At 43.9% G+C, this 48448-nt stretch carries 49 protein-coding genes, 1 rRNA gene and 1 pseudogene (1 of these 51 running past the window's edge); 8 read left to right on the top strand and 43 right to left on the bottom strand.

Annotation, left to right across the window (positions count from 1 at the left end; translation table 11 throughout):
• The 4 genes from mnmA to E4K67_RS14270 all read right to left on the bottom strand — a co-directional run.
• A protein-coding gene (mnmA, locus tag E4K67_RS14255) for a tRNA 2-thiouridine(34) synthase MnmA (RefSeq protein ID WP_135547774.1) crosses the window boundary here: on the bottom strand, positions 1-87 show its 5' end (the start). The gene continues 1023 nt to the left of window position 1, outside the view; the window shows 87 of its 1110 coding nt (coding positions 1-87); its start codon is at positions 85-87; the stop codon falls past the left edge of the window.
• Positions 88-94: 7 nt separating this feature from the next.
• On the bottom strand, positions 95-472 hold the full coding sequence (nifU, locus tag E4K67_RS14260; RefSeq protein ID WP_135547775.1) for a Fe-S cluster assembly scaffold protein NifU: 378 nt from the start codon (positions 470-472) through the stop codon (positions 95-97).
• Positions 473-554: 82 nt separating this feature from the next.
• On the bottom strand, positions 555-1742 hold the full coding sequence (gene nifS, locus E4K67_RS14265) for a cysteine desulfurase NifS (protein WP_135547777.1): 1188 nt from the start codon (positions 1740-1742) through the stop codon (positions 555-557).
• A 46-nt stretch (positions 1743-1788) separates the two neighbouring features.
• Positions 1789-2241, bottom strand: a complete 453-nt coding sequence (locus E4K67_RS14270; protein ID WP_135547947.1) for an RrF2 family transcriptional regulator — start codon at positions 2239-2241, stop codon at positions 1789-1791.
• A gap of 484 nt (positions 2242-2725) precedes the next feature.
• On the opposite strand from E4K67_RS14270, the gene E4K67_RS14275 reads away from it, so the two are divergent.
• Complete coding sequence (locus tag E4K67_RS14275) at positions 2726-4042, top strand: replication-associated recombination protein A (protein WP_135547779.1); 1317 nt, start codon at positions 2726-2728, stop codon at positions 4040-4042.
• A 142-nt stretch (positions 4043-4184) separates the two neighbouring features.
• Here E4K67_RS14275 and trxA read toward each other — a convergent pair whose 3' ends face one another.
• The 33 genes from trxA to hypF all read right to left on the bottom strand — a co-directional run bounded on the left by trxA (position 4185) and on the right by hypF (position 37667).
• The gene (gene trxA / locus E4K67_RS14280) at positions 4185-4514 is read right to left on the bottom strand and encodes a thioredoxin (protein ID WP_135547781.1); all 330 of its coding nucleotides are present in this window, start codon (positions 4512-4514) and stop codon (positions 4185-4187) included.
• Positions 4515-4545: 31 nt separating this feature from the next.
• On the bottom strand, positions 4546-4827 hold the full coding sequence (locus E4K67_RS14285) for a metal-sensitive transcriptional regulator (protein WP_135547783.1): 282 nt from the start codon (positions 4825-4827) through the stop codon (positions 4546-4548).
• A gap of 69 nt (positions 4828-4896) precedes the next feature.
• Positions 4897-6669 carry an aspartate--tRNA ligase gene (gene aspS / locus E4K67_RS14290; RefSeq protein ID WP_135547785.1) on the bottom strand — a complete coding sequence of 591 codons (1773 nt, stop codon included), beginning with the start codon at positions 6667-6669 and terminating at the stop codon, positions 4897-4899.
• Positions 6666-7943: a histidine--tRNA ligase gene (gene hisS / locus E4K67_RS14295; RefSeq protein ID WP_135547787.1), complete on the bottom strand. Its 1278-nt coding sequence runs from the start codon at positions 7941-7943 to the stop codon at positions 6666-6668. The genes aspS and hisS overlap by 4 nt, the downstream gene beginning before the upstream one ends.
• A 365-nt stretch (positions 7944-8308) precedes the next feature.
• The gene (locus tag E4K67_RS14300; RefSeq protein WP_135547788.1) at positions 8309-8929 is read right to left on the bottom strand and encodes an MBL fold metallo-hydrolase; all 621 of its coding nucleotides are present in this window, start codon (positions 8927-8929) and stop codon (positions 8309-8311) included.
• A 20-nt stretch (positions 8930-8949) separates the two neighbouring features.
• Complete coding sequence (gene dtd / locus E4K67_RS14305) at positions 8950-9399, bottom strand: D-aminoacyl-tRNA deacylase (protein ID WP_135547790.1); 450 nt, start codon at positions 9397-9399, stop codon at positions 8950-8952.
• A gap of 2 nt (positions 9400-9401) precedes the next feature.
• Positions 9402-11630: a RelA/SpoT family protein gene (locus E4K67_RS14310; RefSeq protein ID WP_135547792.1), complete on the bottom strand. Its 2229-nt coding sequence runs from the start codon at positions 11628-11630 to the stop codon at positions 9402-9404.
• A gap of 43 nt (positions 11631-11673) precedes the next feature.
• Positions 11674-12186, bottom strand: a complete 513-nt coding sequence (locus tag E4K67_RS14315) for an adenine phosphoribosyltransferase (protein ID WP_135547794.1) — start codon at positions 12184-12186, stop codon at positions 11674-11676.
• A 15-nt stretch (positions 12187-12201) separates the two neighbouring features.
• Positions 12202-14640: a single-stranded-DNA-specific exonuclease RecJ gene (recJ, locus tag E4K67_RS14320; RefSeq protein WP_135547796.1), complete on the bottom strand. Its 2439-nt coding sequence runs from the start codon at positions 14638-14640 to the stop codon at positions 12202-12204.
• A gap of 151 nt (positions 14641-14791) precedes the next feature.
• Positions 14792-15772, bottom strand: coding sequence for a cation diffusion facilitator family transporter (locus tag E4K67_RS14325; protein WP_135547798.1), 981 nt, complete (start codon positions 15770-15772; stop codon positions 14792-14794).
• A 369-nt stretch (positions 15773-16141) separates the two neighbouring features.
• Positions 16142-16588, bottom strand: a complete 447-nt coding sequence (locus E4K67_RS14330) for a hypothetical protein (protein WP_135547800.1) — start codon at positions 16586-16588, stop codon at positions 16142-16144.
• Positions 16589-17592: 1004 nt separating this feature from the next.
• Positions 17593-17730 carry a hypothetical protein gene (locus E4K67_RS30125; protein ID WP_199242544.1) on the bottom strand — a complete coding sequence of 46 codons (138 nt, stop codon included), beginning with the start codon at positions 17728-17730 and terminating at the stop codon, positions 17593-17595.
• A 359-nt stretch (positions 17731-18089) separates the two neighbouring features.
• The gene (locus tag E4K67_RS31105; protein WP_274594877.1) at positions 18090-18221 is read right to left on the bottom strand and encodes a hypothetical protein; all 132 of its coding nucleotides are present in this window, start codon (positions 18219-18221) and stop codon (positions 18090-18092) included.
• Between the two features lie 155 nt (positions 18222-18376).
• Positions 18377-19240, bottom strand: a complete 864-nt coding sequence (locus tag E4K67_RS14335) for a polysaccharide deacetylase family protein (protein WP_135547802.1) — start codon at positions 19238-19240, stop codon at positions 18377-18379.
• A 170-nt stretch (positions 19241-19410) separates the two neighbouring features.
• Entirely contained in the window at positions 19411-20358 is a 948-nt protein-coding gene (gene secF, locus E4K67_RS14340) for a protein translocase subunit SecF (protein ID WP_135547804.1), read from the bottom strand.
• A complete protein-coding gene (secD, locus tag E4K67_RS14345; protein WP_135547806.1) occupies positions 20358-21590 on the bottom strand; it encodes a protein translocase subunit SecD in 1233 nt (410 codons plus the stop codon). The genes secF and secD overlap by 1 nt, the downstream gene beginning before the upstream one ends.
• A 105-nt stretch (positions 21591-21695) precedes the next feature.
• The gene (locus E4K67_RS14350) at positions 21696-22358 is read right to left on the bottom strand and encodes an HD domain-containing protein (protein ID WP_135547808.1); all 663 of its coding nucleotides are present in this window, start codon (positions 22356-22358) and stop codon (positions 21696-21698) included.
• Positions 22330-23130 carry an EcsC family protein gene (locus E4K67_RS14355; RefSeq protein WP_243454470.1) on the bottom strand — a complete coding sequence of 267 codons (801 nt, stop codon included), beginning with the start codon at positions 23128-23130 and terminating at the stop codon, positions 22330-22332. The genes E4K67_RS14350 and E4K67_RS14355 overlap by 29 nt, the downstream gene beginning before the upstream one ends.
• 137 nt (positions 23131-23267) lie before the next feature.
• A complete protein-coding gene (yajC, locus tag E4K67_RS14360) occupies positions 23268-23558 on the bottom strand; it encodes a preprotein translocase subunit YajC (RefSeq protein ID WP_135547810.1) in 291 nt (96 codons plus the stop codon).
• Positions 23559-23809: 251 nt separating this feature from the next.
• Positions 23810-24928, bottom strand: coding sequence for a tRNA guanosine(34) transglycosylase Tgt (tgt, locus tag E4K67_RS14365; RefSeq protein WP_135547812.1), 1119 nt, complete (start codon positions 24926-24928; stop codon positions 23810-23812).
• A 64-nt stretch (positions 24929-24992) separates the two neighbouring features.
• Positions 24993-26018 (bottom strand): tRNA preQ1(34) S-adenosylmethionine ribosyltransferase-isomerase QueA, encoded by a 1026-nt coding sequence (gene queA, locus E4K67_RS14370; protein WP_135547814.1) that lies wholly within the window; start codon positions 26016-26018, stop codon positions 24993-24995.
• Positions 26019-26050: 32 nt separating this feature from the next.
• Positions 26051-27358, bottom strand: coding sequence for a SpoIID/LytB domain-containing protein (locus tag E4K67_RS14375; RefSeq protein ID WP_135547816.1), 1308 nt, complete (start codon positions 27356-27358; stop codon positions 26051-26053).
• Positions 27359-27578: 220 nt separating this feature from the next.
• Positions 27579-28613 (bottom strand): Holliday junction branch migration DNA helicase RuvB, encoded by a 1035-nt coding sequence (gene ruvB / locus E4K67_RS14380; protein WP_135547818.1) that lies wholly within the window; start codon positions 28611-28613, stop codon positions 27579-27581.
• A 64-nt stretch (positions 28614-28677) separates the two neighbouring features.
• Positions 28678-29274, bottom strand: coding sequence for a Holliday junction branch migration protein RuvA (ruvA, locus tag E4K67_RS14385; RefSeq protein ID WP_135547820.1), 597 nt, complete (start codon positions 29272-29274; stop codon positions 28678-28680).
• A complete protein-coding gene (gene ruvC / locus E4K67_RS14390) occupies positions 29271-29768 on the bottom strand; it encodes a crossover junction endodeoxyribonuclease RuvC (RefSeq protein ID WP_135547951.1) in 498 nt (165 codons plus the stop codon). Before ruvC ends, ruvA begins: the two co-directional genes overlap by 4 nt.
• A gap of 87 nt (positions 29769-29855) precedes the next feature.
• Entirely contained in the window at positions 29856-30224 is a 369-nt protein-coding gene (locus tag E4K67_RS14395) for a hypothetical protein (protein ID WP_135547822.1), read from the bottom strand.
• A 94-nt stretch (positions 30225-30318) separates the two neighbouring features.
• Positions 30319-31071: a YebC/PmpR family DNA-binding transcriptional regulator gene (locus tag E4K67_RS14400; protein WP_135547824.1), complete on the bottom strand. Its 753-nt coding sequence runs from the start codon at positions 31069-31071 to the stop codon at positions 30319-30321.
• Between the two features lie 569 nt (positions 31072-31640).
• The gene (gene cysK, locus E4K67_RS14405; protein WP_135547825.1) at positions 31641-32555 is read right to left on the bottom strand and encodes a cysteine synthase A; all 915 of its coding nucleotides are present in this window, start codon (positions 32553-32555) and stop codon (positions 31641-31643) included.
• Between the two features lie 63 nt (positions 32556-32618).
• Positions 32619-33032, bottom strand: coding sequence for a DUF3842 family protein (locus E4K67_RS14410; protein ID WP_135547827.1), 414 nt, complete (start codon positions 33030-33032; stop codon positions 32619-32621).
• 39 nt (positions 33033-33071) lie between these two features.
• Positions 33072-34064: a hydrogenase expression/formation protein HypE gene (gene hypE / locus E4K67_RS14415; RefSeq protein ID WP_135547829.1), complete on the bottom strand. Its 993-nt coding sequence runs from the start codon at positions 34062-34064 to the stop codon at positions 33072-33074.
• On the bottom strand, positions 34064-35155 hold the full coding sequence (gene hypD, locus E4K67_RS14420) for a hydrogenase formation protein HypD (protein ID WP_420841542.1): 1092 nt from the start codon (positions 35153-35155) through the stop codon (positions 34064-34066). The genes hypE and hypD overlap by 1 nt, the downstream gene beginning before the upstream one ends.
• A complete protein-coding gene (locus E4K67_RS14425; RefSeq protein WP_135547832.1) occupies positions 35139-35369 on the bottom strand; it encodes a HypC/HybG/HupF family hydrogenase formation chaperone in 231 nt (76 codons plus the stop codon). The genes hypD and E4K67_RS14425 overlap by 17 nt, the downstream gene beginning before the upstream one ends.
• Complete coding sequence (gene hypF, locus E4K67_RS14430) at positions 35370-37667, bottom strand: carbamoyltransferase HypF (protein ID WP_135547834.1); 2298 nt, start codon at positions 37665-37667, stop codon at positions 35370-35372.
• 370 nt (positions 37668-38037) lie between these two features.
• Between hypF and E4K67_RS14435 the strand changes: the two genes are divergently transcribed.
• From E4K67_RS14435 to E4K67_RS14450, 4 genes are read left to right on the top strand one after another with little or no spacing between them, the layout of a single operon-like run.
• A complete protein-coding gene (locus tag E4K67_RS14435) occupies positions 38038-39120 on the top strand; it encodes a hydrogenase small subunit (RefSeq protein WP_135547836.1) in 1083 nt (360 codons plus the stop codon).
• A complete protein-coding gene (locus E4K67_RS14440; RefSeq protein ID WP_135547838.1) occupies positions 39121-40683 on the top strand; it encodes a nickel-dependent hydrogenase large subunit in 1563 nt (520 codons plus the stop codon).
• Between the two features lie 16 nt (positions 40684-40699).
• On the top strand, positions 40700-41284 hold the full coding sequence (gene cybH, locus E4K67_RS14445; RefSeq protein WP_135547840.1) for a Ni/Fe-hydrogenase, b-type cytochrome subunit: 585 nt from the start codon (positions 40700-40702) through the stop codon (positions 41282-41284).
• 2 nt (positions 41285-41286) lie between these two features.
• A complete protein-coding gene (locus tag E4K67_RS14450; protein ID WP_135547842.1) occupies positions 41287-41796 on the top strand; it encodes a HyaD/HybD family hydrogenase maturation endopeptidase in 510 nt (169 codons plus the stop codon).
• Positions 41797-41933: 137 nt separating this feature from the next.
• Here the strand turns inward: E4K67_RS14450 and hypB are convergent, their stop codons facing one another.
• A complete protein-coding gene (hypB, locus tag E4K67_RS14455) occupies positions 41934-42611 on the bottom strand; it encodes a hydrogenase nickel incorporation protein HypB (RefSeq protein ID WP_135547844.1) in 678 nt (225 codons plus the stop codon).
• Complete coding sequence (gene hypA / locus E4K67_RS14460; protein WP_135547846.1) at positions 42612-42953, bottom strand: hydrogenase maturation nickel metallochaperone HypA; 342 nt, start codon at positions 42951-42953, stop codon at positions 42612-42614.
• 320 nt (positions 42954-43273) lie between these two features.
• On the opposite strand from hypA, the gene E4K67_RS14465 reads away from it, so the two are divergent.
• Positions 43274-43495, top strand: a complete 222-nt coding sequence (locus E4K67_RS14465; RefSeq protein ID WP_135547848.1) for an alpha/beta-type small acid-soluble spore protein — start codon at positions 43274-43276, stop codon at positions 43493-43495.
• Positions 43496-43871: 376 nt separating this feature from the next.
• Here E4K67_RS14465 and larA read toward each other — a convergent pair whose 3' ends face one another.
• From larA to E4K67_RS14480, 3 genes are all read right to left on the bottom strand, one after another.
• Positions 43872-45134: a nickel-dependent lactate racemase gene (gene larA, locus E4K67_RS14470; protein WP_135547850.1), complete on the bottom strand. Its 1263-nt coding sequence runs from the start codon at positions 45132-45134 to the stop codon at positions 43872-43874.
• Positions 45135-45254: 120 nt separating this feature from the next.
• On the bottom strand, positions 45255-46127 hold the full coding sequence (locus E4K67_RS14475; RefSeq protein ID WP_420841541.1) for a sugar diacid recognition domain-containing protein: 873 nt from the start codon (positions 46125-46127) through the stop codon (positions 45255-45257).
• Between the two features lie 247 nt (positions 46128-46374).
• The gene (locus tag E4K67_RS14480) at positions 46375-47244 is read right to left on the bottom strand and encodes a methyl-accepting chemotaxis protein (protein WP_135547854.1); all 870 of its coding nucleotides are present in this window, start codon (positions 47242-47244) and stop codon (positions 46375-46377) included.
• Between the two features lie 574 nt (positions 47245-47818).
• Between E4K67_RS14480 and E4K67_RS31110 the strand changes: the two are divergent.
• Positions 47819-48124, top strand: a pseudogene (locus tag E4K67_RS31110) (DUF3102 domain-containing protein).
• The gene (locus tag E4K67_RS31115) at positions 48108-48290 is read left to right on the top strand and encodes a DUF3102 domain-containing protein (RefSeq protein WP_135547856.1); all 183 of its coding nucleotides are present in this window, start codon (positions 48108-48110) and stop codon (positions 48288-48290) included. The pseudogene E4K67_RS31110 and the gene E4K67_RS31115 overlap by 17 nt, the downstream one beginning before the upstream one ends.
• A gap of 82 nt (positions 48291-48372) precedes the next feature.
• Here the strand turns inward: E4K67_RS31115 and rrf are convergent.
• Positions 48373-48448, bottom strand: a 5S ribosomal RNA gene (rrf, locus tag E4K67_RS14495); the annotation flags it as partial.

A 48448-nucleotide genomic window follows, 5' to 3' on the forward strand; every position in this document is an offset into this window, starting at 1 on the left:
TTCTTCTTGGAGCAAAGCGGCGGCCATGGAACTATCCACACCACCGCTCATACCCACAACTACTTTTGGTTTCGTTGTTAGACCCATAATTCATCTATTCCTTTTTTAACTGATTATCTTTATAATTTTCAATTGCCTTATGCAGGGCATCCGCAGCCAGGTTCGAACAGTGCATTTTCGTTTCGGGAAGCCCCCCTAAGGCCTCGGCTACTGCTGCATTAGAGATTACCATAGCTTCATCAATCGTTTTTCCTTTGACCATTTCCGTGACCATACTGCTGGTGGCAACCGCCGCACCGCAGCCAAAAGTTTTAAACTTTACGTCTTTAATAATGTCTCCCTCAATATCTAAATAAATACGCATAATGTCTCCACACTTGGCATTCCCTACTTCACCGACGCCATCTGGATTTTCAATTTCCCCAACATTACGAGGATTTGTAAAATGGTCCATCACTTTTTCTGTATACATTTCAGGCCACTCCTTTTTATTAACTTTCAAGACGCCCACTTTCTCTTAAAGGTGTTTCAGATTCTGCTTTAGACAACCAAGTTTACTGAGCTTGATTAGCATGAATTACTTGATCATACAGAGGGGACATCATGCGCAAACGCTCGACAATCTTCGGTAATTGTTCAAGCACGTAGTCAATCTCTTCCTCCGTGTTTTGACGTCCTAAAGAAAACCGAAGGGAACCGTGAGCGATCTCATGGACTAACCCCATGGCCAGCAGGACATGAGAGGGATCAAGAGAACCTGAGGTGCAAGCAGATCCGCTAGATGCTGCTATCCCCAACATATCGAGTGAAAGTAACAAGGACTCCCCTTCAACAAACCGAATACTGACATTCACATTGTTTGATAAGCGCTTTTCTCCAATAGGCCCATTCACTTTCACGTATTCAATGCGCTCAACGATTCCGTTCATAAGTCTGTCACGAAGTTTGGTTTGAAGCTTTGAGTCTTCGGCCATCCTCTTTCCAATCAATTCGCAGGCTTTGCCAAATCCGATGATTCCGGGGGTATTCTCGGTCCCCGAACGACGCCTTTTTTCTTGACTTCCCCCATGAGCCAGAGGGACAATACGTACGCCTTTACGAATATAAAGAGCACCTACTCCTTTTGGTCCGTAAATTTTGTGACTAGACACCGTCAGCAGGTCAATATTCATTTCTTTGACATTAATAGGTATCTTTCCAAGAGACTGAACTGCATCTACATGAAAAGTAATGCCAAGTTCCTTCGCAAGGTTGCCAATTTCAACAATTGGTTGGATTGCTCCGACTTCGTTATTGGCATGCATCACACTAATTAAGATAGTATCAGGCCGAACGGCCTTGCGGACGTCTTCAACCGAGACAATACCCTCTGCGTCAACAGGTATAACCGTTAGCTCAAAACCGTTTTTCTCTAAGTATTCAAAGGTTTCTAGGACTGCATGGTGTTCAATGGCTGAGGTAATAAGATGTTTACCCTTTTTACGCATAGCCTCGGCCGTTCCTAATATGGCTAGATTATCAGCTTCCGTTCCACCGCTGGTGAAGACTATTTCCTGTGGGGTGGCTCCGATCAACTCAGCTACTTGACGCCGAGCTTCTTCTAAAGCTTGTTTAGCCTCTCTACCAAAACCGTGGACACTGGAAGGATTACCATACTTTTCGGTATAATAGGTCATCATTAAAGTCGCAACTTCCAAGTCAACTGGAGTCGTTGCACTGTGGTCTAAATAAATACGCCTCATTGGGCTCCCTCCCTAGCATGCATTTTAAAAGTTGATCCTCAAGAGCCTAAATATGGTACATATATAAGCTTCTGTCCGCTTCACGCTTTTTAGCGTCTTCAAGCATCGTTTCAAGTGTGATGGAATCCAAAACATCTGCGATTGCGTCTCGTACTTTCTCCCAGATTACCCGAGTGACGCAATAGTCTGCTTTAACGCAAGATTCCGGGTCCTCCTCGGATACACAATCGGAAGGAGCTATCGGCCCTTCTAACACACGAATAATATCACCGATTCTTATCTTGCCCGGTTCTCGACCCAATAAATACCCGCCCTGTGCGCCACGAACACTCTTTACTAGACCAGCTTTACGCAATCCGGACACGAGTTGCTCTAGATAATGTTCGGAAATGCCCTGTCTCTCTGCAATACTTTTTAACGAAGTCGGTCCTTCGCCCATATGTTGAGCTAAATCGAACATGGCTTTAACACCATACCGACCTTTGGTAGAGAGTTTCAGTACACTCACCTCCCCCTTTCCAGAGTTAAACCCTACTTGATATATAAGATCTTTATACCCATATCTTATAAAAACACTCGGGATTTGTCAAGGGGATACCCAACTAATTTACTATTGTTTTATTATTCTGGGATTCGTTCGTTATTTGGTGAGTATCTTCAGTTGATCCACCATCTGACTTCTTCACCTCAAGCAGATGTACGACTCACATGTTATAATAGGAAGTCAGTGTTTTGATCCATTCGCAGCATCTTACGAATGTTCATTGTAGGTCAGTCCCTTGGCGTCACTATCCTGCGCTCATTAACACGCTTCCCCTCTTCATGCTCTCAAAGCCGAAAAAATTCCTCTGGCTTGGAGCGCACGAGGAGTTAAAACTACCGAAAATCAAAGGCGCTGTCTGCGTCATTGCCCCAGGCTTGTGTACTTATTATGGAAATTTCACATCAGATATTCCCCAATGGTTTAGGAAAGGAACGTGACTATGGATCTTTTTTCAGCGAGCTTTGATCAACATCTGGTCGCCCCCCTCGCAGAGCGTATGCGACCAAGAACGCTTGAGGAGTATATCGGACAAAGTCATATTCTTGGCGTCGGAAAACTCTTACGTCGAGCCATTGAAGCGGACCGTGTTTCTTCTCTAATCCTTTATGGCCCACCAGGCACGGGCAAGACCTCGTTAGCACAAGTCATCGCGGCTAAAACTACGTCACGTTTTATCCGCATTAATGCCGTCACTTCGGGCGTTAAGGATATACGCGAAATCACTTTGCAGGCTACTGATGATCTTCACCTTTACAGGAAACGCACCTTAGTTTTCTGCGACGAAGTTCACCGCTTTAATAAAGGACAGCAAGATGCACTCCTTCCTGCCGTCGAAAACGGTACCATCACCTTTATCGGAGCTACGACGGAGAACCCCTTTTTCGAACTTAATTCTGCACTCCTGAGCCGTTCCACGCTTTTCCGTTTGGAGCTTCTCACTCCTTCAGAAATTCGCCTTGGCCTTGAATTGGCCTTGAAAGACTGCGAACGTGGCCTAGGCCAATATCAGGTAGAGGTTTCCCCTGAAGCTTGGGAACACTGGGTCAATTATGCCAACGGGGATTTACGACGCGCCCTTAATGCCTTAGAGCTAGCCGTACTCACTACCCAACCTGAAGGCGGTATTCGCCGAATTTCCCTCGCTATAGCTGAGGAATCTATTCAGCAACGGTCCATCCGGTTCGATAAAGTCGGAGATAATCATTATGACATCATTTCCGCATTTATTAAAAGTATGCGGGGCTCGGACCCTGATGCCGCACTCTACTGGTTAGCCATATTATTGGAAGCTGGCGAAGACCCACGTTTCATTATACGCCGGATTATTGTACATGCCTCCGAAGACATTGGCCTTGCAGATCCTACTGTCATGCTTCAAGCGCATGCAGCGGCCAATGCCCTCGAATGGTTAGGCATGCCTGAGGCCAGGATTCCCATAGCTCAAGCTGTGCTAGCTATTGCCACCGCTCCAAAAAGCAATAGCACAGTCGAGAGCATAGACCGAGCCCTAGCTTATGTAAGACAACAACCCACAGGGGAAGTTCCCGCCCACCTCAAGGATAGCCACTACCCTGGCGCAAGCAAATTGGGCCACGGGCAGCAATATCTTTACCCTCATTCCTACCCCAACCACTGGGTCGAACAAACATATCTCCCCCCCAATGTCCAAGGTCAAACTTTTTATATCCCCTCGCAAATGGGAAAAGAGAACTTAGCAAACCCCAAGGGGGCAAAAGATCCCCAAAAGGAAGGTTAAACACTTCCTTGACATCCTTGTTCGTCACAAACCATCTGAAGTCTTATCCCCCGCACTTCCAAAGAAAGCGATGCCCACATTTGTTTGGGCATCGCTTTCTTTTTATTCAATTCTCAGTTTGACTAAAGGGGTTAACTAAGAATTAGAGCTGGGCGTCGAGCATTTTGACAAGATCAGGTTTTCCACGGAAACCAGTGATTTTGTCAACCATCTTGCCCCCTTTAAAAATTCCAAGGGTAGGTATACTCATAACTCCATATTGCTGTGAAATAGGACCATTTTCATCGACATTGAGCTTTCCGATGACAATTCGGCCGGCATACTCATCTGCAAGTTCATCGACAACGGGAGCCACCATGCGGCATGGACTACACCATGGAGCCCAAAAATCTACCAACACCGCTTGCTCAGATTTCAGAACATCCGCTTCAAAGTTTGCAGTAGTAAAGGTCTTTACATTTGCACCTGCCATTAACAATTCCTCCTAATTAGTCGAATACGACTTATTTGATAAATTTTGTTAGCACCCCGATAAGCTCCTCGATCGCTGCTTCCTGGTCACTGTTTTCAACAGCATTTAGCATACATCTCCGTGAATGATGTTCAAAGACAATCGTGCCCACTCGGTTAATTGCGGCCCGGACTGCAGCCACTTGTATTAACACGTCTACACAATACTTGTCTTCGTTAACCATGCGTTGAATTCCTTTAACTTGACCTTCGATTTTTTTAAGCCTGCGAATGAGATCCTCTTTGGATTCTGTATAAGGGGTTGAATTTGACATGCCACGCATTCCTCCGATACCCTAAGGGGGTAGCTATTATCCTATTATAGCTAATAACCCCCCTCACTGTCAAACGGTTTTTACAGTTTTAATATGCAATTCCTGTAATTGTTTGTCCGCCACAACGGAAGGAGCCTGCGCCATTAAATCTGAAGCGCTTTGCGTTTTTGGGAAGGCTATTACGTCTCGAATATTATCCTTTCCTGTTAAGAGCATAATCATCCGATCAACCCCAAAAGCGACTCCACCGTGGGGTGGGGTTCCATATTCAAAAGCTTCTAGAAGGTATCCGAATTTGTCCACCGCTTCTTCCTGAGATAAGCCTAATAAATTGAACAACTTCTCCTGTATCCCTCGCTTATGAATTCGAATACTCCCTCCTCCCAGTTCTGTGCCATTGAGTACCATATCATACGCTTTGGCCCGAACGCTAAGAGGTTCCGATTCGAGAAGTGGCAAATCTTCATCCATAGGTGCCGTGAACGGATGATGAATTGCAATGTGACGTTGTTGCTCCTCATCATATTCCAAAAGTGGGAATTCTGTAACCCATAAGAAATTCATAGCATCTTCTGGAATGAGCCCTAATCGTTTTGCCAATTCTAAACGAAGATGACCAAGGGCATCCGAGACGATCGAGTAAGTATCAGCAACAAAAAACACGATATCGCCAGTCTCAGCACGCGTACGTTCAAGCAAAGCACTCATTTCGAGCTCTGTAAAGAACTTGGCAATGGGTGATTTGATCCCTTCTTCACCCAGAACAATCCAAGCCAATCCCTTAGCCCGATAAGTGCTGACAAACTTTCCAAGCTCATCTATCTCGCGACGTGGTAGTGAGGAACACCCTTTGGCACAGATGCATTTCACGCTCCCGCCGTTAGCTACTGCATTGGCAAACACTTTAAACCCGGTCTTGCCCACGAGATCTCCCACATCGATCAGTTCCATGCCAAAGCGTGTATCCGGTTTATCCGATCCAAAACGATCCATGGCTTCCTTATAGGTTAGACGAGGGAAGGGCATTTCTACCTTTTTTCCTATCGTTTCTGAGAAAATCTGCACCATTAATCGTTCCATCATGGGTAAGATGTCTTCCACTTCCACGAAAGACATCTCCACATCAAGCTGTGTGAATTCTGGTTGACGATCCGCTCTTAGATCTTCATCCCGGAAACAACGAACAATCTGAAAATACTTCTCCATTCCTCCCACCATGAGAAGTTGCTTATATATTTGTGGGGACTGAGGCAAGGCATAGAATTCTCCTGGCCGCACTCGACTAGGAACCAGGTAGTCCCTTGCTCCTTCTGGGGAGGATTTAGTGAGCATTGGGGTTTCGATTTCATAGAAGCCTTGACTATCGAAGAAATTTCGCATAATTTGGGTGACTCGATGACGTATCTTAAACACATTCTGCATTTCAGGACGACGTAAATCCAGATAACGGTATTTTAAGCGCACCGTTTCATCCACATCAACCTGATCAACAATATAATAAGGAGGATTCTTCGAACCGTTTAATATTTCCAAGGACTCAGCAATAACTTCGATTCCTCCAGAAGCTAAGTTCACATTAACCATACCCTGAGGCCGGGCAATCACTCTACCCAAGATGGAGACTACAAATTCAGAACGAAGACTTTCTGCGAGGGTAAATCCCTCTCCCATGTTCTCTGGACCAAAGACAACCTGAACCATGCCTGAGCGATCTCGCAAATCGACAAAAATCAGCCCTCCGTGGTCACGACGTCTCTGAACCCAACCCAACAAACGAACGACCTCGCCGACTTTTTCTAACCCTAACTTCTCATTTTCAACTCGTTCTGAAAATATTGTCATGCGTTAACACCTCTCTGATACATCTTGTTAATTTCTTCCACTGCCTTACGAAGCGGTACCTGATTTTGTTCTCCTAAGGTTAAATCACGAATAAGGAGAACTTTTTCCTCCAGCTCTTGTTCTCCAAGAATAAGTGCATATCTAGCGCCTTGGCGATCAGCCGCTTTGAGTTGAGCTTTCAAGCTTCGATTAAGTAGATCCATACTTACGGGTATACTTTGAGTTCTTAAAGCACTCATCAGCGAAAATCCCTCAATCTGGGCTTTTTCACCTAGGGCAACCAGCATAGCGAACACTCTGGGTTTTTCCTCGGGTAGTTTATGCTGAACTTGGAGTGCAGCTAAGATTCGCTCCATCCCCATGGCAAAACCGAACCCAGGCGTTGGAGGGCCCCCGATTTCTTCAACCAATCCATCATACCGCCCACCACCACAGATAGCACTTTGCGCTCCGATTTCCTCCACCATAACTTCAAACGCTGTTTTTGTGTAATAATCCAAGCCCCGTACTAAACGAGGATTAACTCGACAAACCACACCTGCAGCCTCTAAAAAAGCCAAAACCTTCTCAAAATGGGTACTGCAGTCCTCGCAAAGCGTATCACGAGTTGTCGGGGCGCCTATAGTGGCCGCTTGACAGGCAGGGTTCTTGCAATCTAAGATGCGCAATGGATTGCGGTCAAATCGGTCCAGACAGTCCTTACATAGACCGTCCCGTCGGGTGGTTAAGAATTCTTGGAGTTGCACCCGGTGCTTTGGACGACACACTGGACACCCCACCGAATTAACATGGACTTCAAGCTTGGTAAGTCCGAGTCGCTTATATAAGTCCCACACCAAGCTGATCACTTCGGCATCAACAACGGCTTGATCTGCACCTAACACTTCAACTCCGAATTGATGAAACTGACGAAAACGTCCGCTTTGTGGTCGCTCATAGCGAAACATAGGACCAATATAAAAAAGTTTAATAGGTTGGGGTTGCCCGTAAAGCTTATTCTCAACATAAGCACGACACACAGATGCTGTCAATTCCGGCCGCAGGGTCATCGAGCGGTCCCCTTTGTCTAAAAAGGTGTACATTTCCTTCTTGACGATATCGGTAGTTTGTCCAACACCGCGCTGAAAAAGTTCTGTTGCTTCAAACATCGGTGTACGTATCTCATCATACCCGTATTCACGACAAACGCAACGCATAGTTTCTTCGAGATATTGCCATTGTTCAACCGTTCCTGGCAACAGATCCTGAGTCCCTTTGGGACGCTGAATCGCCATATTTCATTCCTCCTTGATCTTATTTCCAAAAAGTTTACTTTTTGGATTGAAAAAAAAGCCCTCGTTCCTTGCTTTGCGCAAGGGACGAGAACTTCTCGTGGTGCCACCCTAATTGACGGAATTTTCCGCCCACTTTCCAGTCTATAACGAGACCAACCGTTGTAATAAATATTCCCTTTGAGGTGTCCTACCGAGTATCTCTCAGGCTAGTTCCAGTCATGCTAGCCCTCCCTGATGAAAGAGTGACCCGGGATCTTTCTAAAAGGTATCGTGAATATCATACATATTTATTAATATCATTCTATATTCTACAAAGATTATTAAATTTTGTCAACTTCAGACATAAGGAAAGGGAAATGATTGTTTCATGCCAAGTAAGGATTGTCCCGTTTTTCTTCTCCAATGCTGGTCTCTTCACCATGCCCCGGGAAAACCCGGGTATCATCTGGAAGAATCATAAGTTTATCCTTTACTCCTTTAAGGAGTTGATCTAACGATCCTCCAGGAAAATCTGTCCGACCAATTGAGCCAGCGAAAAGCGTATCTCCGCTAAACAGTCCTTCATTGCTTAAAAAACAAACGCATCCTGGTGAATGCCCAGGAGTTGCAATCACTTTTAGTTTTTCATTGCCAACAGCAATTTCCTGCCCATCCTGGAGTAGCAAATCCGCGCTTTGAAGGACGAGTCCGCGCCCCATTAAACTGGATAGGTTCTTCATCCCATCGGTAAGCATCCCCGCATCTCCGGCATGTATCCCTACTAAGACATTCCCTAAAAGCACTCTGAGCTCATCGACCGCTCCAATATGATCCACATGCCCGTGGGTAAGCAGAATATAGTCAACTGTTAGGCCCTTCTCTACAACCCAGCGATGTATCCTTTTCCCTTCCGCCCCAGGATCTATAATAACCGCTTTCTTACTTTCTGGGCAGGCAAAAATATAACAATTTGCCCCCATCGCACCCATTGCTCGTCCCTCAATCATTCAATAATTCCTCCTTTTTACTAAAACTTTTTCTCGCTATCCAAAAGTAACGTTACTGGTCCATCGTTGATCAGCTCTACATCCATTTGAGCTTGAAAAACTCCTGTTTCTACCTTCACTCCGCGGCTACGTAGCTCTTCTAAGCTCCGCTCATACAATGTCTTGGCCAGCTCCGACGGTGCAGCACTCGTAAAGCTTGGGCGTTTCCCACTACGACAATCGCCATAGAGCGTAAACTGAGAAACTACCAGGATTTCTCCGCCCACATCAAGAACGGATAGGTTCATTTTTCCTTCTTCATCTTCAAATATCCGAAGGCCTACAAGTTTATCCACCAGCCAATTTAAATCGTTTTTTCCGTCTTCTGGTCTGAATCCGAGCAGGACCAAGAGTCCAGCCGAAATTTGACCCACACGTTCTCCATTCACTGTAACCGATGCCCGTTTAACACGTTGCACAACACTACGCATGATTACTTTCCTCCTGTGTGAACCCGCTCGACATCCGTAATATCTTTAACCTTACGAATTTTATGCATCACCATTTTAAGCTGTTCGACGTTGCGTATCTCGACACGCAACTGAATATGAGCAATATTATCTTTTCCTACCTTGGCATTAATGCCTAAAATATGGGTACGTGTATCTAAGACCGTGTTCATGACCTCGGTAACCAAGCGGGGCTTGTCCTTCCCAAAGATTTGAATATCAACGGGATAGGTAGAATCAATCTCTTCAGCCCACATTACCTCTACCACCCGTTCATGCTCTTCTTGAGCATGACTGAGTATATTGGTGCAGTCCCCGCGGTGAATAGAAACTCCACGTCCCCTGGTGATATAGCCAATTATGGCGTCTCCTGGCAGAGGATTACAGCAACGTGAAAAACGCACCAACACGTTATCTACCCCTTTTACTCGAACCCCATGGGAGGCTTTGCCGTAGGGGCTCGGTTTTTTCCCCTCTCCTTGTTGTAGCGACTCAAGGTGCATTTTTTCCCGTTCTTCTTTAGACAGTTCCTCTCGCAAGCGCATCAGAACTTTATTGGGAGTTATTACACCGTCGCCGATGGCGGCGTACAAATCATCCACCCCTAGGAAATTCTGGCTTTTCCCAATTGCTAAGAGACTATCTAGTTTAAGGACATTTCCTGGGTCAAGCCCAAGTTTGCGCACCTCCCGATCCAAACTTTCACGGCCACGGGCAATGTTATCTTCTCGTTGTTCTTTCTTAAACCATTGACGAATTCTATTCTTTGCTTGAGAGGTTTTAACAAAAGCCAACCAGTCTCGGCTCGGCCCACCCCCCTGCTTTGAAGTGAGAATTTCTAGAATGTCTCCATTCGTCAATTTGGTTTCGAGGGGAACAATCCGTCCGTTAATCTTTGCGCCAACACAACGATGCCCCACATCTGTATGGACTCGGTAAGCAAAATCAATCGGGCAAGAATCGGCTGGTAGTTCAACCACATCTCCTTTTGGAGTAAAAACAAAGACAGTATCTGCAAATAAATCAATCTTGAGAGACTCCATAAACTCTCCGGCATCCCGGGAATCATGTTGCCACTCCAGCAACTGGCGCAACCAAGAAAGCTTTTGGTCAAAGTTTACGCTCGCTGCTTTGTTACCACCATCTTTATTACCGCCGTCTTTATTACCAACTTCCTTACTGCCACCTTCTTTGTACTTCCAATGCGCAGCAATACCGTATTCAGATGTACGGTGCATTTCACACGTCCGGATCTGGATTTCAAAGGGTTCACCCTGGGCCCCGATCAAAGTAGTATGCAAAGACTGGTACATATTGGGTTTTGGCATGGCTATATAATCTTTAAAACGGCCAGGTATCGGCTTCCATAAAGTGTGGATAATTCCCAACGCACCATAACAATCGTTGACCGATTCAACGACCACTCGAATCGCCATTAGGTCGTAGATTTCGCTCAGTTCTTTGTTCTGAGTAATCATTTTACGATAAATACTATAAAAGTGCTTTGGACGTCCAGCTATGTCTGCGTATATCTCAACTTCATCTAATCGTTCACGCATCTGAATAATCACTTCATTGATATATGCTTCGCGCTCCTGTCGTTTTAACGCAATCTTTTCAACTAAGTCATAGTATTCCTGTGGTTTTAGATATCGAAATGAAAGATCTTCCAACTCCCATTTAATCCTGAAAATCCCGAGACGGTTAGCCAAAGGTGCGAAAATTTCAAGAGTTTCTTGGGCAATTTCTTTTTGTTTTTCGACCGAATGGTATTTCAAGGTACGCATATTATGAAGGCGATCAGCCAGTTTAATGAGAATAACCCGAATGTCCTTGGCCATGGCCAAGAACATCTTGCGCAAATTCTCTACTTGTTGCTCCATCTTGCTCTTGTATTCAATTCGTCCGAGCTTAGTTACTCCATCGACAAGCAAAGCGACTTCTGACCCAAATTCCTTCTCTATATCCGCCAATGTATACGATGTATCCTCCACAACATCATGGAGTAAGGAGGCAGCAATGGTAGCTTCATCCATTTCCAGTTCAACTAGAATTTGGGCGACTTGAAGGGGATGGTGAATATAGTCTTCCCCGGAGTTGCGAAGTTGGTTCCTATGCGCCACTTCAGCAAATTGATACGCCTTGTCTACCAGGGCTAGACGCGCCTGGGGAGATTTCTTTTGTAGTTTTACCCTTAACTCCGCGAAGGACATTGGCGAACTCCTCTCATCCACATATACCGTAGTTCACTGATACTTAATACTGGACCAAAGAAAAAACGGGATATTCGGTCAATTTTTCTCTTCCATTTAAAAATGTTAATTCTATTAAAAAGCCCATCCCAAGCATATCCGCGCCAATCTTTTTCATTAAGTTTGCAGTAGCCAGCATTGTTCCTCCGGTTGCCAACAGGTCATCGACTATGACAACCCGTGTACCAGGAGCAATAGCATCTGCATGGACTGCTAATGTATCAAACCCATATTCTAAAGCATAGGTTTCTCTTACGGTTTTGCCAGGTAATTTACCGGGTTTCCGAACCGGCACAAAACCAATTCCTAAGGCATAGGCGAGCGGAGCGCCTAGTAAAAAGCCACGAGCCTCTGGTCCGACAATCACTTCTGGCTGCCAAGGCTTAATTCTTTCTACAAGTGCATCAATCGAAGCCCTGAACACTTCACCATTTCTGAGCAATGTAGTTATATCTTTGTACGAAATCCCTTCCTTGGGAAAATCATTAATCACGCGAATATGTTCTTTAAAATCCATGACTGCTCCGCCCTTCTAGCAATTAACTTTTCCACCTTCACCCATTTTACCCACTGTATCATCGAGCGAAACGAGTTCGCTTAATTCACGTTGAAACTTGAACGCGGTTTCCAGGCGCTCTTTCGAATTTCGATAGCGTAAAGAAGAATCGAGATCTAGCTTACTCTGGGCTGGAATCCATTCCAAAGCAATTTTATCCGTGCCCCCTAGGAAACGAATGAGCCCTAATTCTTCAAAAATCTTAAGTGCGATTCGTTCAACACTCGAGATTTTCGAGTCACACCCATAGTGAAAGGGGTTAACTATTTTCGCTTTGGCCAACAAATCTCGGTATATTTGGATAAGTTCTTCGCGCGAAATAGATTCACACCGTTGACGAACTCTTTCTTCCGGTAGACTTTGAAACCCCGCAAGTGCAATGCGATTTACTCCTAATTGCCGTAGTTTCTCGATCCCTTCCCCAAAATCCTCTTCGGTTAGTGGGAGTCCGAGAATCAAACCAAGTCCTGCTCCCTGATTCAGATGATCTAAACTGGGCTGAGATGCTTTTTCTGAAGACTGTCCCTTATCATCCGCATCACTCCAGTGCCGTAGAATCGGCTCGCCTCCAGTTGTGTCCCAAATCCACATTTGCTCTTTGATACCTAATATTGGCCATTCTTCACAGTTTAATTTACGCCAGTCCAGCCAGAGAATCTCTGGTAGATCTAATGTTGCAGCAACTTCATGATAACCGTTGCTTTCTCCGCTGCGCCAGTTCGCATTAGCATGAATGTCTTTGATCATCATTTGTACAGTTTCTCGCCCACGGAAATTATTCCAATCTAAGGAAAATGCTACATCCAAGGCGCTTTCACGGTTCAGCTCATTTATACGTTCTCCTATGCGAAAAGCAACCCCTTCCTGTTCTCCCTGAGATCCGAAACGAAATTTTAGATGACTACGCTCTTTCCCAATAGCACTAACGGAGTGTACAGGAACCTCTTTGCAAGCAAGTATTGGCCCGGGGTTTCCGAAACCAAACGGAGCCAGCTGTTCGAGTTGGTGAAGCAAATCTCCAGTTACTGTGTCCAGAGTAACTTGACGATCAATTTTTAACTCCTCTTGAAATAAGGTTTCCGCAAAGGCTGATGCTTGTTTATTCAATCCTATTCTAAAGGCTTCAATATCTTCCGTAAGTATGGAGAATCCTGCGGCCGCGCGATGCCCGCCAAACTTTGTTAATAAATGAGCTTGGGTTGTCATTTGTTCTAAAACAGGGTAACCAGAAATCCCACGGGCCGATCCTTTGGCTTCTTCCCCTTCCTCAGCGATCATAAAGACTGGACGATAATAACGTTCTACCAAACGAGATGCTACGATCCCAATGACCCCATGATGCCAGTGATTTGACGAAAGCACAATCACTCTAGGTAGGGGTTTTTGTTCCACTATAGCAATCGCTTCGGCCAGAATTTCTTTTTCCGTTTCCTGACGCGACTGATTTTCCTTAGTTAAGAGACGAGCCAGCTCACTCGCCCGCTCCACGTCCTCAGTCAGGAGAAGTTCCAGTCCTGCTCGGGCACTGTCCATTCGTCCAGCGGCGTTAATCCGAGGAGCAACCATGAAGCCTATTTGGCCCGCTTTCAGAGGTTTACCTCTTAGCCCGCACTCTTCGATAAGAGCCTCTAGTCCTGTGTGACGGGTCTTTTCCATCTGAAGAAGTCCATAATGAACAATAATGCGGTTTTCTCCAACTAGAGGGACTAGGTCTGCGATTGTCCCTAACGCCACTAAATCTAAGAGTTCCAGTTCAGAGTGTATTCCCACTTCACTATTTCCAAAAGTTTGTAGTAAGGCTTGGGTTAATTTGAACGCCACGCCAACCCCAGCTAATTCTCGAAACGGGTAACCTGCATCCTTAACTTTAGGGTTTAATATTGCGAATGCTTCGGGTAAGGTATCACTTGGTTCATGGTGATCCGTGATAATGACATCAATATTCAATGATCTTGCAAGGGCAACTTCTGCGACCGCAGTGACCCCACAGTCGACGGTTATCAAGACACTCACGCCTGCCTTAGCCGCACGCTCAATAGCTTCGGAGTTTAATCCATACCCCTCGTCTTGGCGGTGGGGAATATAAGACACAGCGTTAAAACCCAAATCACTAAGGACTTTGTATAACAAAGAAGTGCTTGTCACCCCATCCACGTCGTAATCTCCATAGACAAGTACTTTTTCCTTCTGCTTTAAGGCTAATGATAACCGATCTACCGCTCGTGACATATCACGAAAACAAAACGGTGAGGGCAAATTTAAAAGCGTAGGACGCAAAAACTCGATAGCCTCTTTAGGCTGAGGAAAACCCCTCTGAGCCAAAATATCAGCGATGACTGGAGAAATCCCAAGAGAATCTTGGAGTGTTGTTGCCGTTCGTCCGTATAATTGTTGCATAGACCATATTCGTTTCACGCTTAATTCCCCCAGACTATTATTATAAGACAGAGTACAAACTACAGCAACGATTAGTATAGGGGAAACTTGCTCAGCTGGAGTTTAAACCGTATTTACTTTGGTTTAACTACAAGAATTAGTCATACTTACTTAACTTACTTCCTAAATATTATCTGTTATCTTGGTCTCTGGCGTCTGATCTGACCTCTGTTATTTGGCAGCGCTGACAGGTGGGAGCTAGCCCTTCTTCAACAGGACATTCTGACTCCCTGGGGCTACAGGGTTCTGCATGAATTAGAACATGAGTCCCCTGCAATTTTAAATTTATTTCTTTTTCAATTAAGTCACATAATTCATGAACGTCAAGGACAGAAGTGTATTTAGCAACCACCAAATGTAAATCCACATGCCTTTCTGCTCCAGCCTTCCGAGTTCGAAGCTTATGAAATTCCAGAAATTCATCCGCATGATCCATAAGGACAACGGCAATAATTTCACATTCCTCCTCGGGCAAGCTGACATCAACCAGTGGCGAAAATGCTTTTTTCGTCAACTCAAATGAGGCTCTAATTATCATTAAAGCGACTCCAAGCGCGATGATGGGATCTAAGATAGTCCAACCTGTAATCTTGATTAAGAGCAGACCTATAAAAACCCCAACCGATGTATAAACATCTGTCCTCAAATGCATAGCATCTGCCTCTAGAGCAACAGAGTCAGTTCGTTTTGCAACTCTCATTAATTTGGTTGATACGATCAAGTTCATAATTGCAGAAACTCCCATGACGAGTATACCTAAGCCCAATCCTAAGTCTCCAACATGGCCACCTTTGCCCCCAATAATCGCCTGCAGCTTTTGAATTGCTTCGATGATAATCATAAGAGCTGCAACGAATATAAGAGCTGCCTCAATGGTGCCAGATACATTTTCGATTTTCCCATGTCCGTACGCATGGCGTGAATCGGCAGGTTTTCCAGATTCTCTCACCGCAAAAAGTGCAATGAAGGCCGCCAGCAGATCGATTCCAGAATGAATACCCTCTGACAAGATACTCACTGACCCACTGATTAACCCAATCACCACTTTTGCAAGTGTCAAAAAAATATTCGAAGAGACAGATAACCAAGCCGCCTGAGTCCTTTCTTCCACGATCTAGCTCTCCTCACCTTCCATTAAGAACTTCCGCGTCCTGAGTCATCGCCTTGTTATATATTCTACTGGCATACAAAAATAGGACTCCTTCTAAAAAGGAAGTCCCGCGGATTAATCCGCTGCCTCATACTTTGAAGCCCAGCTATTGCCTGACGCTGATAGTCTATGTTTAAGATACCAAATATTGCACGTTAAAGCAAGGTTTACTTTCTGGAAGGACCCTTCCTACCGCCCTTAGCTAAAGGGATACTCGTCCAGCCAAGGACATCGGTCCCTTCTCGCCGTCCTTGGCTACAGGGACACTCGTCCATCCCTAGACATCGCCTTAAGACTTGAAGTAATTTTATGATACCTAGTTTAAGGTTGTTAAACAGTTATGATATTTCCGATGATAATCCACCCGATCCCTAAGATCAACCGCAGAATGGTTGGAGCAAAGCTCCAAAGAACCTCACTTTTTTTATCTTTAGGTATGATGCCTGCTCCCACCACTAAGGCCCAAAGAGTTATGGCAGCAATTGGGGTGATGAAAGCACCAAAGAAAACTAAACTGATCAGACCTCCGACCAAACCAGTAACAACCTGGCTTTTGTTTGCAATTCGTCCCACAACTAGTAAGAGTATGCTACCTACAATTCCTCCTAAAAGGAGGAGGGGCTCCCAATGCCAAAACTCCTCTATATCATGAACCAAAAAATTAATCCCACTTAAGGCAACAGTTGCCGCAACAGTGCCCCTAACTCCTCCGAAAAAAGTCATTCCAGCGGAAAGAAGTAGTGCTCCCTCAAGTAATACAAGAAAAACGAATCCCACACAACCTCTCCCCTTGCCAACACTTTTGTGCTAGTATAGCCCAATAATATCCAATCTAATCTTTATGAAGATTTTCTTCCATTTTTGTAGTCTTACCGAGCCGTTCAATTGGCATCGCTAAGGTTATCAAATGTTCGTGCGATAGTTTTAAAAAAATCAAGCCAGCCCCGCAACGCAATTGTTATTATATAGCAATTGCGTAACAATTTACCTAATTTATTCATACTCTATCTTAGGTATTTAAGGATATCACTACAACAAACCTAAATGATAAAAAGAGAAGACAAGTAAGGAGGTTTTTTCTATGTGGTGGGGTCGATGGGGTTGGGGTTTCCCTTGGTGGCTTGGTTTTGGCGGTTTTGGATTTGGCCCATGGTGGGGCATTCGTCGCCGTAGGTGGTATTAGACCAAATCTAATCATAATCTAATAACTTTCTTTTGAAAAAAATATCAAAAGGGTTGCTGCAAAATATATGCTAGCGCCCTTTTTCCTTTTTCCTCTAATCGTACCACTTCAACTTCTCCAAGTGGGAGTGGTATCCCATACTCTGCATGTGAGGGTAGACTCCCCCATCGAACTCTCGATGTTCAACTTTGCTTAAAACGAGTTTTAAAATTTTCTATTTACAAAAGACTTTAACTTTTTCAGTTTCCCAAAAACATAAACAAAAACGTAAAGAGGATCCCTTTCAAGGGATCCCCTAACAATATTCCTTTGACGTTTAGAAGATGACTCCCAACGCGATCAGAATTAAAACAGCAATAGCAATAACTCCAACACCTGCATGACTACCAACTCCAGCACCATACCCGTACATGAACTCACCTCCAACTGTCAAGGCTTAATACATTTCCTAAAATACGATACCTAACGCGATGAGCAACAGAATAATCACGACAACAATTGCGATTCCTGCACCAACGCCACCACAACCGGCTCCAACTCCAGCTCCACCAAACATAGTTAAAACCTCCTTTAATTCTACTTAACTTAATCTAGAGATCTAGAATATTACTCCTAGGGCAATTAAGATCAAAATTGCAATGGCGATAATGCCAACTCCAATACCTACGCCGACTGGTGCAACAGGTGCAACAGGTGCGCATACAGGTTTACAACAAGCCGCTCCGTATCCGTACATAGTTTCTCCTCCTTTGTTTTTCTATTCAAAAGATTGGCTACGAACAAAGATTTAAAATACGATACCCAACGCGATCAACAATAAGATAATCACAACAACGATTGCGATTCCTGCACCAACGCCACCACATCCGCCTCCAACTCCAACTCCACCAAACATAGTTCCACCCCCCTTATTCTACTTTTTATAGTAAATTAGAATATTACTCCTAAGGCAATCAAAATTAGAATTGCGATAGCAATAATGCCAACACCGACTCCAACTCCAACTGGTGCAACAGGTGCACCACAACCAACTCCATATCCGTACATGATATACCCTCCTTTAATTTTCAAGTTATAAGAATCGAAGAGAAAGCTTTAGAATACTATCCCCATAGCTATTAACAGAAGTATAATCACTACCACGACTGCAATTCCTGGTAAATAATTCGGGTTACATCCACATCCTACACCGTCAACGCCGTCAACAGCACCTACTCCATATGCCATACTGATAACCTCCTACTTCCAAACTCATTTATTTTCTGGGCTCACAGTAAGATATGTTATAACGTCAAAAATGTTAATATTTTCCTCAATTAATTTATATTACCATTATGAAAGACGCTCTCTGGTTCATCCAAAGAGCGTCTTTTATAATGAAACTAATATTTCGGGTTTTGCATGCGCCTGGTAAATTCGTTCATACCCATAGATGCAAAGCAATAAATTCGCTGCACCCGCCATGCATCCGCCTTGACATCTGCCCATCCCCGTTCTGTAGTAACGGCCATCATGTACCCTGTATTCTTCAGAGACTGCACAACATTGTCATTTAGGTCTCCATAAGGGTAAGCGAAAAAATTCGCCGGCCGCCCTAACTCCTTTTCCAATAGTTCTTTAGAAGAGTTAAGTTCGCTTAATAGGGTTGAATAATTTATTCTCGTTAAATAGGGGTGACTAGTGGTGTGTCCTTCGATTTCCCAGCCATTTGCAACAAGCTCTTTGAGCTGATGCCATGACATATATCCTTCCCCATTAATATAGCTTGTGACCATGAAAACCGTGGCCGTGAACTCATATTTGGCCAAAATGGGAAAAGCAGTCGTGTAATTATCTAAGTACCCATCATCAAAAGTAATTACAAAAGGTTTTATTGGTAGAGCGCCTCCGTTATAAGTGGCTTGGTATAACTGGTCTAAGGAGATGCTTTGAAACCCTTTGTTTTTCAAATAAGCCATTTGATTATCAAATTCTTTAGGAGGCATTCTTAATTCATTTCCATTTTCCTGCATTACGGAATGGTAGTATAAGATAGGAACAGCTTGGTTTTCTGACGCGTTTAATGGCTTAGGCGGATTGTTTAACAATTCAGCCTGGTATGTATCGTTCGAAGGAGTTATCATAGTTGATTGTGTTTGAGGGATTGGGGTTGCTTGAGGAGTTGGGCTTGCTTGAGGTCTGGTGCACCCACTGCTCCCAAATAAAAGCAAAATTAAGAGGAGAGCTCCAAGGATCTTCTTTTCCATCGTTTACCCCTTTACACAAGTACGTTCCTAATCAAAGATTGTTGAGTGTGTCAATGCTTTCATTTCCATTCTAGCATAAGAACCCTCCCCATGAAATACTACTTAAGAGAAAAAGATCTTGAGCATAATAATACTCAAGATCTCTTTCGGAAAATTTCTATGTGTAAAGATTAAGCCCGAACAGCTTTGCCTTTACCTGGTTTCTTCTTCACATGTTTCTTAACTTCTAAGAGGAGTTGACTAGCGATAAAGATCGAGGAATACGCTCCAGTAAATACCCCTATCAGCATGGCCAAAGAGAACAATCTTGTGGATTCCCCACCCAAGATAAATACCGATAGCAGTGCAATTAGTACAGTGACGACGGTGTTGATGGAACGGCGCATAGTTTGCCAAATGGATTTATCCACCATATCCTCATAACTATCTGCTCGTTTCATCTTGGCTTCATTCTCACGAATCCGGTCAAAGATAATCACGGTATCATTAATAGAGTAGCCGACGATTGTCAAGATAGCCGCCACAAACGTCGAATCTATTTCCCATTGGAACAACGAGAAAAGACCAACAACCACTAAAACATCGTGTAATAAAGCCAGAATCCCAGAGATAGCATAGACAAACTGGAACCTAAACGTAATATAAATGATCATCATTCCCATGGCAATGATCAAGGCATAAATGGCATTGCGGGTGAGTTCTTGTCCCATAGCTGGGCCCACTTTGTCCTCTTTTAAAGCCTTTTTGTCATACTCTCCAACTTTGGTTTCCAAGGCAGTCAACAATTCACTCCGTTTGCCTTCCTCAAGTGCCTCTGTTCGGATCAAAGCGGCTGTATCTCCATTGGACAACTGCACAATCCCGTTAAGCCCAACCGATTTCATAGTATCCGTAATAGCAGCCTGGGTCACAGCTTTCTTAAAGGTCACGTCGAGCATTGTTCCGCCCTTGAAATCAATCCCCAAATTCAGTCCTTGCATAAATACGGAAACAATTCCAGGGATAATAATGAGTAATGAAATAGCAAACCACCAAAACCGTTTCTTAACGATATTAAAATACAGAGGATGTAGCTTTTGAACTTCATCGTAAGTCGCTGGATGTCCAGTCTTCTCCATTATACATCCCTCCTAACGCCAAACCATCTTGTATTCATTTTTGGGTTGATTCCCACAGTCAAGCGTAATACAAGTCTAGTAAACGTAATTGCGGTAAATAAGCTAGCAAGAATCCCGATGCCCAAAGTGAGGGCAAATCCCTTAATAGAACCAGTTCCAAAAGCGTAAAGTGTTATTGCGGCAATAAGCGTTGTTACATGGGCATCGATAACCGTAATGAAGGCCCGGCTAAACCCAGATTCCAAGCCGGCCCGCAGCGATTTTCCGGCTCGAATTTCTTCTTTCACTCGTTCATAGATAATGATATTAAAGTCGACGGCCATTCCAACTGAAAGAATAAAGCCGGCGATGCCTGGGAGAGTCAAGACCACTCGGAACATGTAAAAAACCCACAGGACGATGAGTGCATATACGATTAAGGAAAAATCGGCTACACCCCCAGGTAAACGATAGAAGACAAGCATAAATAGAAAAATAAAGATTAGACCGTAGAGTCCAGCCTGAATGCTTCTGTTTAGCGAATCAACACCTAAAGATGCTCCCACCTGACGCTTCTCAGCAATACTCATACTCACAGGTAAGGAACCGGAGCGCATGAGGACGGCATCTTTCGCCGCAGCCTCCAAGGTATCATATCCGGTGATCTCCGCTTGGCCGTTGAGTATCGGTGTATTAACGGTTGGATTTGTTAAAAGTTCATCATCCAGATAAACGCCTAGTCTTTGACCGATCAACTTAGTTGTCAAATCACCAAACTTTTTGGTCCCTTCGGATGAGAATGTCAAATTAACAACATACCCCTGCTGTTGGCCTTGCCCTCCCTTAGCGTCTTTTAGATCATCCCCTTGTAACACAATATTCCCTTGGGGATCCCTAAAGGTTAACTTGGCCGTTGTTTTCAAGATATCCACAGCTTTATCCGGGTCAGAGACCCCAGCTAAATCGATAACAATACGTTTCTTATCATAGTCCGCTTGGACTATGGGTTCAGATACCCCAAGATCATTGACTCGATTCGAGATGATCGCTTTTGCCTTGTCAATATCATCTCTCGTAATTGGGGTACCCTTTTTATCCTGCTCTGCCTGAAGTACTAAGTGCACTCCACCACGTAGGTCAAGCCCCAACGGGATACCCTTCACGGGATCCACAAGGGGTTTTATCGATAGTGCAACAGCTGCTGCAACCAGTAACACAAGCGCTACTAGTTTAATGATGTTTCCCCGTCTCATCTGCTTTCCTCCCTTTTAATTAATGGGACTTGCCCATGCCAAGCTTCATTATAAAACTTTCAGGATTGTAATGTCAATCTCATCAAATTAGAAATAATGGCATCATCAGAGTAACTTAACCTCATTAATCTTTAGTTCGAATTTTGTAAGTAAAAATTCCGCTGCCTTCCGGGATAAAAGCATCCGGGCAAGAAAGATTTCAAAGTATTCCATTACCGGGCAAATCTCGGTATCAATTGTAAGTTCCAAGGCGATGCGTTCTTTAGGATAGACACGTAGAAAAGAGCGTTTGACCGCATAATTAACCCGGTCATGAATATCAAACGTTGCAAGGTCGGGATTTCGGACGCGCGAACGATGCACGTCTGATTTATCTGCAAGGATCAAGGCCGCGGATATGTTATTGACCGGATTTCCATCTTGTTCATCATGGTTACCGATTGCACCAATGATGCTAGCAATTTCTTCCGGTGGCATGCCATGCCTCTCCAAAATCCCCGCTGCGAGAATTGCTCCCGAATGTGCGTGAGCAACGCGATTAACAGCGTTCCCAATGTCGTGTAGGTAACCAGAAATGGCTGCCAGCTCACATTCCCTTTCTGGATGTTCCATTTTGATCAAAATATTTGACGCGATGTGAGAAACCAGACCTGTATGCCTTAGCCCATGCTCCGTATAACCGATGGCTGCTAGATGACGGTTTCCAGCGTCAATCAGTGCTTGAACATAAGGATCTGCTTTAATTTCCTTTAGAGTGACTTTTGGCAAAATTAACCCCTCCTGCAATACGTAACCGATAACAATTCATACCGACTGTTCCTAATTCATCCAGCAGCCCATAATTCGCCCAGGCGCCTACGACTGCGCCCAAACCCGGAATAAGCTGAAGGGTTTTCCGGAAATCAATGGCATCTCGATACTCCCTCTGAAACTGTTCCCAATCAATCTGCTGCTGTATATGGCCATCTTCTACTGGCCAACTACCCACGTTCTCCTCCCAATTTTGGATGACCTTGAATAATTCAAAACGTTTTTCTTGACTAGAAAAAGTCAACTGAAAAATATATAGCAAAAACAATCGCTCTCGATAATCGGCAGTCGGAAATCCATAAATATGCGCTAACTCAAAGAGAAATTTCATTTTAATGGCAATGAGTACAGGAAAATCAGCAATGGCGAGAGTAAAACCACCCGCACCCGTTCCTGCCCCTTCTGCAGCGGCAATCTTTCGATATTTCACAAGAAGCATCTCAGCCAATTGATCACGCTCTTGGAGAGAAATCCGTTCAAGAGCTGGGCTTTTGGGAATATAATCAAGTCCGAAGACTACAGATTTAACTAGCCCTTTGACAGTTGCAGTAATCACAGTATGTACCTTTTTCGGAATAATCTTATCATTAACTTTTGTTTGAAGGACTTTTGAAGTTCGTTCCAGCAGTCCTGGTCGTTTTAGAAGTCTCCGTACCCAGCGGTCCAAGTCAACTCTTACATGCTCTTTATAGGTTTGTTCTGCTTGAATTGAATTATTATTGGTGGGCACAGGTGTTCACCCCGATTCTAAATTTCTGTGTAATAAGCTTAAAAGCAAGTGGTTTACCACTTGCTTTCATAATATTTACTTTTATTATTCCCAGATCCTTCGATCCTCAACTGCATACCAAGCAAAATAAGTTTGTTCTATTTGGCTTTTTCGAGGTCAATATCACGATTTTCTACGCTAACAATTCCGGATTTAGCCACTTCAACCTCTACTTTTTCTGCAATGAGTAAGATAACGGAATCGTCCTTCACTTTTGTAATTTTGCCGTAGAGTCCTCCTGCCGTGATTATCTGATCCCTTACTTTAATACCATTAAGTAACGCCTGGCGCTTTTTCGCCTGTTTCTGTTGTGGTCGGATCATCAGAAAGTACATAATTCCGAAGAAAACCAAAAAGTATAGGACTAAAGACATTGTCGATTGTGTCATATTAATATCCCCCTTTATTTGATCTTAACAAACTATTCCCTATGACACGGCAAAAATCCTGCTCAATTATCCGAAATAGGGAACTTAAGACGAGTGAAATTTTTCCACCCGCTGTTTAGTTTAACTTATCCACTAGCGTAAGTCCACTTGCTTCTCTACTACCAAAACTCTCGGTCTGGCCTCCGGCATTTGACCTCTGACTTCTGTCAAGCCTCTAAGCTCAGCTTTCTGCCCTCCGACCTCTGAGCTTATCAAATGTATCCATAATCTGAAAAGCACTTCTGTCGGTACTCTGGTAAACGATCCTCCTTGATCGCCTCTCGGATTTCTTTCATTAAGTTCTGAAGATAGCGTAAGTTATGAATGGTCATTAATCGAAGACCTAGAACCTCTTCCGCTTTGATCAAATGTCTTATATAAGCACGTGAATAGTTGCGGCACGTATAGCAATCGCAGGTGGGATCGATCGGACCAAAATCATGTGCAGATCCTGCATTGCGAATAATCACTTTGCCGTACCGGGTCATCGCAGTCCCATTGCGAGCAATCCGAGTTGGAAGCACACAATCAAACATGTCAACCCCTCGCATAACCCCTTCAATCAGGGCATCAGGGGAACCGACTCCCATAAGGTAACGGGGTTTTTCTCTAGGAAGTAGTGGAACTGTATAATCCAGGACCTCATACATCAAATCTTTAGGTTCGCCGACACTTAAGCCCCCGATAGCATACCCCGGTAAATCCAGTTCTATGATTTCAGCAGCACTTTGGCGACGTAGATCTTCGTACATGCCCCCCTGTACAATTCCAAATAAAGCTTGTGTGTCAGTCGTCGTCAAGGTTTCCTTGCATCGTTTTAGCCAACGAGTCGTCCGCTCTAAAGAATCTTTGGCATATTTATGGGTACAAGGATACGGTGCGCATTCATCAAAGGCCATCACAATATCGGATCCTAAAGCCATCTGAACTTGAGTTGCAATTTCAGGGCTTAGGAATTGACTAGAACCATCGAGGTGCGATCGGAATTCTACGCCGCTTTCCTTAATTGTTCGCAGATCCCCCAAGCTAAACACTTGGAAACCGCCACTGTCTGTTAAAATCGCTCCATCCCAGTTCATAAAGCGATGAAGTCCACCAGCTTCCTTAATTAACTCATGCCCTGGGCGCAAGAAAAGATGATAAGTGTTACTTAAGATAATCCCGGCCTCGATCTCTTTGATCTCCTCCGGGGTTATCGTTTTTACTGTCCCTTGTGTCCCAACTGGCATGAACACCGGTGTATCAATCACACCATGTGGTGTATGTAATTTTCCCAAGCGTGCCCTCGTCCGAGTATCTTCTTTAAGTATTTCCAAATGAACTGCGGTCAAACCCTTTCACGCCCTTTCTTTTTTCCGATGCCCAACTGTTCTAAGTGGCCCAATTCCGCGCCTCTTATAAAATGAGCATTGCATCACCGAAACTATAGAACCGATACCGCTCTAGAACGGCAAGTTCATATGCCTTTATCGTTAGCTCGCGTCCCGCTAATGCACTGACAAGCATAACCAGGGTTGACTTTGGAAAATGAAAATTCGTCAATAAAACGTCTACAACCTTAAAGGAATAGCCTGGGTATATAAAAATATCCGTCCACCCTTCACCAGGTACTACTCTGCCTTGATCATCTCCCACAGATTCTAGAGTCCGCGCCGCCGTCGTTCCCACAGCGATAACTCGACGTCCTTCTTGCTTTGCACGATTTATTTTCTCTGCCGCTTCCAAGTCCACTCTATAATATTCCGAATGCATGGGATGATCCTGAATATTTTCTACTTTAACAGGCCGAAAGGTTCCCAACCCCACATGAAGAAGGATCTCCACGATTTCCACACCCTTCTTCTCAAGTTCGCCGAGAAGTTCAGGTGTAAAATGCAAGCCTGCCGTAGGAGCGGCTACAGACCCTCTTTCTTTGGCATACACCGTCTGATATCGCCCTTGGTCTTCAAGTTGAGCGGTAATATACGGCGGTAGAGGCATCTGCCCTAGCGTATCCAAAACAGTTTCGAAAACTCCTGTATATGTAAAACGGATCTTTCGATTTCCATTCTCCAAAATATCTAGAAGTTCACCGGTCAATATTCCACCACCGAAGCGTACTTTTTGCCCCACTTTAAGTTTCTTGCCAGGTTTAACCAGAGCTTCCCACACATTGAATTCCAGCATCTTCAATAGTAGGACTTCAATTTTCCCCTCAGTTCCCTCTTTTTCGCCGATTAAACGCGCAGGAATAACGCGAGTGTTATTAAGCACAAGCACATCGCCTGTTTTCAAGAGAGACACAAGATCTCGAAATGTATGATGTTCTATCCCTCCACTCTCTCGACTGAGAACCATTAAGCGCGAAGAATCCCTTGGTTCAACCGGGTGTTGTGCTATCAGCGTTTCTGGCAAATAAAAATCAAACTCCGAAACGTTCAAACCATCATTCTCCTTTGTTACATTCAACGATCCTAGGTTTTACTAATAAGTGCATTGCTGTAATAAAACGATAATATATCCTTATAATTATACCCTAATTGGGACATATGATAAGCACCCCATTGGGACATCCCGACACCATGCCCCCACCCCCGTCCGTCAAAAATATAAACTCCGTATGGTTGTGAATCAGTACTGGGTCCAAGGGCTGAACTATAGAGTTTAGAGAGTAAGGGGCCCTGCTCCGTTTGGGGTACTGCTGTTAAACCCGATTTCCTTAACGGATCTTGGCTTGTAGCCATTTTTCGAGATTCAAAGAAACTCCCTAGAAAAGCGAACTCTCGAATAGGTTGGCCATATGGATAAAATTTTCTAACGAACGTCCGCCCTGTAACAGTTTTTGACTTCCCGAACCCATCTTCCATCCTAACACTTTTTACCCTACCAGAGGGGTATTTGTCAAGTTCAACCTTTTGTACGGGACCAAGTCCAAAGCTAGAGCCCAGGACCGGAGCTGAGACGATGAATCGCCATCGATTCGCTGCACCTCCGACTGTTTGTGAAAAGGGATCTGGATGAGCCACATTGTTGGCATCTGACTTTCCCCATACATTTATAGCGTCTTCTGTATATCCTCCACTATGCGAGGAATAAAGTGCTTCGATCGGTTGCTTGCTCTGTTCATCGACGAGAATTTCCCCTCGCGTTGCATCAACTGCCACTGAAGCCTCTCCCTCCACGAGTTTACCTGCATAGGCTTGATCAATATCAGGAGAATCTGTGATCGCCTTTTTACCATTCTCAGTATGTTTAACCAAGAAGGTCCGAGCAGCAACTGCTTGTGCCTTGAGCGCCTCTGCCCCGCCATTAGACCATTCATTGCTCATCTCAATAGGCACAACGCCTTTAAGGTAGTCTTCACTACCCACCCTATTGACCAACTTCCAATGACTGTTCTGCCAAGTTAGGTGCAAATCGCCACGATAAACAACTGCTTTATCCTCTGGTGTTTTAACACTCAAGCTACCTGAATTGATCCCTTTAATCTCCACGACAGCCCCTCTAAGAACTTGAAACTCCTCATGGTTAATCCTGAGTACCGGGGTCCACCCGCCCCACCCCACTTGCAGGCTAGAACCTGCCGGAAATTTTCGAGTCGTTGAATCCACAATTAGCTGATAATCCCCTTTTTCCACTTCGATTTCCACCCACCCGGCCTGGCCCAATTTCCATACAAGCTCCACCGAAACTTCTTTGGCCTGGCAAGGTTCAGCCTGAATCAACATACATATTAATAACACCGCACACAAAAATGGTACCCGATACACAATCCGAAGCATGCTCTAACACACCCTCTTTCTTGTGTTCAGATTACCCTTTTTCCTCCGCTAATATGCTCTTACTCAACAGCTAGGACTCGGAAATATTCGACAAATAAATGTCGTTTGTATTCAAATCGCAGTTCCTTCTAAAATACGAGAAAGAAGAACCGTCCCCCTACTTGTACAAGTTCCGGATCGGTTCTGGCACTTGCATTTCCGAGCATATTCAATCGTCCCTCTACTTACCTTCTTCTGGGAAAAGTCCACTGTCCGCCCGATTTTGGGGGATTGGGTATCCTAAATGTTGATAAGCTCGCGCTGTTGCCACGCGTCCTCGTGGAGTTCGTTGCAGAAATCCCATTTGCAGTAAAAACGGCTCGACAACATCTTCAATTGTCACTGACTCTTCCCCAATTGTCGACGCAAGAGTCTCCAGACCAACGGGTCCCCCAGCAAACACTTCAATTATCGTCTTTAAAGCTTTCTGGTCAATCTGATCCAAGCCCACTGGGTCAACTTCTAAGCGATTTAGTGCTTCTCGTGCGATCGTTTGAGTAACGACGCCATCTTCCCAAACCAAGGCGAAATCCCTAACTCGTTTTAACAGGCGATTTCCCACTCTTGGTGTTCCCCGGGAACGTCGGGCGATTTCTTCCGCGCCGTCATCGGTGATATCCAATCTCAAAATACCTGCTGCACGAAGCACAATGTCTTTTAAGTCCTCAACTTCATAGAATTCAAGACGACTGATAACTCCGAAACGATCACGCAAGGGAGAGGTTAACTGCCCAGCACGGGTTGTCGCCCCCACCAACGTAAACGGAGGTAGGGACAGTCGAATAGACCGCGCACTTGGACCTTTTCCAATTACGATATCTAGACACCCATCTTCCATGGCTGAATAAAGAATTTCTTCGGTCGTAGCATTCAAACGGTGGATTTCATCGATAAATAACACATCCCGAGGCTCTAAAGCTGTCAGGATAGCTGCCAAATCTCCTGGCCGTTCAATAGCTGGACCCGAAGTAGTACGGATACTTACGCCCATTTCGGCAGCAATAATATTGGCGAGGGTCGTTTTTCCTAAACCAGGTGGACCATATAATAAGACGTGATCCAAGGCTTCTCCACGGGTAGAAGCGGCCTGAATAAAGATACTTAAATTTTCTTTAATCTTTGTCTGACCAATATAATCACCCATGCGGCTCGGACGAAGTACTTCTCCTTCTTGATCTGTAAGTTGTTCTTGGGGAGCAACCAGACGCTCTTCCATTTTCAAGCCCTCCTCTCGTACCTCTACGCCATTATTTCACTTCCATAACTCCCCTTGTGTTTTCTTAACCTGGTGCCAGCATTCTCAGGGCCCTTTTCACTTGCTCCTCTGTCGATAAATCCCCGCTGTCTTTTTGCCGACTAAGAGCCTGCTTGGCTTCGTCCAAACCAAAACCGAGAGCAAGTAATGTTTGTAGGGCTTCTGAGTGATTAAGGGGTGAGGGCGTTGAAAACGGCTCTTCTCCAGTCGGAAAAGAAACGTGGCCTTTGAATTTTTCTTTGAGTTCTAAAATAAGTCGTTGAGCTGTTTTTTTCCCAATACCCGGCACCTTGGTTAGTAAATTAAGATTTTCACTAACAATGGCACTCTCAATCTGTACCGCCCCGAAGGTCGAAAGTAGGGATATGGCAGCTTTAGGTCCAATGCCCGAAACACTCAACATTTCTAAAAAGAGTTGTTTTTCTTCTAAGGAGGAAAATCCATAAAGAGATAAATCATCTTCCCGCATAACCACATGGGTGTATATCACAAGTTCTTGCCCAGCACTAGACTTAGCCAAAAGGCCATAGGGCACCGTCAGTAAATATCCAACCCCTTGAACATCAAGCACTAAACGTTCTGTTTGGATTTCCCACACCTTACCCCGCAACATCCCAATCATCGGAATTCCTCCATTCTCCGATTCAATGCATAACTATGAGCATGACAAATCGCAACGGCTAAGGCATCTGCTGTATCGTCTGGCTTGGGGATTTCATCCAGTCTTAATAATCCTTTGACCATTTGTTGAACCTGTTTTTTCTCAGCCCTTCCATATCCCACGACTGCTTGTTTAATCTGTAACGGGGTATATTCATAGACGGGAATGCCTTGTTGGGCACCCGTCAACAGAACGACGCCCCGAGCATGCCCGACAGCTAGAGCGGTGGTGGTATTTTTGTTAAAGAAAAGCTCCTCAACTGCCATATGGTCCGGAGGGTGCTCGCGAAGGAACGGTACAATTTGTTCATATAACATTAACAAACGCTCTGCTAATGGCGTGTGGGCCGGCGTACGCCAGCATGAATAAGCGAGCGCACTTAAGTGATTCCCTTTTTGTTCAATTAGTCCATACCCCATAATGGCCGTTCCTGGGTCAATTCCTAAAATAATCATCAATCGTCTTCCTCTCAACAGAATATATTTCGACAGAAGACGGACGATTCCCTTTCTTCTACATACCTTTCTACTCTAGATACCTTTTTACTCTAGCCACAGGGTTTCGTTCACTGTATCAATAAACGACTGAACCTCATCGAGTGAATAAAACTCTACCTTGGGAGCGATATCCACCATCTCCTTTGGCCAGGTCTGAACATTTAAGCCTGTAACAATAGCTTTTCCACTCGCCCCTGGTGCTCCTTCGATCACGGATAATACTCCTTGCTCGATACCAAAATGATAGGTAGGGTTAACCCAGACATCTTCCGTTGATACTGCTTCAGCGGTGCTAGAATTCAAGGAAATACTGTTCCTACCTAAGTCGTACCACCAAGACGTTACTACAGGTACGATGCTACCAACCCCCAACCCGATAATTAGAACCAGACTAATGATTATATATCTGGACATAAAGAAGAACCCTCCTGACTTTGTCTTTTAGCTTTAGTCTTGCCAGAAGGGCATAAATTAGTCGTTATGATGTTAAAAATTGACTATTTACTTTTTAAAAGTCTTCATCAGCCAAAGCATCAGCCAATTCGAAATTGGAGTACACCCCTTGAGCATCCTCATGATCTTCTAGTTTATCGATCAAATTAACCATCTTCCGAGCCTGCTCTGCATCCGTTATCTCGATTGTATTTTGCGGGATTGGGCTAATAACAGCTTCTACCACAGAGATCTTTTGATCCAGAAGAGCCTGTCGCACACCTTCCATTGCTTCAGGAGCGGTAAGCACAACGAACCCTTCCTCATCTATTTCAAAATCTTCAGCCCCTGCGTCTAAACTCAACATCATTAAATCATCTTCAGTTAACTTGAGTCCCTCACGTAAGATCCTCAATTGACCCTTTTCTTCGAATATCCACCCGACGCTACCCGTCTCACCCATATTTCCGCCGTTTTTAGAGAAGATATAGCGGATTTCTCCAGCAGTACGGTTGCGGTTATCAGTTAAAATATCAATCATGACGGCAACCCCTCCGGGGCCATATCCTTCATAACGAAGCTCTTCGTAAACTGTTCCTTCAGCTCCGCCAGCCCCTTTAAGAATAGCGCGCTGGATGTTCTCATTAGGGACATTTTCTGCTTTGGCGTTTTCAATGGCGATCTTTAAGCGGAAGTCGTTCATATCTCCCCCACTGGCACGGGAGGCAACCACCAGTTCCCGACCTAGTTTGGTGAACATTTTCCCCTTATGTGCATCTGCCTTACCTTTTTTATGCTTAATGTTTGCCCACTTTGAATGTCCTGACATGACCAAACTCCTCCTTATGCTAGTACACTATTAAGTAGTTTAGCATAGGGTAATTTCCCTTGTAAAGCTATATATAGGAAAACTTACCCCAGAGCTAATAAAAGATTACTTCGGTAGATAAATAAAATCTCCATTGTTCCATATATTTTCGGATTTTCACAAGCACGAAGCGTCTGTATATATTCCATAATTTTCATAAGTCTAAGTCTTTTAATTACCCTCTTTATACGTCATACCATATTCTTTAAGGACAGCTATCAGATTTTTTATTGCTTTTGGACCAATTCCATGTAAGCGCAATATCTCATCTTCTCGATACTGCGACAATTGGTTTAGTGACTCTATCCCTGGTTCTTTTAGTGCGCGTTGTGCAGGCGCCGGTGATCATCCTTGTTGCTTCAATCCAACAACTTTTGGTTTAATCCTTAATAAAAAACTTTACACCCCGCATTCACACGGGATGTAAAGTTATGTTATTAGCTCTTAAACTTACAATTCGGGTCGTAATCTGGTTGCTTATCGATATTCGAATTCGAATTAGAAACACAAATAACAAACAAGCATATTTTTTAATGAAAAACATCTGTGCTCAAGTACCGTTCTCCTGTATCTGGAGCCATCACAACTATGTTTTTCCCTTCTCCTAAGGTTGCTGCAACTTTCAATGCTGCACACACTGCAGCCCCTGAAGAGATACCAACTAAAATCCCTTCTTCGCGAGCTAAACGCCTTGTTATCTCTAAGGCATCCTCATTGCTCACTTGAAGAAGCTCATCCAATATTGATTTATTCAATACCTCAGGAACGAACCCAGCACCAATTCCTTGAATTTTATGTGGCCCTGGTTTTCCACCTGAAATAACTGGAGAAGAAGCGGGTTCAACCCCGATAATTTTTATTTCTGGAAGAGACGCTTTTAATACCTCCCCAACCCCAGTAACCGTTCCTCCCGTCCCGATACCGGCAACAAACGCATCAATATTTTTCAACTGATCGAGAAGTTCTAACGCCGTGCTTCGTCTATGTGCTTCTGGGTTTGCAGGATTTTCAAATTGCTGAGGCATAAAGTAATCTGGATTATCATTCAGCAACCGTTTTGCCTCTGCAATCGCCCCTTTCATTCCTTCCGCTCCAGGAGTTAACACAAATTCTGCACCGTAGGCTGCCATGAGCTGACGCCGTTCAACACTCAACGTATCTGGCATAACAACAATTAAGTGATAACCACGGGCTGCAGCGATCATGGCTAGTCCAATCCCAGTATTTCCGCTAGTCGGCTCGACGATGGTCCCTCCAGGCTTTAGGGCCCCTCGTTTTTCGGCATCCTGAACCATACCCAAGGCAATGCGGTCTTTCACACTTCCACCTGGATTGAACGATTCAACTTTAACATAAATATTGGCCATTCCTGACTTAACCATGCGCTGTAAACGAACCAAAGGGGTCTGCCCTATCAAATCTGTAATAGAATTAGCGACTCGCATATCAATTACCCCATTTCATATCGTTTTAGTATGGATTAATAATATCAATAATTATACTCTTTGTCAAACCTGTTTAAGTCGTTCTTCCACTTCTAATACTAGGGCCTCAATCTGGTGGGGCAGAGGGATACGAAGGATTCCAACCAGCATAATATTCCCACGTTGGATAGGGAGAAGCAATTTATCCGCTTTACTGGCAGAAATTGCCGTAGCCATTGCTGGAGTGATTTCGCCCAAGAGACCATACACCATCATAACCGAAACCGAACCCACAATTAGATCAACCCGATCTACATTATAGCAAATCGCAGACTCTCCTGAAGCGCCTTCAGTCGCCCCAGCACGCAACATAGCTCCAGTTGCTAGGGCATTGGTTCCCAAAGCTAGTATATCCAAACCAGGCATTTTATTACGTAACTGCTGGACTATATGTTTACCAATGCCACCACCCTGTCCATCAATGACTGCTATCCGCATAATACCCTCCTGATCCATCTTTAGTTGGTGAGTTCACTCTCAACAAATTCGAGGGAGGTGTTCACCTTCTAGCATGCCAACTATTCTTTTTCCCCCCAGAGGAGTTTCTATAAGTACGAGCCCTGACTTTCCTTCTTGAACATGCCCGATACGCCTAGCCTTGCGCCCCAGTGGATGCGCTCGCATGTTCAGGAGAACTTCATCAGCCACTTCTGGGGCCACGATAACCAATGCTTTTCCTTCGTTCGCTAAGTAAAGAGGCTCTAGACCTAACATCTCACAGGCCCCTTCAACGCTTGGAGAAAGGGGAATTTGTTCTTCTATTAATAGCATACTTACGCCAGCTTGCCCAGCCAATTCATTGAGTGTTGTCGCAACACCCCCACGGGTAGGGTCTCTCATGCATTTGACTCCTGGCATATAAAAGGCATCGATAAGTCCATTTAAAGGCGCACAATCACTAACTACTGGAGTTTGGAATTCAAGCCCTTCGCGCTCAGATAAAATCGCAATTCCATGATCTCCAATCGTTCCGGTAATAAGAATCTCATCTCCTGGTTGAATCTGCTCTGGACCCACTAAACGATCTGTAATATACCCAATCCCAGTCGTGTTTATAAAGATTTTGTCCGCACTCCCGCGTTCCACAACCTTCGTATCCCCACAGACAATAGCGACACCAGCTTCGGCAGCTGTCTGAGCAACACTCTCAATAATTCGCCCTAACTCATCCATTGGTAATCCTTCTTCTAAAATAAGCGCTAGGGTTAAAAATTTTGGAATTGCTCCACTAACCGCAAGGTCATTGACCGTACCGCAAACCGCAAGTTTGCCTATATTTCCTCCCCGGAAAAACAAAGGGGAAACCACGAAAGAATCAGTTGTAACAGCCAATTGCTCTTTACCCGGCAATAATGTAGCATCATTCATTTGGTTTAGGTAAGGGTTTCCCAGATATTTTTGGAACAGGGTTTTAATTAATTCATGACTAAGCCGTCCACCACTGCCATGGGCCAAGAGTATTCGTTCCATTAGTCTTCACTCCTTTGTACGTATCGATGATATGCTGCACAAGAGCCTTCGGAAGACACCATACATGGTCCGACAGGCTTCATCGGCGTACAACGTTTGCCGAACATTGGACATTGAGTCGGATAAATTCGTCCTTTTAAGACATCTCCACACCGGCAACCTGGTGTTTCCGCTGATCTAAAAACTGGCAATGCAAATTTCCGCGTCGCATCCCAAGCACCATATTCTTCCCGTATGCCCAAGCCACTTTGCCGGATCATCCCTATGCCCCGCCAGGATGCGTCAACTGGCTCAAAAACTCGTTCCACTACCCTTTTAGCATGTGGATTTCCCTCTGCTCTAGCAACACGTTTATATTGAATTTCAATTTTCGAGCGGCCCTCTGCTCGTTGACGAAGAAGCATAACAATGGCTTCCAAGATATCTAAAGCAGAGAAGCCAGTCACAACTCCTGGCAAACCATAATCTTTGGCCATAAACTCAATCGGTTCTGTGCCAATAATGGCACAAACATGTCCCGGGTCTAGGAAGGCATCCACCACCAATTCTTCATCTTCAGCTAACAATCTTAAGACTGGGGGAACGACCTTGTGCATGGATAACACGCTATAATTAGCAATTCCCTCTTGTTTAGCAGTCTCTAAACTCACCGCTACCGTAGGGGTCGTCGTTTCAAACCCAATACCCAGAAATGCAACCTCTTTATCTGGGTTTTGACGGGCTAACTCTAAAGCATCTTGGGTCGAATAAACAATTCGAACGTCCGCTCCTTCTGCTCTTAGAACCTGTAAATTTTTCTCTGTCCCTGGTACCCGAATCATGTCCCCGAAGGTTGCCGTAATAACATTTGGCTGGGCGGCCAAATAAAGATAACGGTCAATATCACTGCTATCTGTAACACATACTGGACAACCTGGTCCGGAAATTAGCCGGATACTGGTCGGCAACAGCTCTCGCAGCGCATTTTTGGCGATGGCTACAGTATGCGTTCCACAAACCTCCATGATTGTAAACGGGCTCTGGGCCAGGGTTTGAATTTCCGCCAAATATCCTTTCGCCAAATACCGTAAGTCTTTACTCTCCTTCTTCATAGGCATTGGCTACCTCCAGTAAAAGTTCTTCCGTTTCTTTCGCACTCTCATCGTCAATAATTCCAATGGCGAATCCGGCATGAACTAAAACGTATTCACCAATTCTGACCTCTGGGACCAAGTCAATACTTATGATTCGTTCATTACCCATCATATCCACTTTAGCAAGCGACTCATTTATCGTGACAATTTTAGCAGGAATGGCTAAACACATTTATAACACCTCATTCGCAATTAATAGTTGTCCGAAGGCTAAACCGCCATCCCCAGGAGGAAGGACTCGAGAACGCAAGACGTTAATTCCATGTGTTTGACAGTTTCGAAGGACTGCTTCCGTCAAAAGTTTATTTTGGAACACACCTCCGCTTAAAACAAAAGGGCCATAACTCACCCCTAATCGCAGCGCTAGATCTACAATAGCCTTAGCCATTGTTTGATGAAAACGATAGGCTATTTCTCCTGCACTCACTCCTCGAAGAACATCTCGAACCAATTCTTTAAAAAGCGATCTAACTCCCAGGATAAGCGCCGTTTTCTCTACTCTTATTTCATATGAATAGAGTAATTGTTCGTTTTCCCTCTCGCGGTCTACGTCTTCAAGACTCAGTTGCTGCAAGAACCTTGTCCCAACGCTTTCTAGTTCGATCGCAGCTTGTCCTTCATAGGTAACCTTCGTACACACACCCAGTAAACCACTCACCGCATCAAAAAGTCTCCCTGCACTTGATGTTTGGAAGACTTGAACGCCAGTTTCAAGTTGGCGATCCAAGATCTTCCGTTCAAGGATAGAAAGTGGAGCCCAAAGGGGCTCAGTCGTTTCCCACGCTTCGTGGGAAAACAGAGTTTTAAGATAAGAATAGGCAATTCGCAAGGGCTGCTTTGCACCCACATCTCCCCCGGGAAGCCCTAAGTACTCAAGATGAGCCTTGCGCATATAACCTGAAGAGTTGCCGTACAGAAATTCAAAGCCCCAAATACATTGATCCTCCCCAAACCCAGTTCCATCACAGATAACCCCTAGGGTTGGTTCTGTTCTGTCCCATTCCCCCAACACACTCACTAAATGAGCATGATGGTGTTGCACAGAATGTTTAGGCCAAGGTTGTTCTAAGGCAAATCTCGTCAGTTGGTAGTTGGGATGTTTATCATACCCAATCGCACTTGGCGTAATATTGACCACTCGTTGAAAAGATTTAAGTTCCTGGTGAAAGCGCTGAAGATTTTCATACCCTTCCATATCTCCAATATATTGACTTATAAAAGCCCTCTGCCCTGAAGCAAGGCAAAATGTATTTTTTAGGTCTCCTCCTACACCGAGTAGGGGAGTCTTGACTTGGATCCTGGGCATCAAAATCGGTAATGGGACATAGCCGCGGGCTCTTCTAAAGAAGACAGTTTCATCCCCAATCACTTGAACGACCGAATCGTCACAAGGATGATAAATATCGCGGTTGTGCAGAAGAAAATAGTCGGCAATCCCTTCTAAAGCTTCCAAGGCTTCCTCGTTTGAATAAATAAGAGGCCGTCCACTGAGGTTGGCGCTCGTCATGACCAAAAAATCATACGGTCCTTCAAACAAGAGATGGTGGAGCGGGGTATAGGGAAGTATGATTCCTAAAGTATGTATCCCTGGAGCAATCCCCTCTGGTAAAGAATCCTTCAGGGCAAGCTTCCGCTCTAGAACAACAATGGGAGCAGCAGAACTCTGTAACAATTCTTCTTCCTTGGCACAAATATCGACCTCTTTAAGCGCTTTTGCAACAGACCGAGCCATAACCGCAAAGGGCTTGGCTCCTCGTTCTTTGCGTTCTCGTAAGCGGCGAACTGCTCCCGTGTTGTTAGCATCACAAACGAGATGGAATCCCCCTAGCCCTTTTACCGCAATTATGCCTCCCTGGGTCAGTTGATCTACGCCTATACCTGGGAGCAGGCGACCAAGAGCATCCCTAAGTTGAACTCTCGGCCCACAGTTTACACAGGCAACCGGTTGGGCATGAAATCGTCGATCTCTTGGATTTTTATAGTCTATTGCACACGAATTGCACATCGGAAATTTAGACATCGTCGTTTGTGCTCGATCATAGGGCACGTCACGGATGATTGTATAGCGAGGACCACAATTCGTGCAATTTGTGAATGGAAATTTGTGGTACCGGTTCTTAGGGTCAGTCATGTCTTTAAGACAATCTCCGCACGTTGCAACGTCTGGAGATATTAAGACATCGGCCTCTTCCTCGGTTTTACTCTCTACAATTTCAAAAGTCCTATAGTGAGCAACCTTAATCTTCACAGATCGTGAGTCAACAATTAGGGCTAAAGAAGGGGCTTCTTTAAGCAACCGATTGTAGAACAAATCAAGATTATTTCCTTCTGCATGGATAGTTACACCGTGGCTTGAATTATTGACCCACCCATTAATATTGAGTTCTTCTGCAAGTTTAAAAACAAAAGGTCGAAAGCCTACCCCTTGAACAATACCGTTGAAGTAAATAGCAACTGCTTGTATCTTCATTATTTAACGACCAGCTTTCAAGCTTACCTCTAATGTAATCAGTTTTCAGACACCAGCTTCTATTGGAGACAGTGTTCTATGTCAGTTTTAGTCGAACAAATTCACGTTTTCTATAACACCCTTATTGTACACGCCACACTCTATTTTCTTCAAGTAAATGATATGACAATTTTTCGACAACCTTTTGTGTATTAATATTTCTGATTGCCAAAATTATAAACATTAATTGTAATTTTCCAAATGTTCTTAAATATTGCAGGAAAGTAAGTATTTCTCCCGAATATAAGTTAACATATATAATTTTTGTTCTAATATTTACAGATAACAGTGGAAGCGTTACAACACAAATTCAGGAGGTGTTCTGCAAAGTATGGGTAATTTCGATTTACTCAAAGTCAAAGGGGTTTCTCGGCGTGATTTTATGAAATTGATTGCAGCGACCACAGCGGCTCTAGGCCTACCCGAGCTTATCATCCCTCAAGCGGCCAATGCCGTAGAGCAAGCACTAAACAAGCCACCCGTTATCTGGCTGGAAGGAATGGATTGCACGGGGTGCACAGAATCAGCTTTAGCCACCTTAAACCCTTCACCCGCTGAACTTATTCTAGACATGCTTTCAATTCGCTACCATGAAACCGTTATGGCCGGATCCGGTCATACTGCCGAGGAGGCTTACCAAACAGCACTTAAAGAAAATTTCGTTCTGATTGTAGAAGGTTCCAGTCCAGGCACAGCTAAAGATGACCGTTTCTGTATGGTTGGAGGAAGGCCCTTCCGCAAAATTCTTATTGAAGCAGCTCAAAAGGCTCAAGTGATTATCGCTATCGGTAGTTGCGCCAGCGAGGGTGCTGGAATCCCAGGGGCTTGTGACACAGGTGCTGTTGGTGTCGCAGAACTCCTTAAAGCTGAGGGGATAAACAAAACCGTGATTAATCTTCCCTGTTGTCCGGTCAAACCGGCTACTTTAATTGGCACAATTTTATATTATTTGACCTATCAGAAGGCCCCAGCTCTAGATTCACAAAATCGCCCAGTTGCCTTCTATGGAAGTTTATTACATGACAACTGTCCAAGACGCGGTCACTTTGAAAATGGAGAATTCCTGACAGATTGGAACGATCCTATCCAAAAGGAGTATTGCCTGATTTTAAAAGGCTGCAAAGGTCCAAAAACTTATACTGACTGTGCGCAAGTATGGTGGAATGACAACGCCAACTTCTGTATTAATGCTGGTTCTCCTTGTTCCGGCTGTTCAGAGAAAGACTTTTACGATGGATTTAGCCCATTATATTCCAAACAAGAAATGTTTAAGCTTCCTGGTATCGGCCACGTTAATGCAGATACTGTGGGGACTGTTATTGGAGGGGCTGCCGCAGTGGGTCTAGGGGTCCACTTAATTGCTGCAGCGGCCAGCGGAAGACTGAGCAAAAAGGATCATAAGGAGGACATGTAGATGGCGAAAGTAGTTATTGATCCTTTAACACGTATTGAAGGACACTTAAGAATTGAAGTAGAAGTCGAGAATGGTAAAGTTGTCGAAGCACATGTCATAGGAACCATGTATCGGGGAATTGAAGCAATGCTCCGCGGTCGTGATCCACGGGATGCCACTTATGTTACAGAACGTGTATGTGGAGTTTGTGCTGGTTCCCATGGTTGGGCTTCCTCTTTAGCCCTTGACAAAGCTTACGGGGCCAACGTTCCGGCTGGCGGTCGTATTATCCGCAATCTAATCGTTGGGGCAATGTATCTACATGACCATCCGCTGCATTTTTATCATCTGAGTGCTCTAGATTACTTAGACGTTATGGCAGTTGCCCAGTATCAAGGAAAAGACCCTGGACTTCTGGCTGTTAAGGAAAAAATTGTTAAGCTCGTTGCAGCCGGAGATACAGCTCCTTTAACCCCTCGCTACAAACCGGATGCCTTCAGTGTTAACGACCCGGAGTTAGTGACAATGGCCGTAGCCCACTATCTCAAAGCTCTAGAAATGCAAGCAAAAGCCAAGAAAATGTCCGCTCTCTTTGCCGGTAAACAACCTCATCAATCTTCGATTGTCGTGGGTGGCGTCACTATGCTTCCTAACATTCAAGTAGTCGAGCAATTCCGTTCGATGCTCTTTGAACAACTTGATTTTATCGAGAAAACTTACTTGCAAGATGTTTTAACGTTCGGTACTGGTCCACTTCTGCCGTTAGCCCAAGCGGGTGTCGGTGGAGGAAGTCCTCACTATATGTCTTATGGTGGATTTGCCCGTGATAATGCAAGTAAAGATATGTTCTTTAAAGCAGGCGTTATCATGGATGGCAATTTAAGCAATATCTTACCGGTTGATGAAAAGAAGATCACCGAGGATGTTCAATATTCTTGGTATAAAGCCAACGCGAATGGTAATACGCCCTATACTGAGGATACCGTACCTGATCTCGATAAAAAAGGTGCCTATACCTTTGTTAAGGCCCCTCGCTATGATGGTAAACCGATTGAAGTTGGACCTCTCTCTCGAATGCTAGTTATGCAACCTAAAGGTCTGATGGACATCATTGCCAAGTATAATATTAAGCCGGGGGCTGTAGCCCGTCATGCTGCTCGCGCTTATGAAACACTCCTTCTTGCCAAAGATATGTTCACTTGGTTAGATGCTCTAGAGAAAGAAATGGGATCTAAGGATTTCCGCATCCATGATACTGAGCATTGGGAAGCTCCTGCTACAGGGCAAGGGGCAGGTATGACTGAAGTACCTCGAGGCTCACTCGGTCACTTTGTTAAAGTTGCTGATCATAAGATTGAAAACTATCAAATGGTTGTTCCAACTACTTGGAATTTCTCACCAAGAGATGATAAGGGTGTCCGTGGTCCACTGGAACAAGCCTTGATAGGCGTGCCCGTTGAAGACCTAGAAAATCCTGTTAACGTTGTACGGGTAGTCCGTTCCTATGATCCATGCCTTGCATGTGCAATTCACCTCATCGATCCAGTAACCAACGACATCAAAAAATTCCGGATCGGCTGGTAGAAAAGGAGGAAAGGACATGGTAAACCCATCAGATCATCCATTATACCAGCGGGTAAGCCACTGGATTAATTTAATAAACTTTCTAGTTTTAGGTATTACAGGTTGGTTTATTCATTCACCTTATCCCGGTATGCCCATGAATTTAGTCCGCAATCTACACTTTTTCTTTATGTATTTTCTAGTTATCAATGGGGTTATACGTTTCTACTACTCCTTTTTTGGAAAACATAAAGATTATAAAGATATTATACTCAATACCCAAGATCTCAAAAACTTTTGGCCCCAAACAAAATACTATCTGTTTATGGGAAAAGATCCAGAAACGGGGAAATATAATCCACTTCAGAAAATAGCTTATATCTCCTTTCCCATTATGGCTATGGTGCAGATTATTACCGGAGCCATTCTCTACTGGCCAGAGAAATTAGCAGGTTATGCCTGGTATTTCGGCGGTTTAGCAGCGGTTCGCGGATTTCATTACCTCTTTATGTGGTTATTCATAGCACTCGTCGGCGTTCATTTATATCTTGTCTTTACAGAAGCCTATGAACAATTCTTATTCATGTTCTTCGGCAAAATCAAGAATCAGAAGGGACTGTAATAATGCATTCACCTAAAATAATGGTGATGGGGGTAGGAAACATCCTCTTGTCAGATGAAGGTCTTGGCGTTCGCTTTCTAGATGTGCTGAAGAAAAAGGATCTCCCCGAAAATGTGGAGCTCCTTGAAGGAGGTACAGCGGGACTTGAACTGGTTCATCTGATTCAAGAGGTCGACTTTCTGATTATCGTCGATGCAATTAATGCTCAAGCCGAACCAGGAGCATTGTTTCGTTTTCACCCGGGAGATATCAAGGTGTTTCCTGAGCAATATGAAGTTTCTTTTCATCAAATCGGGATCATTGAGGTACTCGCCATGGCTAATGTATTAGGGCATGCCCCAATAACCTTAATTTTTGGGATTCAACCAAAAAGTCTTGAATGGGGAATGGAGATCAGCTCTGAAATTACAGCGTTATTTCCTCGTCTTACTGAATTAATACTCAACGAGATTGATTTCATACAGCGCGAAGGGAAATTTACTCCGGATTTATCGGACGCACTCAATTCTTAAGATCTATAACCCTTAAACAAAACCCACGGAGAAAGCACATGAAACATGTACTTTATTCGTGGGTTTTGTAATATTTAAGATTCTCACAGCGAACCGCTGCCGCTAGTATCCATTGGGGATCTCATAAAGAATAGGTACTAACCGTTTTTCTGATAGGTTGTCACTTCTCGTCTTAACCAATTTGTCCACATTTCAAGACCATTTCCATTACGACAAGAGACTTCAAAAATCTGGATATCTGGATTTATAGCTAGGATATCTTGTTTCATGTTGTTCATATTCACGTCTGTAAACGCCTCAAGGTCCATTTTATTTAACACAACTGCTTTGGCATTGCGAAAGATCACAGGATATTTAGCCGGCTTATCGTCTCCTTCAACGATGCTCAACACAATGACCTTAAAAGCCTCTCCTAAATCAAAGTCGGCCGGACAAACAAGATTTCCAACATTTTCTATGATCATTAGATCCGTTGCTTGCCAATTAAACTCAGGCAATACTTTACTTACCATTTTACTATCCAGATGACATCCTCCGCCAGTATTAATTTGAATAACGGGGACTTCCTGAGCAGCAATACGATCCGCATCCTTACTTGTAAATATATCTCCTTCAATAACGCCAACCTTCATGTCCACCCCTAAAAGGGGCAATGTCTTCTCTAAGAGAGCGGTCTTCCCTGCTCCAGGAGAACCTATCACATTAATGGCTAAGCAATGATTTTTGCGGAAGTGTGCTCGGTTAACTTCTGCCTGAATATCATTTGAACTAAGTAAGTTCGCCATCACTTCAATTTCGCGGCGATTAGATTCCATTTATTCAACCTCCAGACTTTCAAGTAAAAGCTCGTCTCCCTGAATAACTTCAATGCTAGTATTCTGACACTCCGGACAGAGGAAAAACATAGTTTCCACACTGAATTCAAGCTGACAATTTCGACAACGGCCACGCACCGGAACTCGCTCAACAATTAGCTCTGCTCCTTCACAGATAGAATCCTTGCAAAAAGCTTCAAACACCATCTGTAAGGCATCTGGTTGTGCATTCGTAAGTTCTCCTACTTTTAGTTTAACCTGCAGCACTCTCTTTACTTCATGGTGAGTAAGGGTCCGCTCTATAACCTCAAAAACTCCACCCATCAAAGCCATTTCGTGCACATTATTCCTCCTTCATGAGTGAACTCGTTCAACTTGAAGTCAAACATCGAGACCTTGGTGACGATAGAGTATGCAAACCTACTATAATAACAATTCGACAGGAGGAGTAAATATCCTCCATCTCTAACTCCAATAATTCAGAATCTTCGGCAAGTCGCATTTATTATATTTCTTTATAATTTACACACTGCAGTATTCCAATATATTAGTTAAGTTAGTCATATGGTTTAATTGAATTTGAATAATTGTGTATAGAGCTTTTTTTTCTGGATAGGATAATAATGCGTTCGCAAACAACTGATAAAGGAGGATGGTTGCATATGAGCCGAAATACACCTGAAGTTCCTGAATCCGAAAGACAGTTGGATGAACTCAAGTGGGAAGTAGCTGAAGAACTACAATTAGACGATGATATTCAAGAAAAGGGTTTTGCAAATATGACTACCCGTGAAGTGGGTCAAATTGGTGGAAATATGGTTAAAAAAATGATTACCTTTGCCGAGAAGGAAATGGCTGAACAAGGTTCTGATATAATTGACTAATATGAACTCTTTAGTATCAATCATAAACGTATCGATCCTATCAACCAACTCAAGATCGAAAAATCCCATCTATATAATATAACCCGGAGACCAAAAAGGGACGCTCGTAATAAAATGAGCGCCCTTTTCTTTTTTTCTTTTTGTTTTCTCTCTATGTTTCATACTAATTCTCCAACCATCGATCGAGCGTGCACTCAATAGAAAAGTTCGCATCAGTATTTCAAGCATATACAATTGTCATGGTTTTTACTCCCAGGTATTCTAGGCAACTCAATGGCACGGGTGCAACAACATTACTTCTCGCATTTCTCTGTCAAGATATGTATTGTCTGCCGAATACATTGAGAATCAAACATTTCTAAAAGACAATGCCTACTTATTCTTCCACATAAGGAATAGTCAGCGGTCCAAGGGGCAATACAGCAATACTCATTTCGGGGCCGTATTTACCCACTAGTTCATTCAAAGTCTGTTCAATATCTTTAGTCGGGGTAAGCATTGCTATTTTAACCGATTCGTCGGATAATGTTGAATAAACGTGAACATCTGCCCACTCCTGGATCATAGCTAGTCTTTGGGCTTCCCACTGGTCAAACATCTGAAAAGAAGGGTCATTAATCATTTCTAGGAGTTCCTTTGGAGACTTACGCATTTGCAATATCTTTACAAAGTTTCCATGTTCGGGCATACCTTCGCTGCATTCTGCTGCGCAAATAATCGTCCCCCCCTGCTTCACAATCATACGTGCGGCGTCCATTCCTTTTACAGCCTGATATAGGTTTTGATCGAGAGGGTAGCCAGCGTTCGTTGTTATCACTACGTCGTAACGAGCATCACATTTTACCATGGCATGTTCTTTAACATAAGCACACCCAATGGCATGTGCCTCAACCAACTCACCTGCAAAAACATTGGTGATGTTCTTTTCGCCATTCAGTGCGACATTAAGAAGAAAATCTGGTTTACAAAACGTATTAACTTCCCTCGTCATAGCTTGTAGTGGATTGTCATCTAGAATTCCCCAGGTAGCCAATGGGTGTCCAATCATTTTGGCGTTGTGGAATGTTAGGATAGTTTCAATCCCCGCGATACCAGGCATAATTCCCTTTGGTCCTCCAGAAAAACCCGCAAAAAAGTGAGGTTCTATAAACCCGGTCACAATCCTAAAGTCAGCCTCAACGTATTCTCTGTTTAAGTATACCTCGCAGCCGAAACTACTTGTTCCGAGATGCGCCAATTCCGATTTTTCGTGACAGTGATGGTTAATAATTCGAACTGTATCTACAATAGTTTCCCCAAGCATCTCGATAAACTCTTCCCTTGTTTGGTCACGGTGAGTCCCGAGGCCATTAATGATCGTAATATTCTCTAAGGGCACATGGGGAAGTTCCTCAATTATCCAAGGAATAAGCTTTTGATTTGGAGTCGGTCTGGTAATGTCACTTATAACAATGACAACTCGATCACTAGACTTAACCATTTCCTTTAAAGGTTTAGTACCACTAGGGTTGCGCAGAGCTCGCGTCACAGCCTGATGATCGTCCTCGATACATTCCAAGTGAGTGGGTTCAATTACTGTGGAATAATCAGGAACGTTAACGTTCAAGCCATTTTTTCCGTAGGCCAAAGTAACTTTCATAGAAACCTCCTATATATTAAATATTTTCCGTATAAGGATCTTGTCCAATAAACAAGCCGTTTATCCCGGACTAACCGCCAAGCTTGAGATTTCGTCAAGAGCTGGTTACTGGTAATTCAACTATAGTTTAGAAGCCAACGCTTGTAATTCTTGGCTCACTAATTGTACGCCTTCTACTAATTTTGCAATTTCCTGATTGGCTTGCGCCTGTTCATGAGTAATTGCACTGTTACGTAGGGAATGTTCAGTAATTTCTTGGATGACTGTTTGGAATCCAAGCAAAATGTCACTTATCTCATTTGCTGAACGATTACTCGCTTCTGCTAATTTACGCACCTCGCCGGCAACCACCGAAAAACCACGTCCGTGTTCGCCTGCCCGGGCTGCTTCAATTGCAGCATTCAACCCTAACAGATTAGTTTGCTTGGCACCTCGCCTGATAAGCTCTAAGATACCAGCAGTGGATTTGAGCTGATTTTTTCCTTGCTGGGCCTCTTCTGCAATAGTCTGGCTGATAGAAGCAACCTCTTGGGCAGAAGCAGCAGTTTGTTGTACCGCACTAGCTGCTTGTTCAACTGAAGTGCTCAGGGCCTGAACTTGATAACGTATAAATTCTTTCAATTCTTCATCTCTTAGCAACATAATTACCATACCGGCAGCTATCTTAGCAACTGGTTCGACGATTGACAACTGTCCGGCGATACCAAATGTACCAATTTTAACATCGTCTACTTTGATGGCAATATTAAAGCCCTCTTTGATATTAGCATTAGAAGCTTCAGCCTCTGCTGCAGTAATGGCTACAGAATCAAGGTTAGTCGTTAATATTTGTCTACTTCCTTTATGCTGTACTCCTATTCTAGTTTGTGCCGAATCAGCAATGATTGACCCAGTATCATCACAGACAATAACTGCGAATCCACTTTTTTCATGAATAAATTGCACAATTTTTTGAGCAATAAGATCAGTGAGCTTGCAAACCAATTTTCCCATCCCCTTTCCTACCAAATAATACATTATAATGTTTTATTATATCATATTATGTGTCTGATGGTCGGACAGGTTCAGTTAAGGCAAAGAATTTTGTATAGTTTGAATAATGAAATCTAAATTAGCATGTCGTAGGCTATTATAGCTACAAGGCAACCAAGAGACCATCTCCGAGGATGGTCTCTTGGTTGCCTTGTAAGGTCAACACAAACGGGAACCAATATTAAAAACTTTAGTCATGTGAACGTTATCATAATTTAGAAGACAATGATTGCAATTCCCAACTTACTTGTTGTACCCCTTCAACTAATTTTGCAATTTCTTGATTAGCCATTGCCTGCTCATGGGTGATAGCACTGTTGCGCAGGGAGTTTTCCGTAATTTTCTGCACAATAGATTCAAATTCCAGTAGAATCGAGCTTATCTCATTGGCGGAACGATTACTTTCTTCAGCTAATTTACGAACTTCACCTGCAACAACAGAGAAGCCACGACCCTGTTCGCCAGCTCGCGCTGCTTCAATTGCAGCATTCAGCCCTAAAAGATTGGTTTGCTTGGCACCACGCCGGATAAGCTCTAATATACCTGAGGTGGACTTTAGTTGATTCTTTCCATCCTGTGCCTCTTCAGCAATAGTTTGGCTTATAGAAGCTACTTCCTGAGAAGAGGCAGCAGTTTGTTGCACAGCGCTTGCGGCTTGCTCAACCAAAGTGCTTAGCATTTCGACTTGGTTACGAATGATCTCCTTTAATTCTTCATCCCTAATCATCATAACTACAATACCTGCAGCTATCTTGGCAACGGTCTCAACGATCTCTAAAGGTCCTGCAACAGCAAATGTACCAATTCGTATACCGTCCGCTTTAATGACTACACTAAAGCCTTCTTTGGATCTACCTTCCGTTGCTTCAGCGTCAGCGGCTGTCACAATAGCATAATCATTGCCGTTTGTTAATATTTCCGTACTTCCCTTATGTTGAATTCCTATTCTTGATTGAGCAGAATTTGAGTCCGCAATAATTTTCCCTGAATCGTCACAAACGATACCATGATAACCACTATTTCCATAAATAAAATCAACAATCTTCTGAGAAACAGAATCACTGAGTTTTAATGCCATATATTACTTCTCCAATCTTAAAAAGAATACGCTACTACTATTACATATCTTCGCAACTCAATTACTATGTAAACATAGATATATTTTATATGCTTACTGTCGAAAAAGCTACTATTATATTAGAATATATTATAATATAGTAGTAAAATTAATATATTCAAATCAGTGAACAATTCAAGAATTACTGCACCACGGGGACTCACCTCGAAAACTTGAGCAGTCTGGATATATACACGGGTAGAACCCCAGCATCAAGCAGTGGCAAGGGGACGTCTTGTTTGCCACTAACATAAATTGATTAATTACTCTAAAAATCGAATTTGTACTAACTCAAATAGACCTCGCGCTATGATTAGTCTTTTTCATTTGTTACCTGAAGATACGTAAACCACGATAGTCTCCAGTTGTATATAGTCTGGATTTGCTTGTACTATTGTTTACTGTTGGGAAGCATCTTTGTCCAAACCGCATTTTTTTATGGGTGAATAACCCTCACACTTGTCTGGAGCCCGACATATCTTATAAGAGTATCTGAAAAGACATTCCGAAAAAAGGATGGGCAGCCGGTATGAGGATGATTTCCAACAGGACGCCTGAGCAAATTGCGTCCGAGATTAACTATATCAAGGAGGAAAGTGGCAAAATGCTGCTTACCAATGCTGGGGAGATCGGAAGGCGTCTGACGGAAGCCAAAGAGCTGGTACCCCATGGGGAGTGGCTCAAATAGCTGACTGAATCCGTGAGTTACACCCGGAGCACGGCCAGCAGACTGATGAAAACCTTCCAGGAGTACGGGGCTATACTCTCCTCCCCTGACGAGGAAGAGAGCCCAAATGTTGCATCGATGCAACATTTGAACCCCAATGCTCTCCACCCCTGACGAGGAAGAGGGCCCAAATGGTGCACCGGTGCACCATTTGAACTACACCCAAGAGCTCATCCTTTTTGGGATCCCGGTAGAGGAACGGGATCAATTTATAGCGGACAATGATGTTGGGAACATGAGCCAGCGGGAGATGCGGCAGACACTCCAGCAGTGTGGATGAACAGGTGAAACCCCCGCCCCATATTACCGTATAACTAAACACAAAAAAGCTATCTCCTAAGAGATAGCCTTTTTGCTTGTTTACCTGGCGATGACCTACTTTCCCAGGGGCTTGCGCCCCAAGTATCATCGGCCCTGGAGGTCTTAACTTCCGTGTTC

Origin of the sequence: Desulfosporosinus fructosivorans (assembly GCF_004766045.1) — a bacterium.
In the GTDB taxonomy this organism is placed as follows: Bacteria; Bacillota; Desulfitobacteriia; order Desulfitobacteriales; family Desulfitobacteriaceae; genus Desulfosporosinus; species Desulfosporosinus fructosivorans.

Bases quoted from the DNA above. Each gene is read 5' to 3' on its own strand.
- nifU (WP_135547775.1), bottom strand. From the start codon at position 472: ATGTATACAGAAAAAGTGATGGACCATTTTACAAATCCTCGTAATGTT.
- nifS (WP_135547777.1), bottom strand. From the start codon at position 1,742: ATGAGGCGTATTTATTTAGACCACAGTGCAACGACTCCAGTTGACTTG.
- E4K67_RS14275 (WP_135547779.1), top strand. From the start codon at position 2,726: ATGGATCTTTTTTCAGCGAGCTTTGATCAACATCTGGTCGCCCCCCTC.
- trxA (WP_135547781.1), bottom strand. From the start codon at position 4,514: ATGGCAGGTGCAAATGTAAAGACCTTTACTACTGCAAACTTTGAAGCG.
- E4K67_RS14285 (WP_135547783.1), bottom strand. From the start codon at position 4,827: ATGTCAAATTCAACCCCTTATACAGAATCCAAAGAGGATCTCATTCGC.
- aspS (WP_135547785.1), bottom strand. From the start codon at position 6,669: ATGACAATATTTTCAGAACGAGTTGAAAATGAGAAGTTAGGGTTAGAA.
- hisS (WP_135547787.1), bottom strand. From the start codon at position 7,943: ATGGCGATTCAGCGTCCCAAAGGGACTCAGGATCTGTTGCCAGGAACG.
- E4K67_RS14300 (WP_135547788.1), bottom strand. From the start codon at position 8,929: ATGATTGAGGGACGAGCAATGGGTGCGATGGGGGCAAATTGTTATATT.
- dtd (WP_135547790.1), bottom strand. From the start codon at position 9,399: ATGCGTAGTGTTGTGCAACGTGTTAAACGGGCATCGGTTACAGTGAAT.
- E4K67_RS14310 (WP_135547792.1), bottom strand. From the start codon at position 11,630: ATGTCCTTCGCGGAGTTAAGGGTAAAACTACAAAAGAAATCTCCCCAG.
- E4K67_RS14315 (WP_135547794.1), bottom strand. From the start codon at position 12,186: ATGGATTTTAAAGAACATATTCGCGTGATTAATGATTTTCCCAAGGAA.
- E4K67_RS30125 (WP_199242544.1), bottom strand. From the start codon at position 17,730: ATGTACGGATACGGAGCGGCTTGTTGTAAACCTGTATGCGCACCTGTT.
- E4K67_RS31105 (WP_274594877.1), bottom strand. From the start codon at position 18,221: ATGGCATATGGAGTAGGTGCTGTTGACGGCGTTGACGGTGTAGGATGT.
- E4K67_RS14335 (WP_135547802.1), bottom strand. From the start codon at position 19,240: ATGGAAAAGAAGATCCTTGGAGCTCTCCTCTTAATTTTGCTTTTATTT.
- secF (WP_135547804.1), bottom strand. From the start codon at position 20,358: ATGGAGAAGACTGGACATCCAGCGACTTACGATGAAGTTCAAAAGCTA.
- secD (WP_135547806.1), bottom strand. From the start codon at position 21,590: ATGAGACGGGGAAACATCATTAAACTAGTAGCGCTTGTGTTACTGGTT.
- yajC (WP_135547810.1), bottom strand. From the start codon at position 23,558: ATGACACAATCGACAATGTCTTTAGTCCTATACTTTTTGGTTTTCTTC.
- E4K67_RS14375 (WP_135547816.1), bottom strand. From the start codon at position 27,358: ATGCTTCGGATTGTGTATCGGGTACCATTTTTGTGTGCGGTGTTATTA.
- ruvB (WP_135547818.1), bottom strand. From the start codon at position 28,613: ATGGAAGAGCGTCTGGTTGCTCCCCAAGAACAACTTACAGATCAAGAA.
- ruvA (WP_135547820.1), bottom strand. From the start codon at position 29,274: ATGATTGGGATGTTGCGGGGTAAGGTGTGGGAAATCCAAACAGAACGT.
- ruvC (WP_135547951.1), bottom strand. From the start codon at position 29,768: ATGATTATTTTAGGAATTGACCCAGGAACGGCCATTATGGGGTATGGA.
- E4K67_RS14395 (WP_135547822.1), bottom strand. From the start codon at position 30,224: ATGTCCAGATATATAATCATTAGTCTGGTTCTAATTATCGGGTTGGGG.
- E4K67_RS14400 (WP_135547824.1), bottom strand. From the start codon at position 31,071: ATGTCAGGACATTCAAAGTGGGCAAACATTAAGCATAAAAAAGGTAAG.
- cysK (WP_135547825.1), bottom strand. From the start codon at position 32,555: ATGCGAGTCGCTAATTCTATTACAGATTTGATAGGGCAGACCCCTTTG.
- E4K67_RS14410 (WP_135547827.1), bottom strand. From the start codon at position 33,032: ATGCGGATAGCAGTCATTGATGGACAGGGTGGTGGCATTGGTAAACAT.
- hypE (WP_135547829.1), bottom strand. From the start codon at position 34,064: ATGGAACGAATACTCTTGGCCCATGGCAGTGGTGGACGGCTTAGTCAT.
- hypD (WP_420841542.1), bottom strand. From the start codon at position 35,155: ATGAAGAAGGAGAGTAAAGACTTACGGTATTTGGCGAAAGGATATTTG.
- E4K67_RS14425 (WP_135547832.1), bottom strand. From the start codon at position 35,369: ATGTGTTTAGCCATTCCTGCTAAAATTGTCACGATAAATGAGTCGCTT.
- hypF (WP_135547834.1), bottom strand. From the start codon at position 37,667: ATGAAGATACAAGCAGTTGCTATTTACTTCAACGGTATTGTTCAAGGG.
- E4K67_RS14435 (WP_135547836.1), top strand. From the start codon at position 38,038: ATGGGTAATTTCGATTTACTCAAAGTCAAAGGGGTTTCTCGGCGTGAT.
- E4K67_RS14440 (WP_135547838.1), top strand. From the start codon at position 39,121: ATGGCGAAAGTAGTTATTGATCCTTTAACACGTATTGAAGGACACTTA.
- cybH (WP_135547840.1), top strand. From the start codon at position 40,700: ATGGTAAACCCATCAGATCATCCATTATACCAGCGGGTAAGCCACTGG.
- E4K67_RS14450 (WP_135547842.1), top strand. From the start codon at position 41,287: ATGCATTCACCTAAAATAATGGTGATGGGGGTAGGAAACATCCTCTTG.
- hypB (WP_135547844.1), bottom strand. From the start codon at position 42,611: ATGGAATCTAATCGCCGCGAAATTGAAGTGATGGCGAACTTACTTAGT.
- E4K67_RS14465 (WP_135547848.1), top strand. From the start codon at position 43,274: ATGAGCCGAAATACACCTGAAGTTCCTGAATCCGAAAGACAGTTGGAT.
- larA (WP_135547850.1), bottom strand. From the start codon at position 45,134: ATGAAAGTTACTTTGGCCTACGGAAAAAATGGCTTGAACGTTAACGTT.
- E4K67_RS14475 (WP_420841541.1), bottom strand. From the start codon at position 46,127: ATGGGAAAATTGGTTTGCAAGCTCACTGATCTTATTGCTCAAAAAATT.
- E4K67_RS14480 (WP_135547854.1), bottom strand. From the start codon at position 47,244: ATGGCATTAAAACTCAGTGATTCTGTTTCTCAGAAGATTGTTGATTTT.
- E4K67_RS31115 (WP_135547856.1), top strand. From the start codon at position 48,108: ATGCTCTCCACCCCTGACGAGGAAGAGGGCCCAAATGGTGCACCGGTG.